The sequence below is a fragment of the Ruegeria sp. BF12 genome, from assembly GCF_056538705.1.
Window position 1 is genome coordinate 1 of the sequence record NZ_JBQFTP010000021.1, and the last position, 54,869, is coordinate 54,869.

The 54,869-nt window shown below is 58.7% G+C and carries 47 protein-coding genes and 1 tRNA gene; 32 read left to right on the forward strand and 16 right to left on the reverse strand.

What is annotated here, in order from left to right; all coding sequences use genetic code 11:
• The coding region (locus ACR0J0_RS21545) for a COG4223 family protein (protein WP_480666043.1) at positions 1–1,125 on the forward strand (1,125 nt) is incomplete at its 5' end.
• 10 nt (positions 1,126–1,135) lie between these two features.
• A complete protein-coding gene (locus ACR0J0_RS21550) occupies positions 1,136–2,644 on the forward strand; it encodes a heme biosynthesis HemY N-terminal domain-containing protein (protein ID WP_480666044.1) in 1,509 nt (502 codons plus the stop codon).
• A 74-nt stretch (positions 2,645–2,718) separates the two neighbouring features.
• Here the strand turns inward: ACR0J0_RS21550 and ACR0J0_RS21555 are convergent, their stop codons facing one another.
• The 5 genes from ACR0J0_RS21555 to ACR0J0_RS21575 all read right to left on the reverse strand — a co-directional run bounded on the left by ACR0J0_RS21555 (position 2,719) and on the right by ACR0J0_RS21575 (position 7,712).
• Positions 2,719–3,498, reverse strand: coding sequence for a citryl-CoA lyase (locus tag ACR0J0_RS21555; RefSeq protein WP_480666045.1), 780 nt, complete (start codon positions 3,496–3,498; stop codon positions 2,719–2,721).
• Complete coding sequence (locus ACR0J0_RS21560) at positions 3,495–4,682, reverse strand: CaiB/BaiF CoA transferase family protein (RefSeq protein WP_480666046.1); 1,188 nt, start codon at positions 4,680–4,682, stop codon at positions 3,495–3,497. The genes ACR0J0_RS21555 and ACR0J0_RS21560 overlap by 4 nt, the downstream gene beginning before the upstream one ends.
• Complete coding sequence (locus ACR0J0_RS21565; RefSeq protein ID WP_480666047.1) at positions 4,672–6,183, reverse strand: tripartite tricarboxylate transporter permease; 1,512 nt, start codon at positions 6,181–6,183, stop codon at positions 4,672–4,674. The genes ACR0J0_RS21560 and ACR0J0_RS21565 overlap by 11 nt, the downstream gene beginning before the upstream one ends.
• A gap of 1 nt (position 6,184) precedes the next feature.
• The gene (locus ACR0J0_RS21570; protein WP_480666048.1) at positions 6,185–6,667 is read right to left on the reverse strand and encodes a tripartite tricarboxylate transporter TctB family protein; all 483 of its coding nucleotides are present in this window, start codon (positions 6,665–6,667) and stop codon (positions 6,185–6,187) included.
• Positions 6,668–6,734: 67 nt separating this feature from the next.
• Complete coding sequence (locus tag ACR0J0_RS21575; protein WP_480666049.1) at positions 6,735–7,712, reverse strand: tripartite tricarboxylate transporter substrate binding protein; 978 nt, start codon at positions 7,710–7,712, stop codon at positions 6,735–6,737.
• Positions 7,713–7,820: 108 nt separating this feature from the next.
• On the opposite strand from ACR0J0_RS21575, the gene ACR0J0_RS21580 reads away from it, so the two are divergent.
• From ACR0J0_RS21580 to ACR0J0_RS21630, 11 genes are all read left to right on the forward strand, one after another.
• Positions 7,821–8,489: a response regulator transcription factor gene (locus tag ACR0J0_RS21580; protein ID WP_480666050.1), complete on the forward strand. Its 669-nt coding sequence runs from the start codon at positions 7,821–7,823 to the stop codon at positions 8,487–8,489.
• On the forward strand, positions 8,479–9,846 hold the full coding sequence (locus ACR0J0_RS21585; RefSeq protein WP_480666051.1) for a sensor histidine kinase: 1,368 nt from the start codon (positions 8,479–8,481) through the stop codon (positions 9,844–9,846). The genes ACR0J0_RS21580 and ACR0J0_RS21585 overlap by 11 nt, the downstream gene beginning before the upstream one ends.
• A complete protein-coding gene (locus ACR0J0_RS21590) occupies positions 9,825–10,829 on the forward strand; it encodes an ABC transporter substrate-binding protein (protein WP_480666052.1) in 1,005 nt (334 codons plus the stop codon). Before ACR0J0_RS21585 ends, ACR0J0_RS21590 begins: the two co-directional genes overlap by 22 nt.
• Positions 10,830–10,983: 154 nt before the next feature.
• The gene (locus tag ACR0J0_RS21595; RefSeq protein ID WP_480666053.1) at positions 10,984–12,084 is read left to right on the forward strand and encodes an MHYT domain-containing protein; all 1,101 of its coding nucleotides are present in this window, start codon (positions 10,984–10,986) and stop codon (positions 12,082–12,084) included.
• Positions 12,085–12,224: 140 nt separating this feature from the next.
• A complete protein-coding gene (locus ACR0J0_RS21600; RefSeq protein ID WP_480666054.1) occupies positions 12,225–13,058 on the forward strand; it encodes an FAD binding domain-containing protein in 834 nt (277 codons plus the stop codon).
• A 12-nt stretch (positions 13,059–13,070) separates the two neighbouring features.
• Positions 13,071–13,565: a (2Fe-2S)-binding protein gene (locus ACR0J0_RS21605; RefSeq protein WP_480666055.1), complete on the forward strand. Its 495-nt coding sequence runs from the start codon at positions 13,071–13,073 to the stop codon at positions 13,563–13,565.
• Positions 13,562–15,979: an aerobic carbon-monoxide dehydrogenase large subunit gene (locus tag ACR0J0_RS21610; RefSeq protein WP_480666056.1), complete on the forward strand. Its 2,418-nt coding sequence runs from the start codon at positions 13,562–13,564 to the stop codon at positions 15,977–15,979. The genes ACR0J0_RS21605 and ACR0J0_RS21610 overlap by 4 nt, the downstream gene beginning before the upstream one ends.
• A gap of 99 nt (positions 15,980–16,078) precedes the next feature.
• The gene (locus tag ACR0J0_RS21615; protein WP_480666057.1) at positions 16,079–16,945 is read left to right on the forward strand and encodes an AAA family ATPase; all 867 of its coding nucleotides are present in this window, start codon (positions 16,079–16,081) and stop codon (positions 16,943–16,945) included.
• Positions 16,945–18,132, forward strand: a complete 1,188-nt coding sequence (locus tag ACR0J0_RS21620) for a vWA domain-containing protein (protein ID WP_480666058.1) — start codon at positions 16,945–16,947, stop codon at positions 18,130–18,132. The genes ACR0J0_RS21615 and ACR0J0_RS21620 overlap by 1 nt, the downstream gene beginning before the upstream one ends.
• Before the next feature lie 11 nt (positions 18,133–18,143).
• Positions 18,144–18,956 (forward strand): XdhC family protein, encoded by an 813-nt coding sequence (locus tag ACR0J0_RS21625; protein WP_480666059.1) that lies wholly within the window; start codon positions 18,144–18,146, stop codon positions 18,954–18,956.
• Positions 18,957–19,062: 106 nt separating this feature from the next.
• Positions 19,063–19,515, forward strand: coding sequence for an SRPBCC family protein (locus ACR0J0_RS21630; RefSeq protein WP_480666060.1), 453 nt, complete (start codon positions 19,063–19,065; stop codon positions 19,513–19,515).
• Between the two features lie 106 nt (positions 19,516–19,621).
• Here ACR0J0_RS21630 and ACR0J0_RS21635 read toward each other — a convergent pair.
• Positions 19,622–19,708: transfer RNA gene (locus ACR0J0_RS21635), tRNA-Leu, on the reverse strand.
• Positions 19,709–19,906: 198 nt separating this feature from the next.
• On the opposite strand from ACR0J0_RS21635, the gene ACR0J0_RS21640 reads away from it, so the two are divergent.
• Positions 19,907–20,890 (forward strand): complex I NDUFA9 subunit family protein, encoded by a 984-nt coding sequence (locus ACR0J0_RS21640; RefSeq protein WP_480666061.1) that lies wholly within the window; start codon positions 19,907–19,909, stop codon positions 20,888–20,890.
• Here the strand turns inward: ACR0J0_RS21640 and ACR0J0_RS21645 are convergent, their stop codons facing one another.
• The gene (locus ACR0J0_RS21645; RefSeq protein WP_480666062.1) at positions 20,891–21,694 is read right to left on the reverse strand and encodes an undecaprenyl-diphosphate phosphatase; all 804 of its coding nucleotides are present in this window, start codon (positions 21,692–21,694) and stop codon (positions 20,891–20,893) included.
• Positions 21,695–21,924: 230 nt separating this feature from the next.
• On the opposite strand from ACR0J0_RS21645, the gene ACR0J0_RS21650 reads away from it, so the two are divergent.
• The 8 genes from ACR0J0_RS21650 to ACR0J0_RS21685 all read left to right on the forward strand — a co-directional run bounded on the left by ACR0J0_RS21650 (position 21,925) and on the right by ACR0J0_RS21685 (position 34,185).
• A complete protein-coding gene (locus ACR0J0_RS21650) occupies positions 21,925–23,358 on the forward strand; it encodes an NAD(P)-dependent oxidoreductase (RefSeq protein ID WP_480666063.1) in 1,434 nt (477 codons plus the stop codon).
• Positions 23,359–23,387: 29 nt separating this feature from the next.
• A complete protein-coding gene (locus tag ACR0J0_RS21655; RefSeq protein WP_480666064.1) occupies positions 23,388–23,825 on the forward strand; it encodes a GFA family protein in 438 nt (145 codons plus the stop codon).
• Complete coding sequence (gene gltB / locus ACR0J0_RS21660; RefSeq protein ID WP_480666065.1) at positions 23,822–28,354, forward strand: glutamate synthase large subunit; 4,533 nt, start codon at positions 23,822–23,824, stop codon at positions 28,352–28,354. The genes ACR0J0_RS21655 and gltB overlap by 4 nt, the downstream gene beginning before the upstream one ends.
• 186 nt (positions 28,355–28,540) lie before the next feature.
• Positions 28,541–29,500 (forward strand): Hint domain-containing protein, encoded by a 960-nt coding sequence (locus ACR0J0_RS21665; RefSeq protein WP_480666066.1) that lies wholly within the window; start codon positions 28,541–28,543, stop codon positions 29,498–29,500.
• Positions 29,501–29,539: 39 nt separating this feature from the next.
• Positions 29,540–30,274, forward strand: a complete 735-nt coding sequence (mtgA, locus tag ACR0J0_RS21670) for a monofunctional biosynthetic peptidoglycan transglycosylase (RefSeq protein WP_480666067.1) — start codon at positions 29,540–29,542, stop codon at positions 30,272–30,274.
• 58 nt (positions 30,275–30,332) lie between these two features.
• Entirely contained in the window at positions 30,333–30,998 is a 666-nt protein-coding gene (gene fzlA / locus ACR0J0_RS21675) for an FtsZ-binding protein FzlA (RefSeq protein ID WP_480666068.1), read from the forward strand.
• A gap of 73 nt (positions 30,999–31,071) precedes the next feature.
• Positions 31,072–32,109: a tRNA epoxyqueuosine(34) reductase QueG gene (gene queG / locus ACR0J0_RS21680; RefSeq protein WP_480666069.1), complete on the forward strand. Its 1,038-nt coding sequence runs from the start codon at positions 31,072–31,074 to the stop codon at positions 32,107–32,109.
• A gap of 72 nt (positions 32,110–32,181) precedes the next feature.
• On the forward strand, positions 32,182–34,185 hold the full coding sequence (locus tag ACR0J0_RS21685; RefSeq protein ID WP_480666070.1) for a hydantoinase/oxoprolinase N-terminal domain-containing protein: 2,004 nt from the start codon (positions 32,182–32,184) through the stop codon (positions 34,183–34,185).
• Positions 34,186–34,209: 24 nt separating this feature from the next.
• Here ACR0J0_RS21685 and msrA read toward each other — a convergent pair whose 3' ends face one another.
• Together msrA and msrB are read right to left on the reverse strand one after the other, a co-directional pair.
• Positions 34,210–34,722: a peptide-methionine (S)-S-oxide reductase MsrA gene (gene msrA / locus ACR0J0_RS21690; RefSeq protein ID WP_480666071.1), complete on the reverse strand. Its 513-nt coding sequence runs from the start codon at positions 34,720–34,722 to the stop codon at positions 34,210–34,212.
• Positions 34,719–35,168: a peptide-methionine (R)-S-oxide reductase MsrB gene (gene msrB / locus ACR0J0_RS21695; RefSeq protein ID WP_480666072.1), complete on the reverse strand. Its 450-nt coding sequence runs from the start codon at positions 35,166–35,168 to the stop codon at positions 34,719–34,721. Before msrB ends, msrA begins: the two co-directional genes overlap by 4 nt.
• A gap of 145 nt (positions 35,169–35,313) precedes the next feature.
• Between msrB and ACR0J0_RS21700 the strand changes: the two genes are divergently transcribed.
• Entirely contained in the window at positions 35,314–35,835 is a 522-nt protein-coding gene (locus tag ACR0J0_RS21700) for a glutathione peroxidase (RefSeq protein ID WP_480666073.1), read from the forward strand.
• On the opposite strand, the gene ACR0J0_RS21705 is transcribed toward ACR0J0_RS21700, so the two are convergent.
• Positions 35,811–36,698: a DMT family transporter gene (locus tag ACR0J0_RS21705; RefSeq protein ID WP_480666074.1), complete on the reverse strand. Its 888-nt coding sequence runs from the start codon at positions 36,696–36,698 to the stop codon at positions 35,811–35,813. The two genes, ACR0J0_RS21700 and ACR0J0_RS21705, sit on opposite strands and share 25 nt — an antisense overlap.
• 181 nt (positions 36,699–36,879) lie before the next feature.
• Here ACR0J0_RS21705 and ACR0J0_RS21710 point away from each other — a divergent pair, with 181 nt between their 5' ends.
• Positions 36,880–38,076, forward strand: a complete 1,197-nt coding sequence (locus ACR0J0_RS21710; RefSeq protein ID WP_480666088.1) for a BCCT family transporter — start codon at positions 36,880–36,882, stop codon at positions 38,074–38,076.
• Positions 38,077–38,347: 271 nt separating this feature from the next.
• On the forward strand, positions 38,348–38,773 hold the full coding sequence (locus tag ACR0J0_RS21715; protein WP_480666075.1) for a nuclear transport factor 2-like protein: 426 nt from the start codon (positions 38,348–38,350) through the stop codon (positions 38,771–38,773).
• 125 nt (positions 38,774–38,898) lie between these two features.
• Here ACR0J0_RS21715 and ACR0J0_RS21720 read toward each other — a convergent pair whose 3' ends face one another.
• The 4 genes from ACR0J0_RS21720 to ACR0J0_RS21735 all read right to left on the reverse strand — a co-directional run bounded on the left by ACR0J0_RS21720 (position 38,899) and on the right by ACR0J0_RS21735 (position 43,599).
• Positions 38,899–39,186 carry an HU family DNA-binding protein gene (locus ACR0J0_RS21720; RefSeq protein ID WP_039533371.1) on the reverse strand — a complete coding sequence of 96 codons (288 nt, stop codon included), beginning with the start codon at positions 39,184–39,186 and terminating at the stop codon, positions 38,899–38,901.
• 130 nt (positions 39,187–39,316) lie between these two features.
• Positions 39,317–40,780 (reverse strand): AMP nucleosidase, encoded by a 1,464-nt coding sequence (locus tag ACR0J0_RS21725; protein ID WP_480666076.1) that lies wholly within the window; start codon positions 40,778–40,780, stop codon positions 39,317–39,319.
• A complete protein-coding gene (ade, locus tag ACR0J0_RS21730; protein ID WP_480666077.1) occupies positions 40,777–42,579 on the reverse strand; it encodes an adenine deaminase in 1,803 nt (600 codons plus the stop codon). Before ade ends, ACR0J0_RS21725 begins: the two co-directional genes overlap by 4 nt.
• A 144-nt stretch (positions 42,580–42,723) precedes the next feature.
• Positions 42,724–43,599, reverse strand: coding sequence for a LysR family transcriptional regulator (locus tag ACR0J0_RS21735; protein ID WP_480666078.1), 876 nt, complete (start codon positions 43,597–43,599; stop codon positions 42,724–42,726).
• A 118-nt stretch (positions 43,600–43,717) separates the two neighbouring features.
• On the opposite strand from ACR0J0_RS21735, the gene ACR0J0_RS21740 reads away from it, so the two are divergent.
• Positions 43,718–44,473 (forward strand): class II aldolase and adducin N-terminal domain-containing protein, encoded by a 756-nt coding sequence (locus tag ACR0J0_RS21740; protein ID WP_480666079.1) that lies wholly within the window; start codon positions 43,718–43,720, stop codon positions 44,471–44,473.
• A 21-nt stretch (positions 44,474–44,494) separates the two neighbouring features.
• Complete coding sequence (locus ACR0J0_RS21745) at positions 44,495–45,484, forward strand: sterol desaturase family protein (RefSeq protein ID WP_480666080.1); 990 nt, start codon at positions 44,495–44,497, stop codon at positions 45,482–45,484.
• Here ACR0J0_RS21745 and ACR0J0_RS21750 read toward each other — a convergent pair.
• Positions 45,481–46,422 carry a GlxA family transcriptional regulator gene (locus tag ACR0J0_RS21750; RefSeq protein WP_480666081.1) on the reverse strand — a complete coding sequence of 314 codons (942 nt, stop codon included), beginning with the start codon at positions 46,420–46,422 and terminating at the stop codon, positions 45,481–45,483. The two genes, ACR0J0_RS21745 and ACR0J0_RS21750, sit on opposite strands and share 4 nt — an antisense overlap.
• A 78-nt stretch (positions 46,423–46,500) precedes the next feature.
• On the opposite strand from ACR0J0_RS21750, the gene ACR0J0_RS21755 reads away from it, so the two are divergent.
• From ACR0J0_RS21755 to ACR0J0_RS21765, 3 genes are read left to right on the forward strand one after another with little or no spacing between them, the layout of a single operon-like run.
• Positions 46,501–47,661 (forward strand): acyl-CoA dehydrogenase family protein, encoded by a 1,161-nt coding sequence (locus tag ACR0J0_RS21755; RefSeq protein WP_480666082.1) that lies wholly within the window; start codon positions 46,501–46,503, stop codon positions 47,659–47,661.
• A 16-nt stretch (positions 47,662–47,677) separates the two neighbouring features.
• On the forward strand, positions 47,678–49,693 hold the full coding sequence (locus ACR0J0_RS21760; RefSeq protein ID WP_480666083.1) for an acetate--CoA ligase family protein: 2,016 nt from the start codon (positions 47,678–47,680) through the stop codon (positions 49,691–49,693).
• Positions 49,690–50,469: a carnitinyl-CoA dehydratase gene (locus ACR0J0_RS21765; RefSeq protein WP_480666084.1), complete on the forward strand. Its 780-nt coding sequence runs from the start codon at positions 49,690–49,692 to the stop codon at positions 50,467–50,469. Before ACR0J0_RS21760 ends, ACR0J0_RS21765 begins: the two co-directional genes overlap by 4 nt.
• A gap of 6 nt (positions 50,470–50,475) precedes the next feature.
• Here ACR0J0_RS21765 and ACR0J0_RS21770 read toward each other — a convergent pair whose 3' ends face one another.
• A complete protein-coding gene (locus ACR0J0_RS21770; RefSeq protein WP_480666085.1) occupies positions 50,476–51,108 on the reverse strand; it encodes a class I SAM-dependent DNA methyltransferase in 633 nt (210 codons plus the stop codon).
• Between the two features lie 90 nt (positions 51,109–51,198).
• On the opposite strand from ACR0J0_RS21770, the gene ACR0J0_RS21775 reads away from it, so the two are divergent.
• Complete coding sequence (locus ACR0J0_RS21775) at positions 51,199–52,044, forward strand: SDR family oxidoreductase (protein WP_480666086.1); 846 nt, start codon at positions 51,199–51,201, stop codon at positions 52,042–52,044.
• Between the two features lie 268 nt (positions 52,045–52,312).
• Positions 52,313–54,514, forward strand: coding sequence for a catalase/peroxidase HPI (gene katG, locus ACR0J0_RS21780; protein WP_480666087.1), 2,202 nt, complete (start codon positions 52,313–52,315; stop codon positions 54,512–54,514).
• Positions 54,515–54,869: the final 355 nt, after the last annotated feature.

The window sequence follows — 54,869 nt, forward strand, 5'->3', positions numbered from 1 at the left end:
GAAGCCGAAGCCGAAGCCGAAGCCGAAGCCGAAGCCGAAGCCGAAGCCGAAGCCGAAGCCGAAGCCGAAGCCGAAGCCGAAGCCGAAGCCGCGGCGATGGAGTCAGCCCAGGAAGAATCGGTTGCGCGCGAAGAAGACGCGCATCGCGATGAGTTGCCAAAGGAAGAAAAGCGCAGTGGGTTCGTACCGGCCCTGCTTGGCGGTGTACTTGCAGCGGGGATTGGGTTTGCTGCTGGCAGCGCAGGCCTGTTCGGGTCGAGCGATACGGACGCACTTGCCACGCTTGAAGCCAAACTCAATGACCAATCCAGCCAGATCGAAGCGCTGACGAAATCCCTGTCCGACACGTCTGATGTGGACAGCAAAATCGCTGCGCTAACCGATCAGGTCACTCCGCTGGGCGCCGAGCTAACTAATTTGAAATCCAGTCTTGATGGTCTGGCAAGCAAGATTGACCCGCTGGCGAACCGTCTGAGCGATCTTGAAAGCGGCGCGCTAACGCAGGGCGCGTCCCCAGAGGTGTCGGCAGCCTTTGAGGCCGAACTGAAGAAACTGCAGGATTCACTGGCGGCGCAGCGGGCCGAAGTGGAAAAGATGGTGTCGGATGCACAAGCGCTCGAAGCAAAAGCCTCGGCCGAGGCGTTGGCTGCGCATAATGCTTCGATCCTGTCGCAATTGCACGGTCAGTTGGACGCCGGTCAGCCCTATGCTGATCTGGTTGCGGAACTGACGGCCGGTGGTGTTGATGTGCCACAAGCGCTGTCCGCCCCGGCGAGTGAAGGCGTTGCGACGCTGTCAGCTCTACGGGCATCATTCTCGCCTGCCGCACGGGCGGCGCTGGCCGATGCGCGGGACGCAACCAAAACCACAGGATTGGTCGCTTTCCTGCAACGCCAGACCGGGGCGCGGTCGGTTACGCCACAGGAAGGTGATGACACGGATGCGATCCTGTCGCGCGCTGAGGCCGCCCTGTCCAGTGGCGATGTTGCAACCGCTCTGACCGAACTTAAATCCCTGCCCGAAGCGGCGCAGGCGGCCATGGCTGATTGGGAGCAGGCAGCACAGACGCGGGTTTCCGCGGTAGATGCTGCCAATGCGCTTCAGCCTAGCGTGAACTCGAACTAAAGGACCTGCCATGCTGTGGTCACTGCTTAAGATTCTTGTTTTTGTTGCGATTATTGGCCTTCTGGCCATCGGCGCCGGGCTACTTATGGAAACCAGCGGTGGTGTGCAGATCACGGCCGGTGGCACTGAATATACGCTTGGGCCTTTGCAGTCGGTCATCGCGCTGGGCATTCTGGTGTTTGCCATCTGGGTATTTTTCAAACTGCTCACGCTGCTAATTGCCACGCTTCATTTCCTCAACGGTGACGAAACCGCACTGTCACGCTATTTCGACCGCAGCCGCGAAAAGCGCGGGTATCAGGCGCTGGCCGATGGGTTGATGGCGCTGGCATCGGGCGAAGGGCGCGTTGCTATGAACAAAGCGACCAAAGCTGAAAGACTGCTGAACAAGCCCGAATTGACCAACCTGCTCGTCGCGCAGGCCGCCGAAATGAACGGCGACACCAAAAAGGCGGCGGACACCTACAAGAAGCTGGTGACAAACAACGCGACCCGCTTTGTCGGGGTGCGTGGCATCATGAAACAGAAGCTGGCTGAAGGTGACGACGAGACAGCGCGCAAACTGGCCGAGAAAGCGCTGGCGATGAAACCGCGCCATGAGGAAACACAGGATATTTTGCTGGGCCTTCAGACCAAAGCGCATGATTGGGCAGGGGCACGCTCGACCCTGACCGCCAAGCTGAAATCCGGTCATCTTCCGCGCGACGTGTTCAAGCGCCGTGATGCTGTGCTGGCGCTGTCAGAAGCCAAGGGCATTCTGGATGAAGATGCCACAATCGAACAACGCGAACGCGCGATTGAGGCGAACCGCCTGTCCCCTGACCTGGTGCCGGCGGCCGCAATGGCCGCGCGTGCTTACATCGAAAAGGGCAAACCGCGCTACGCCACCAAGATCTTGAAAAAAGCGTGGGAGGTGCAGCCGCATCCCGATCTGGCACATGTTTTTGCCGAGATTGTGCCGGATGAAACACCCCATGAGCGGATCAAACGTTTTACCGCGCTGACGCGTATTCACCCGGAAAACATGGAAACACGCCTGATTCTGGCCGAACTGAACATCGTGGCCGAAGATTTTCCCGAAGCGCGCCGCGCGCTGGGCGATGTGGTCGAAAAGCAGGCGGATGCGCGTGGTTACACTCTTATGGCGGCCATCGAACGGGGCGAAGGGGCCTCGGATGCCGTGGTTCAGGGTTGGTTGGCCAAGGCACTGAACGCACCACGTGGGCCGCAATGGGTCTGCGACAATTGTCATGACATTCAGCCCGAGTGGGCTCCGGTTTGTCAGAACTGCGGCAGCTTTGACACGCTCAGCTGGCAAACGCCGCAAACGCCCGAGATTGCCACCGCAACGGGTGTCCACATGCTGCCTCTGATTGTTGGCGCGTTGGAAGATAAGGCTGAACCTGAAGCCGAGCCGGAAGCGGCCGAGGTCGAAGAGGCAGATGATTCTGAGGTCATCGAAGCCGAGGTTGAACCCGTCCGGCCCGATGTCGAGCCTGCGGTCGAAAAACAGGCCTGAACCGTTTATTCCCGGCCGACCCGACTGTCGCGAATACCTAGGTGATTGCGACAGAGGTCGGGCGCGGCCAAATCTTACTCCTGGGACGTGGTCTTGACGTAGGTCCAGCGGTATTTGGGCGGAGTAGGCCCTTTGTTGCGTCCGCCTTGCTGCGTTTGCTCCCACGCATGTGCCAGTATTCCAACTGACCGGGACAGGCAGAAAAGACCACGCGCAAGGGGCGGTTCGAACCCAAGCTCTGCGTATATCACGGCAGTGGCCCCGTCGATATTCATCGGGACGGGCTTGCCCTTGCGCCGCGCAAGTTCGGCTTCGATATCCAACGCGATTTGCCTGAAGCGCCCATCGCACGCACCGTTCTCAACAGCCTCGGACACTAGCGCCATCAACCTTGGCGCGCGTGGATCGGTTGGCGTGTGAAACCGATGGCCAAAGCCTGGCAGGATCTTTCCGCGTTCGGCGATCCAGTCGTCCAGTGCTGTGCCCAAACCGCCCGCGTGGGTGCCGACGAAATGATACAGTTCAACCGCCTGCTCACCCGCACCACCGTGGATGTCGCCCAGCATGTTCACCGCGCTGGCCATTGCGTTGTTCAGAGGAAGCCCGCAGGTCACCGCCATTCGCGCTGTCGCGATTGAGGGCGCTTGCGGCCCATGGTCCACGGCTGCAACGAGTGCCGCTTCGAACAGTCTTCCTTGCGCAGATGAAGGGTGGTCGCCGCGAACCAGAAACCAGATCATTTCGGCAAAGCTCAGTTTGCCGATCAGGTCCTCGATCGGTTCGCCGCGTAAAGCGATGCGGCCGGGTTCCATGTCGATGATGGATGTTCGCCACCAGTCGGAAACGTCGCTCATATCACGCCTTCCTTTGCCAACTCCGCGATCTCGGGCGCGGATAGGCCAAGTTCCGACCAGATTGCAGCGTTATCCGCCCCCAGTTTGGGCGGCGCGGTCTGCGGCATGTTTCGTTGTCCGTCCATGACCACAGGGCTGCCGGCCAGCTGCATGTCCTCGCCATGTACCTGCAACGTACCAATCAACCCGCGCCCGGCCAGTTGTTCGTCCGCCAAAGCCTCGGGGACTGTCTGGACCTGCCCGGTTGGCACACCTAGGCCGTTCAGTTCGGCGACCCACTCGCTTGACGGGCGTAGTTTCAAGGATTTCTCCAACTCGCGCCTCAGCGCATGACGGTTTCGTTTGCGATCCTCACGCGTTGCGTAATCCGGGTTATCCAGCAAGTCCTCTCGTCCAAGGTGCCGGGCAAGGGCCTGCCATTGCTCATCCCGATTGGCGGCGATGTTGATCGGGCTGTCGAATGTGGCGAACGTGCCGGAGGGGGCTGAGGTCGTGTTCTCGTTGCCATGTGCGCCGGGCGTCACGCCGCCTACAAGGTAGTTGGACACGACCCAACCCATAGTCGAAATGACGGCCTCGGACATGGCGATATCCAGAAAGGCGCCGCGGGGTTTTGCGTTCAACGCGGCACTCACCGCGAAGGCGGCTGTGAGCCCACCAACTGTGTCGGCCAGCGGATAGCCGACACGATAAGGCGCTGTATCCGGTGCGCCGGTGATCGACATGACACCACTGATCCCTTGCACAATCTGGTCATAGGCCGGGTCATCCCGGCGTGGTCCGTTTTGTCCAAACCCGCTGATTGCGCAGTAGATTAATGCGGGGTTTTCAGCGCGCAGAACCTCATACCCCAGACCCAGCCGGTCCATGACGCCGGGCCGGAAGTTTTCGACCAGCACATCGGCCGTCTTCACTAGTTGTTTGAGCAGAGCTTTTCCCCGGCTGGATTTCATATCCAGCGTGACCGATTTCTTCTGTGCGTTTTGCGCCAGAAAGCTGACGCCCATACCGGCCTTGTTCCGGTCGGGATCAGCCCCCAAAACGCGGGCCAGATCACCGCTGCCGGGGCGTTCGACCTTGATCACCTCGGCCCCCATCAGGGCCAGTTGGTAACAACAATACGGGCCCGCAAGCACGTTTGTCAGATCAAGGACCCGAACACCCCAGAGCGGTTCAGTCGCCATCCGCCACACCTGCGGCCCGGGCCCGTGCACGACGTGCACGGTAGCTGGGCAGCAGCACAAGCAAGGCAGCGATCACCAGCAGCCCCAGGGTCATCGGACGTTCCCAGATAAAGGCGATGCCGTCATAAAGCTGCATCGACCGCGCAAAGTTATCTTCCATCATGCCGCCAAGGATGAACCCGATCAGCAGGGGGGCTAATGGGTAGTCAGCGAACTTCAACGCCGTTGCGCATACCCCGAAACCCACCAGGATCAGCAATTCCGTCGCGTTGTTCTGCCCGATATAGGCGCCCATCAGTGTGAAGAACAAAATGAACGGGATCAGGTAGTTGCGCGGAACGGCCAGCACTTTGGCGATGTAAGGGATCAGCGGCAGGTTCAGGATCAACAGAACGAGGTTGCCGATGAACATCGACATGATCACCGCCCAGAAGATCTGAGGTTCGTCCACCATAAGCCGGGGACCGGGTGTCACGTTTAATGCAATCAGGGCGCCCAACAGGATCGCGGTTGTACCCGATCCGGGAATACCCAGCGTCAGCAAGGGAACAAACGATCCGGTACAGGCTGCGTTGTTTGCCGACTCGGGTGCGGCCAGACCCTTGATCGAGCCCTTGCCGAACTCTTCCTGCTCTTCCTTGGGGGCGATGTTCCGTTCGACCGCGTAGCCAAGGAAGCTTGCGATGGTCGCACCTGCGCCGGGCAGGACGCCAATAAAGAAGCCCTGTACGGATTGGCGACCGATGACCGGAGCGATTGCCCTGGCCTCGTCTTTGGTTATGCGCAGATCCTTGATTTCGCCGTCGTCGCCTTTCAAATCCTTCGGTTTGAGTACCAGGAACAACGCCTCGGGCAGGGCGAACATCGCCATGGCCAGTGTGATGAAGCCAAACCCGGATTGCAGGTCCATGATCCCCATCGTGAAACGCGGCAGGTTGAACAGTGCGCCTTCACCGACGGTGGCCATGATCAGACCCAAGGTCGTCATGATGATGGCCTTGGCCACCTGTCCCGAACCGGCAAAAGCGGCAATGGCCGAAAGACCGACCACCATCAGTGCGAAGTATTCGGCGGAGTGGAACAACAGCGCGACGGATGACAAAGCCGGTGCAAAGACCATCAGCAATACCGCGCCCAGCGTACCGCCTGCGAAACTGGCGATCGCGGCGATGGTCAGCGCCTTGCCTGCCTTGCCTTGCCGGGCCATCGGATAGCCGTCAAAGCTCGAGGCCACGGTACCCGCGACCCCCGGCGCGTTGAGCAGAATGGAGGAGGTCGATCCGCCAAAGATCGCCCCATAGTAAACACCGGCCAAAAGGATCAACGCGGCAGATGGATCGCCCATCGAAATCGCGACCGGGATCATGATCGCGATGATAGACATCGGGCCCAAACCCGGAAGCATGCCGATGAACGTGCCGATCAGACAGCCCGCGATGACCATCAGCAGGTTTTGAATTGAGAATGCCGTTTGCAGGCCGATCAGAAGTCCTTCTAGCATGTCAGCCTCCGAACACGCCCGGCAGGGGACGCATGTAAATTCCAAGAACTCCCTGAACCAGATACCAGACCGATCCGGTTGCAATGAACGCGACAGGCAGCATGATGTGCCACTTGCGTTCGCCCAAGATGAAGGATCCGAGGATCAGGAAAGCAGAGGTTGAGATCAAGAAGCCGACAGGGCGCAAGCACAGGGCGTAGACAACCATCAGCACCAACAGCGAGATTGCCTGACCAAGGTGGTACTCACCCAACCGGCGGTAATCGATGTCGGCCTCTTTGACTTCGCTTTTCTCAAGGCCAAGCAGGATGATCACACAGGCAACCACGCCCAGAACCGACAGCACTTTGGGAAACGTGCTGGGCCAGATGGGGTTTCTCTGCATGAAAGGAGGAAGACTTCCATCCATCGTGAACCAGGCGGCGTACCCGTATGTCAGGCAAACACCCAGTAAAACAAGCGCGATCCAGCGATCCAGCGCCATAGCGTCCCCTCCCTTTTTTTGTTTATTGGGGACGGCAGAGCGACCAAACGCTCTGCCGCAGATTGCTTTAGAGGAAGCCCAGCTTCTTCATCAGATCGCTGATCTGCTGTTCCTGACTTTCCAGAAACGCTTCGAAGTCGTCACCCGAGTTGTGGATGTTGACCCAACCGTTACGGGCGCGAACTTCTTCCCACTCGGGCGTGTCGTACATCTTGGCGATGGCTTGCTGATAGGCGGCCAACTTGTCTTCGGGCAGGCCGGGGGCCGCAAAGAACCCGCGCCAGTTCACGAAGGTGGTGTCGATACCTTGTTCCTTCATGGTTTGGGCGTCAGGCGCAGCGTCCACGCGTTCTTCGGAGGTGACACCGATGATTTTGACCTCACCCGCGTTAGCCAGATCGACAGCTTCCGAGAAACCGGTCGACAGCGCCGCGATTTCACCCGACAGCAGGGCCGCCATAGCTTTGCCACCCGCGTCATAGGGTATGTACTTTACGCCCAACGCATCCTTGCCGGCGGCTTCCATAACCATCGCTGCAACCAGATGGTCCATGCCGCCCGGAACCGAACCGCCGCCGATTGCGGTTGCACCGGGATCAGCGTCGTAGGCGGCCAGCAGATCGGCCATCGAGTTGATCGGGCTGTCCTTGCCCACAACAATCGCCGCGTAGTCGCCGATTGTGCCCGATACCAGCGTCAGGTCGCGGAAGTTATGCGGGAACACGCCGGTCAGCGAGCGGATCACGATAGGGGTCGAGTTGACCATCAGCGTGCCGTGGTTGCTGTCGGCGTTTTCGATCAGATAGCCGATGGCCTTGCCGCCACCACCGCCCGACATGTTCTCGTATGACGCCGTCCCAACAAGGCCGGCATTGGTCAGCGCCTCACCGGTTCCGCGTGCGGTTCCGTCCCAGCCACCGCCGGCGCCGCCGGGGATCAGAAAGTGGATGCTGTCGACGACTTCCTCGGATGCAGCAGGTCCAACGAGACCAATTGCGGCAACAGCTGCGATCAGGGCCCGACGGCCCAGGTTAAATGTTGTCATTATGTCCTCCCATTTGACAACCGGCCGCTCAGCGGCACAGATTATCCTGCACCTAAACACGCCAACCTGACATCAACCTGTCATGTGAAAAGAAACTGTTAGCCGCCCATGAAATTTCTGCTTGTCGAAGACAATCTCGACCTCGCGAATGCGATCAGTTCTCGTATGCGACTGGACGGTCATGTCATTGATCATGCAGCGAATTTAGAAGATGCGCGCGCCTTCGTTTCGATCGAGGAATACGATCTGATTCTGTTGGACATCATGCTGCCCGATGGGGATGGGCGCGAGTTCCTCAGACAGCACCGCGCAAGCCGTTTGGACACGCCGGTGATCGTTCTGACGGCGCGCAGTCAGGTTTCGGATCGAATCGGCTCGCTTGATCTGGGGGCGGATGACTACGTGACGAAACCTTTCGATCATGCCGAGCTTGAGGCGCGCTGCCGCGCCGTTTTGCGTCGCAGGTCCGGAAGCGCGAAGTCGACGATCGAGATTGGCGGAATTGTTTTTGATCCGGTGGCGGGCCATTTGACGGTTGATGGCGATACCGTATCTCTCCGCAATCGCGAACTGAGAATGATCGAACTGTTCATCAACGCGCCGGGGCAGGTGTTTTCAAAGCAGAAACTGGCGGACAGGTTGTTTTCATATGACGACAATGTCTCGGACAACGCGATTGAGGTCTATGTCGGTCGACTGCGCAAACATCTTGAGAAGTCAGGTATGAAAATCACCACTCTGCGCGGGTTGGGTTACAGGTTGGATCATGACGACTAGCCCAACCGTTTCCGGATCGCTGCGAAATCGCCTGGTTTTGACCCTGATCGGAGGGGCGGCGATTCTGGCCATTCTTCTGTTCTTTACGGTGCGCAGCTATGCCGCAAAGGTGGCTCAGCAGGGTCAGGATGACATATTGGGGGCCTCGGTGACGTCCATCCTTGATGCCGCCGCGCTCAGGGACGGCCAGCTTGAGGTGGACATTCCCTATGCCGCGTTTTCCATGCTGACCACTCCGTCGGACGATCGGGTGTTCTATGCCATTTTTCAGGACGGCGAGTTCCTGTCCGGATACGAAGACCTGAGCCTTGCGGAAGGTCCCGTCGAGGACCGATGGACATTCCGGACCGGCGAGGTGCGCGGCGAACGTATCCGGCAAGTCAGCGCCAGCCGGACGTTGGTCGGGTTGGGACGCCAAACCGAGATTGAGGTTGCGTTGGGGCAAACTCAGGACGCGCTGTCGGATACTCTGGATCAGATTTCACGCAACGCAGCCTATCTTGGGATCGGTTTCTTTCTGCTGACTGCGGCCTTGTCGTTCTGGGTGACGTCCACAACGATCGGTCAGTTGAACAAACTGACGACCTCGGTCACGCGCAGAGGTCCGCAGGATCTGAGTCCATTTAGGAAACCCGTGCCGAAAGAGATGGCGCCGCTGGTAATGTCGCTGAATTCGCTGATGGGTCGCCTCGATCAGTCGCTGAGCCAGTCCGAGGACTTTATTGCCGAGGCCGCGCACCGGGTGCGGACACCGCTGGCGACTGTCAGATCTTATGCCGAGGCCACCCTTCACCGCGTCGAACGCGAAGACAACCGCGAGGCGCTGAAGGCCATGGTGCGGGCCATCGACGAAAGCTCGCGCGCGGCGGGGCAGTTGCTGGATCATGCCATGATTACCTTCCGGGCGGACCATCTGGAGCGCGAGGAGATCGATCTGGTCATCCTGATCCGTGAACTGGTTCAACGCCTGAACCCGATTGCCGAAATGAAAGAGTTGACACTGTCCCTGACCGGTGAGCCGTCGGTTCCCTATTCGGGCGACCCGATCCTGATCCAGAATGCCGTGCGGAACATGATCGATAACGCGATGAAATATGCGCCGTCCGACAGCACTGTCGAAATCACGATCATCGCGCATCCGGACCCGCAGATTCAGGTGCGCGATGCAGGTCCCGGCTTTCCGCCTGACGAAATCGACACGCTGACGCGCCGGTTCGAACGTGGTCAGAACGCGGCAGGGACCATCGGGTCCGGTCTGGGGCTGACGATCGCGCAGGACGTGGCGACCGCGCACGGAGGGTCATTGATCCTCAAGAACCGCTCGAAGGGGGGCGCATGCGTTATCTTATCGCTCTAGTCGTATTACTTCTTCCCTTTGCCGGGTGGGCCGATGATTGGGAAGATCGCCTGATCTTTAACGAAGGCGCCGAGGGTCCGCGCCTACGTGTCATCTCCAGCACCGATACGGTTTTGTTTGCCCCCGTGATCGAAGGGTTCGTGGCCGAAAACCCCCTAATCAGTATCGAATATCTCGTCTCTGGCACCGCGGACATCAACCGGCGGGTTCGGGCCACGCCCGAGGCGTTCGATGTGATCATCTCCAGCGCCATGGACTTGCAGTTGAAATTGGCAAATGACGGGTTTGCCCTGCCGATCGAGGACGTCCCGGCGCCAAGCTGGGCGCAGTGGCACCACAGCTTGTTTGCCTTCACCTCGGAACCGGCAACCATTGTGATCAACCGCGCCGCTTTTGAGGGGCAGCCGATACCACAAACCCGGCAGGGACTGATTGAAGCTTTGCGAGAACGACCCGAGGAGTTTCGGGGCAAGGTCGGCACTTACGATGTCCGCCAGTCCGGTCTGGGATATCTGTTTGCAACGCAAGACGCGCGCGCGTCCGAGACCTATTGGCGGCTGATGGAGGTCATGGGGGGCTTGGACGTGCGCCTTTATTGCTGTTCGGGCGAAATGATCAATGACCTTGCGGACGGAACCATACTTGTTGCCTACAATGTTCTTGGGAGTTACGCGGCTGTGCGCGCCGAAGGAAAGGATGCCCTTGAGGTCGTGCTGCCGTCAGATTTTCAAACCGTTATGATGCGTACGGCCATGGTCTCGAAAGCGACGGCTGAACCACGCGCGGCGGAAATGTTGTTGCGTTATCTTGTGGCCGAACGACCTGCCGTGGCCGAAGGGAGCAGCCCTCTTCCCCTCTTGCAGCCAAGTACCGGAGCAAATGGGCGAGAAACGATTAGCCTCGATCCCGCGTTGCTGACGTTTCTGGACGGTTTGAAAAGAACAAAGTTCCTGTCCGCCTGGGAAGATGCGGTCATTCAGTAAAGCCGTTCTGATGGCGGCTGCGGAAGTACAAGGCACAGATCAGACAAGGCCCGTCATTCTGGCGGCAATCGGTTTTCCTGTCCAACATACAATTGTCCCAATCAATTCCGTTTGCTAACGTCGCTTTCGCGTCGGGGAGGGCGCGCAAACCCAAATGCTGGACTATTCGCATAACGCCTTGCTTGTTGCGGCGTCGCTGGCCGTGGCGATGATGGCTGGATTCACCGGGCTTTACCTGACGCATGGGGCGTCCAAGCTGGACGATCAGAAGCGCAAACTAGTCGTCGCGCTGGCCGCGATCATTCTGGGCGGCGGAATCTGGTCAATGCATTTTGTGGCCATGCTTGGGCTGCAACTGCCGATCTTGTTTTACTACGATGCGCTGATCACCCTGATTTCTGCGTTGGTTGCGATCCTGATGGTCGGTCTGGCGCTGCTGATCCTGCATTTTCGCCCGCGCACGATGGGGACAATTTTTGTCGCTGGGGTGATCGTGGGTCTCGGCATCGTTGTTATGCATTATGTCGGCATGGCCGGGATGGAGTTGTGTCGCCCCGTGTACACGGCATGGGACGTGGCGATTTCGACGCTGGCGTCGGTTATTCTGTCGGTGCTGGCGATCTGGGTGGCCTATGACAATCGTACGCAACGCAACATTTTGCTGGGGACGGTGTGTTTCGGGCTGGCGGTTTTCACCATGCATTTCGTCGCCACCGGTCTGACCGACTTTGTCGCAAGCGACGCTGCGGGCCGAGCTGGGCCCGCGTTGAACAATCAGGTGCTGGCGATGGGCGTGACGGTGGCCGTATTTCTGATCTGCGGTGCATTCCTTTTGACCGGCATCACCTTCATCGAACCCGCGCCGTCGCCGGCAGCTCCAACCACGGCTGAACCCAGCCCTGCGCCTGAGCCCACTGCGCTTCGCGCAGGCGTTCCGTTCGAGCGGGAAGGTCAGACGTTCTTTGCCGAGCCCGCGCGGATTGCCGCGATCCGGGCAGAAGGGCATTACACTGTTCTGTACATGGGTGCCGAGAAGCTGTTTTGCCCATGGTCTATCACTGAGGCCGAAACAAGGCTCCAACCTGATGGGTTCTTACGGGCGCATCGCAGCTATCTGGTGAACCCAAAACATGTCTCGAGTTTTGAGCGCCACAAGGACAACGGCACCTGCTATTTTGACGGGGTCGACGCGTTGACCAAGGTTCCGGTCAGCCGATCCCGTCTGACGGACATTCGCGAGGCGCTGGGCTTGTAATCGCAGCTCGTGCAGCTCATTCGCATTTCGTGAAACAAGCCGCGCCCCCCGTTTCCGCTGACTGGAATGGCTGACTTCAGCGTTCTTTCCTTACCCATAGGTCCCCCAAGGCATACCGCTCGGACCCAGGGAGGAAAAACATGATACCAGCCGGTTTTGAGTATCACCGGCCAGGCGACATCGCCTCGGCCATCGGCATTCTACAAGAGCACGGAGATGAAGCGCGCGTGATCGCGGGCGGGCACAGCCTGATCCCCATGATGAAACTGCGCATGGCTGAGATGGGCCATCTGGTTGATCTGCAGGCCATCGAAGAACTCAAGGGCATTGAGGTCGGCGCGGACACCGTGACACTTGGCGCGATGGTGACACAGCACGAGCTGATCACGCATTACGGTTTGGCAGAGGCCATACCGTTGATTCGTGAAGCTGCGCTGCAGATCGCGGACCCGCAGGTACGTTATATGGGTACTGTTGGCGGCAACGTAGCCAATGGCGACCCGGGCAATGACATGCCGGGCTTGATGCAATGCCTTAACGCCACGTTTGAACTGTCTGGTCCTGATGGCGCCCGCAGTGTCGACGCACGGGACTTCTATGAGGCCGCGTATTTCACCGCGCGTGAGGATGAGGAAATCCTGACCCGGATTTCGATCCCCGTGCCGGGCGCGGGCGTGGGTCAGGCCTATGAAAAGCAGAAACGCAAGATCGGCGACTACGCGACCGCGGCGGCGGCTGTGATGGTTGGCAACGGTCGGGCTTCGGTTGCGATGACCAATCTGGCGGATACGCCGATCTGGTCCGAAAGCGCAAGCAACGCGCTGGCTGACGGGGACATCAGCGGCTGCGTCACCGCGATGCTGAGCGCCATCGACCCAGTCGCCGACAATCGCGGGCCTGTCGAGTTCAAGAAACACGTGGCCGCCGTGATGCTGCGCCGCGCCATCGACCGTGCGCAAAGCCGCGCGGGTTGAGGGGAGGAAACAATGTCGAAAATGCACGTAAAACTCACCGTGAATGGCAAACAGGTCGAAGGACTGGCTGAGCCGCGCACACTGTTGATCCATTTCCTGCGGGAAGATCTGAAAATCACCGGCCCGCATATCGGCTGCGAAACCAGCCATTGCGGGGCTTGCACGGTGGACATTGACGGTAAATCCGTCAAATCCTGCACCACCTTCGTAGCGCAGGTGAACGGTGCCGATATCACCACTGTCGAAGGGCTGACCAATGACGATGGCAGCCTTGGCGTTCTGCAGGAAATGTTCCGCGAACATCATGGGCTGCAGTGCGGTTTCTGCACACCGGGGATGATCACCCGCGCGCACCGCTTACTGCAGGAAAACCCAAACCCGACCGAGGAAGAAATCCGCTTTGGTATGGCCGGCAACCTGTGCCGCTGCACCGGGTATCAAAACATCGTCAAGGCGATCTCGGCCTCGGCTGACATGCTGAAGGCTCAGAAGGAGGCCGCGGAATGAACGATCAAACCATGACCCCCGAAGAACGCGCCGCCAACCTCAAAGGGATGGGCAGCTCGCGCAAACGCGTTGAGGATGTGCGCTTTACCCAAGGCAAGGGTAACTATGTCGATGACATCAAGCTGGATGGCATGCTGTTCGGCGCTTTCGTCCGCTCGCCCTATGCGCACGCTCGCGTTGTCGGTGTGAAGAAAGAGGCCGCGCTGGCCGTGCCAGGTGTTGTTGCCGTGTTGACAGCCGAGGATCTGGCGCCGCTGGGTCTGCATTGGATGCCGACGCTCGCGGGTGACAAGCAAATGGTGCTGGCCGATGGCAAGGTTCTGTTTCAGGGCCAGGAAGTCGCCTATGTCGTTGCTGAAAATAGGTACATCGCGGCGGATGCGGCTGAACTGGTCGAAGTTGATTACGAAGAACTGCCCGTTCTGACCGACCCTTTCGAGGCTCTGAAATCGGACGTTGTCCTGCGTGAAGACCTTGCGGGTCAGACCGAAGGCGCCCACGGGCCGCGCAAGCATCACAACCACATTTTCACCTGGGAACAGGGCGACAAAGATGCGACCGAAGCGGTTCTGGGTGAAGCCGATGTCGTGGCCGAAGAGATGGTTTATTACCATCGGACCCACCCATGCCCGTTGGAGACATGCGGCTGTGTCGCTTCAATGGATAAGGTGACCGGCAAGCTGACGCTCTATGGCACCTTCCAGGCCCCGCACGCGATCCGGACCGTTGTGTCCCTGATCTCTGGCCTTGCCGAGCACAATATCCGGGTGATCAGCCCTGATATCGGCGGTGGCTTCGGTAACAAGGTTGGTGCCTATGCCGGCTATGTCTGCTCGGTCGTCGCCTCGATTGTCACCGGCCAGCCGGTGAAATGGGTCGAGAACCGGATGGAAAACCTGATGTCCACCGCCTTTGCGCGTGACTACTGGATGCAGGGCAAGATCGCCGCGACCAAAGATGGGAAGATAACCGGTCTTTGGTGTCATACGACAGCGGATCATGGTGGATTTGACGCCTGCGCCGACCCGACCAAATTCCCGGCCGGGTTCATGAACATCTGCACCGGGTCCTATGACATCCCGACTGCTTATCTTGCTGTGGATGGTGTCTACACCAACAAGGCACCGGGCGGTGTGGCCTATCGTTGCTCGTTCCGGGTAACCGAAGCTGCCTATTTCATCGAACGGATGATCGAGGTTCTGGCCATCAAGCTGAACATGGACGCGGCCGAGTTGCGTCGTATTAACTTCATCAAGGCCGATCAGTTCCCGTACCAGTCCGCGCTGGGTTGGGAGTATGACTCGGGTGATTATCACACTGCGTGGGATAAGGCGTTGAAGGCCGTGGATTATGAAGGTCTGCGGGCGGAACAGGCGCAGCGGATCGAGGACTTCAAAGCCGGAAAGACCCGCAAACTGCTGGGCATCGGCTTGACGCATTTCACCGAAATTGTCGGGGCCGGACCGGTCAAGAACTGCGATATCCTCGGTCTGGGTATGTTCGACTCCTGCGAAATCCGCATCCACCCGACCGGCTCCGCCATCGCGCGGCTGGGGACGATCTCTCAGGGTCAGGGCCATGCCACGACCTTTGCCCAGATCATCGCCAGTGAGATCGGCTTGCCTGCCGACGATATCACGCTGGAGGAAGGTGACACCGACACCGCGCCTTATGGGCTTGGGACCTATGGGTCTCGGTCGACACCTGTGGCCGGTGCGGCAACGGCGATGGCCGCCCGCAAAATCCGCGCCAAGGCGCAGATGATCGCAGCCTACTTGCTGGAGGTGCATGACGACGACGTTGAATGGGACGTGGACCGGTTCTCAGTCAAAGGCGCGCCAGAGCGGTTCAAGACCATGAAGGAAATCGCCTTCGCTGCCTACAATCAGGCAATCCCAGGCCTGGAACCCGGTCTGGAGGCTGTCAGCTACTATGACCCGCCAAACATGACCTATCCGTTCGGGGCTTATATCTGCGTCATGGAGATCGACGTGGATACCGGCGAATGGGACGTTCGGCAGTTCTATGCGCTGGATGATTGCGGCACCCGGATCAACCCGATGATCATCGAGGGGCAGGTTCATGGTGGTGTGACCGAAGCGCTGGCTATCGCGATGGGCCAGGAAATTGCCTATGATGAGATGGGCAATGTTAAGACCGGTACGTTGATGGACTTTTTCCTGCCGACCGCATGGGAGACGCCGAACTTTACGACCGATCATACGGTGACGCCATCTCCGCACCATCCGATCGGTGCCAAGGGCGTGGGTGAAAGCCCGAATGTCGGTGGCGTGCCCGCGTTCTCGAACGCGGTACATGATGCATTCCGCCCGTTTGGTCTTGTTCAGAGTCACATGCCGCATGACCATTGGCGTATCTGGAAGATCGCCAACGGTTTGGGAATGCATGGGTGATAAGGTTCGAACCGGTGACACCGGTCCGATCGAAGCGAGGGGGCTCTGCCCCCTCGAACCCCCGGGATATTTTGGGCCAGATGAAGATTGGATCCTGGATTGACTTTTACTGATGTACAGTGCGGGTTGGCCGCGCAAGGATATGTCGCCGATGATCGGTTGGCTATGGCGTTACATTTGGCGCAGCATCTCGGGCGACCATTGCTGCTGGAAGGTCCCGCTGGAGTGGGAAAAACCGAAGTGGCCAAGGCTTTGGCGGGGTGGCAGGACGCCCGGCTGATCCGGTTGCAGTGCTATGAAGGACTGGATGCCAGCCACGCCATTTACGAATGGAACTATCAGCGTCAACTACTAGCGATCAGAGCGAGTGAAGCGCAGGGTGGAACGACCGAAGCACAACTGTTTTCGGACGCGTACCTTATGAAACGACCTTTGTTAGAGGCTATTTCGCAGGATGCCCCGCCGGTTCTGCTGATTGATGAAATCGACCGGTCGGATGAGGAGTTTGAGGCGTATCTGCTGGAAATTCTTTCGGACTTTCAAATTACGATACCGGAGCTTGGAACGCTAAAGGCACGTTCGCGCCCCACCGTTATCCTGACGGCGAATGGGACACGAGATCTGTCCGACGCGTTGCGGCGTCGGTGCCTGTACAGTTTCCTCGATTACCCGTCACGTGAAACGGAAATGGCGATCCTGAAAGCCCGTATGCCCGAAGTTGAAGGGTTGCTGGCGCGTCAGATTATTGGCGTCGTGCAGGCATTGCGCAAAGAGGATTTGGAAAAGACCCCCGGCATCGCCGAGATGTTGGATTGGGCGGCGGCCCTTTCGGGGTTGGGTGTCAACGACATGGCGCAATCCCGTGAAGAGGTTCAAGCGACCCTTGTCTGCCTTCTGAAAACCGCAGCCGACTATGACGCTGCCCCGCCCGAAGTGATGGATCGCCTGATTGGAAAGGTGGCGTGATGCAGGTCACCCGATTCCCCTCTCGCGCGTCTGGTTTGGCGGATCGCATGTCCGGCTTCATCGCGCATTTGCGTATGAACGGAATGCGCGTCGGGCCGGCTGAAACCGGGGATGCATTGGTTGCTTTGGCGGGGATTGAGGCGACGGATGTCAGACAGGCCCAGCAGGCGCTTTGCGTGTTGCTGGCCAGCGACGCCGACGATTGGCGGCGGTTCGATGACCTGTTCGAAGCCTATTGGTTCAACACCGGCAAGCAACGTACGGGAACCGCCCAAACGGCTCATGTACGGGTTCAATCCGCCAAGCCGATGATCTGGCAGCAGGAAAGCCAGGATGTTCAGGAAGCCGATACCGCAACGGATCAGACCGCCGCACCTGATACCGGCGACGGGGAGGCCGTGGGGAGAGACGGGAAGCTTATCGCAACCCGTACGGCCAACCTGTCGCGTCGGGATTTGCGCGAGTTGATGGATGAAGACGCGCTGAGGCAGACCGAGCAAGCCGCAACCGCCATCGCGCGCGCTATTCGCGACCGGCGTTCGCGAAGGCGCAAACAGGCGCTGCGAGGGCCTGCTTTGGATATGCGCCGCATACAGCGGGCCAGCCTTGCGCGGGGCGGAGAACCAATGGACCTGTACCGTCGCGCCCGTCCGCCGCGCCCGATGCGTATTGTGGTGTTATGCGATGTCAGTGGATCGATGACGGTCTATTCGCGGGTTTTTCTGGCCTTCCTCAAAGGCCTGATTGGCAGTGGAACAGAGGCGGACGCTTATCTTTTTCATACCCGCCTGATGCGCGTCACGGATGCGCTGCGCGACCACGACTCGTTACGCGCGGCAGGGCGGTTATCGCTGATGGCCGAGGGGTTTGGTGGTGGCACTGACATTTCGGGCAGTCTTGAGCAATTTCTGAGTGGATATGGAGCGCGTGCTCTGAACGGGCGGACCGTCGTTCTGATTCTGTCCGATGGCTATTGCAGTTCCGATCCGCAGGCGCTGGGCGACGTTTTGGCGCGCGTTCGTCGTAAGGCGCGACGGATCGTGTGGTTAAATCCGCTGAAAGGCTGGCGCGACTACCAACCCATCGCCGCCGCAATGCAGGCCGCAGAACCGCATTTGGATGCGCACCTGCCCGCCAACACGCTTGAAGCGTTGGCAGCGCTTGAGCCGCAATTTCGAAAGCTGTGAAAGGAACTCTCATGGCCAGTTTCGACATATTCGACACAATTGAACAGCTGCGCAAAACCGACGAAGCCTTCTGCGTGGCCACAGTGTTGCGCACAGCAGATGCAACCTCGGCCAAGGCTGGGGGTAAAGCTGCGATTACAAAAAACGGACAAATCCTGGGGCATCTGGGCGGGGGCTGCGTTCAACGCGCGGTTCGATCCTCGGCACAGCAGGCGCTGGCCAGTGGCGAACCGCAGATGATCCGGGTCAAACCTTCGGAAAAGGTAGTGAACATGACCGACTCTGACGGCGTTCAGACGTTCAAAAGCGGATGCCCGTCCGGTGGCACGGTCGATCTGCTTGTGGAACCCTATCAGCACGCCCCGCGTCTGGTGATTTTTGGAGAATCACCGATCGCAACGGCTTTGGCGGCGCACGCGGCGCTGGCCGGGTTCCGTGTCTGTGTGAGCGAAGGTGCAGAGACAGACGAGAATCTCCAACTGTTCACACCAGAAACCATAGGTGACCTGGGGATCGAGGCGCGGGATTTCGTCGTTGTCGCCTCGCAGGGGCAAGGGGATGCCGCTGCTTTGGCTGCTGCTCTTCAAACGGACGCTGCCCGTGTGTCGATGGTCGCCAGTCGCCGCAAAGCGGATACGCTGACTGCAAAACTGATCACGCAAGGCCTGGACCCGGTGCGGGCTGCGCAGCTCAAATCGCCAGCAGGGTTGGATATCCATGCGATCGACCCGCATGAAATCGCCGTGTCGATCCTCGCCGAAGTTGTGCTTTGGCGAAACAGTGACAAATCCAAAAAGGAGTCCCATGATGAGAAACGTGCTTAAGCGCTTGCGGTCGCTATGGCCCGCGCGTCCCGAACAAACTCCGCAAGAGGCGACGGAAACCGCGCTTCTGGTTTACCCAAGATGTTGTTGAACAAAGGAAATATGAATGGAACTGAGTGACGAAGTTCGCATCGCTGCCCCGCGGGACGTGGTGTATCAGGCGCTGAACAACCCAGATATCCTGCAGGAGTGCATTCCGGGTTGTGAAGAGCTGATCCAAAACTCGCCCGAAGAACTAGAGGCCAAGGTGGTTCTGAAAATCGGGCCGGTCAAAGCACGTTTTGCAGGTGCAGTAACATTGGACAACTCCAATGCGCCCGACGGGTTTTCGCTGACGGGCGAAGGCAAAGGGGGTGCTGCCGGGTTCGCCAAGGGCGGCGCAGACGTGACGCTGACCGAAGACGGTGATGAAACCGTGCTGGCTTATACCGCCAAGGTCGACGTCGGTGGGAAGATCGCCCAATTGGGCAGCCGGTTGATCGCTGGCACTGCCAAAAAGCTGTCGGGCAAGTTCTTCACCCGGTTCGGCGAAGTTGTTTCCGAACAATCGGTCACCTGAACGCAATGGCCGGGCTGGCCTTGCCCGGCCCGAATCCCACTAATACCGGTCAACATGAACGCAATTATTGCGGTCACCAAGTACAGTTATTCGAGTTTGAGGGATTTGGTGCCCAGGAGAGGACTCGAACCTCCACGTCCATACGGACACTAGCACCTGAAGCTAGCGCGTCTACCAATTCCGCCACCTGGGCAGGTGTCGTGGAGGGGCGTTTAAGCCTACTGGCGGGGAGGGTCAACCAGATTCGGGAAGTTTTTTGAAAGTTTTTTTGACCCATCTGGATTCTGCTTGAATTGACGGGTTTTTTCGCCGGCGCGCGGCGTTATTGCGCCTTGTTTGACAAGCCGCAGAGCGGTAGATCGGATCAGGACCTATCAGCAGGAGCCCACTCATGTCCAAAATGGTCACGATTTTTGGCGGATCCGGATTTGTCGGCAGATATATTGCTCGGCGCTTGGCGAGCGAGGGATGGCGCGTCAGAGTCGCGGTGCGGCGACCCAATGAGGCAATGTTCGTCAAAACCTACGGAGTTGTCGGCCAGGTCGAGCCAATCCTGTGCAACATTCGCGACGATGCCTCGGTGGCTGTGGCGATGCACGGGGCCGACGCGGTTGTAAACTGCGTGGGCGTGTTGAACGAACTGGGCAAAAACGCATTCGATGCAGTTCAGGCTGACGGGGCCGAGCGGATCGCGCGCACAGCTGCCGAGCAGGGCATTTCCCGGATGGTGCATATTTCAGCCATTGGCGCGGACGCTGAATCCAACAGCATGTATTCACGGACCAAAGCGCATGGAGAGGCCGGTGTACTGGCCAATATGCCGGGCGCAATCATCATGCGACCGTCGGTCATTTTCGGAACCGAGGATCAGTTCTTTAACCGTTTTGCCGGGATGACCCGTATGGGCCCGTTCCTGCCTTTGGTCGGAGCCGAGACAAAGTTCCAGCCCGTTTATGTGGACGATGTGGCGAAGGCCGCGGTTCAGGGCGTTCTGGGCCACGCTGAGCCCGGTGTGTATGAACTTGGCGGGCCCGAGGTGAAAACCTTCCGCGCGTTGATGCAGCAGATGCTGGACGTGATTCACCGCCGCCGTGTTATCGTCGGAATCCCCTTCTTCGCAGCCCGGATCATGGCGGGCGTGCTGGACATGCTGAAATTCGTCAGTTTCCAACTGTTCCCGAACCACATTCTGACACGCGATCAGCTGAAGAACCTGCGTCGCGATAATGTGGTGTCCGATGGGGCCAAAGGGTTTGCTGATCTCGGGATCGAACCTGCGACGCTGGAATCCGTGCTGCCGGATTACCTTTGGAAATTCCGCCCGTCGGGTCAGTATGATGACATCCAGAACTCGGCCAACAACCTGCGGACCTGATCAGCTGTAGGCAATCACCAGCAAGACGGCACCAAGGATCACGCGATAAATGACATAGGGCGTGAAGCTGACGCTGCGCAGAAGGCGCATCATCAGGGTCAATGCCAGCAGAGCCGAGATAAAGGCAAAGAGCGCCGCGATAGCTCCGTCTCGGGCCAATTGGGCGTCTGCTTCGCGGATCACGTCGACCGACAGCAGAACGCCAGAGGCCAGAATGGTCGGGATCGACATCAGCATTGCAATCCGTGCGCCATCCTCACGCGTGTAGCCCAATTGCCGGGCGCCCGTGATCGTGATGCCTGACCGGGACGTCCCCGGTATCAGCGCCAAAACCTGCCACAAACCCATGATCAGCGCGTCGCGCAGGCCCCAGTCGCCGGCTTCTTTGGTTTGGGGGCCTTTCTGATCCATCCAATACAGCACAAGACCAAACCCCAGCATCGTCCAACCGATAACGGCCATCGAACGGAATGACTCGATCAGGCCGGTTTTGTATAAAATGGCCCCGGCGATGACAGTTGGGATCGTGGCGATGATCAACCCCATGGCCAGCTGCGCCTGCGGAGTGTCGACACGGCCCGTCAGTGCTCGGGGCAAGCCGGCAATGGCCTGTTTCACGTCGGACCAGAAATAAAGGATTACGGCACCCAAAGTGCCCACATGCACGGCCACGTCGATGGCCAGCCCCTGATCGTCCAGCCCGGTCAGGCTGGGCAAAAGGATAAGATGCCCAGACGAAGAGATCGGCAAAAATTCGGTGATACCCTGAATAATTGCCGCGAGAATCAATTGAAAAAGACTCATCTGCCCTGCCGCGTAATCGTTACGTCTTGTTTGGGTTCAATGGGTATAAGTGTGCCGTCGAAAAGAAAAGCGCGCATATAGGTCCGAATCGGAACTAAAAAACGCAATAAATTCCAACTCGGTTCAGAATTTCGCGGATTTTTTCCAAATTAGGTCAGTACAGTTGACTTTTCATCTGATTTCCCATCTCGTAAAGAGACCCGACCAAGCCAATTCATGGAGTTTGACCCGTGGCCAAGCAACCGATGCTGAAATTTGTGCAGATCGACCGTGTCATGCCCGAAAAGCGTGCTGCAGAAGATCGCAAAGAAGATTTTGATGAAATCTACGCCGAATTCGCAGCCGAGAAGGCCAAGGAGCAGGCCAGTCGGTGCAGCCAGTGTGGTGTTCCTTATTGTCAGTCTCATTGCCCATTGCACAACAACATCCCGGATTGGTTGCGTCTGACGGCGACCGGGCGCTTGGAAGAGGCCTATCAGACCAGCCAGGCCACCAACACGTTCCCCGAAATCTGTGGCCGTATCTGCCCACAGGACCGTCTGTGTGAAGGCAACTGTGTGATTGAGCAATCGGGCCACGGCACGGTCACAATCGGGACAATCGAAAAGTACATCACCGACACCGCGTGGGACAAAGGCTGGGTCAAGCCAACGGCACCGGGTGCAGAGCGCGGTGAAAGCGTCGGCATCATCGGCGGTGGTCCCGGCGGTCTGGCTGCCGCCGACATGCTGCGCCGTGCCGGTATTCAAGTCACCGTCTATGACCGTTATGACCGTGCTGGCGGCCTGCTGATGTATGGCATTCCGGGCTTCAAGCTGGAAAAGGACATCGTTCAGCGCCGCAACGACCTGTTGGCCGATGGCGGAGTCGAGTTCGTGCTGAATTGCGATGTCGACGCCGCCAAGTTCGACGAAATCCGTGCCAAGCATGACGCCGTGATCATCGCAACCGGTGTCTACAAGTCTCGCGACTTGACCATGCCCGGAAGCGGTCTGAACGGGATTGAAAAAGCGATCGATTTCCTGACCGCCTCGAACCGCAAGAGCTTTGGCGACGACGTTGAGGATTTCGACAACGGTCGTCTGAATGCAGAAGGCAAGAAAGTTGTCGTTATTGGTGGTGGCGATACCGCAATGGACTGCGTGCGAACGTCGATCCGTCAGGGCGCGACCTCGGTCAAATGCCTGTATCGGCGCGATCGTGCGAACATGCCGGGTTCGCAGCGCGAAACGCAGAACGCCGAGGAAGAAGGCGTAATCTTCGAATGGCTGAGCGCGCCCAAGGGCTTTACCGGAGACGACACCGTATCTGGCGTGATGGTTCAGAAGATGCGTTTGGGTCAGCCCGACGCGACAGGCCGTCAGGCACCGGAAGTGATTGAAGGCGCGGATTACGTCGAAGAGGCCGATCTGGTCATCAAGGCACTGGGTTTCGAGCCCGAGGACCTGCCGATGCTATTCGGCCAACCCGATTTGCCCGTGACCCGCTGGGGCACCGTAAAGGCCGCGTTCCAGACCGGCGAGACCGAGATGGACGGTGTTTACGCCATTGGTGACATCGTGCGTGGTGCGTCACTGGTGGTCTGGGCAATCCGCGACGGACGTGATTGCGCCGATGCGATCATCGACCGTTTCAACAGCAGGGCCGCCGTGGCCGCCGAGTAACCATCAGCCCAGCGACAGGAGCGTCAGAAATGACCGAATTGCAAGGCCAATGCATGTGCGGCGCGGTGACGGTGACCGCAACCCCCGCGCGGGATGCGCTGGGGGCGTGCCATTGCGACCAATGCCGCCGCTGGACCAGTTCGATGCTGGTGACATTTCCGGCGCAGCCCGGCTATGCCGCCCTGGGGCCGGTGAAGACTTTTACCTCGTCCGACTGGGCCGAACGCGCCTTTTGCGAGGTTTGCGGTTCGGCCCTTTGGTACCGGATCACCCTGCCGGGCGAAATGCACGGCCAGACACAAATGGCGGCCGGCCTGTTTGAAAACGCAGCCGGAAACGACCTGAAACTTGAACTCTATATCGACAAAAAGCCCGGGGGCTACGCGTTCGAAGGCGAACGGAACCAGATGACCAAAGCCGAGGTCGAAGCCATGTATGCCCCGTCCGAAAAAGGAGACAGCCAATGACTAAATATGATGCCGATTGGGTGCGGGCCGAAGAAGCCAAACGCCAATGGATGGCAGAAAACGGTCTCTATTCCGAGGAAGAAGAGCATTCCTCCTGTGGTGTAGGACTTGTTGTTTCCATTGACGGAAAGAAAAGCCGCAAGGTTGTCGATGCAGGCATCGATGCGCTCAAGGCGATCTGGCACCGTGGTGCTGTGGACGCTGACGGCAAGACCGGCGACGGCGCGGGCATTCATGTACAGATCCCGGTGCCCTTCTTCTATGATCAGATCCGTCGCACAGGTCACGAGCCCAATCTGGATGAACTCATCGCCGTTGGTCAGGTCTTTCTGCCCCGCACCGATTTCGGCGCGCAGGAGCGGTGCCGGACCATCGTGGAAACCGAAGTTCTGCGCATGGGCTACTACATCTATGGTTGGCGCCATGTGCCGGTCGATGTGACTTGCCTGGGCGAAAAGGCAAACGCTACCCGCCCCGAGATCGAGCAGATTCTGATCTCGAACTCCAAGGGCGTGGACGAAGAGACGTTTGAGCGTGAACTGTATGTCATCCGTCGCCGCATCGAAAAGGCTGCCACAGCTGCGGGAATTTCGGGTCTGTATCTGGCGTCGCTGTCCTGCCGCTCGATCATCTACAAAGGCATGATGCTGGCCGAGCAGGTCGCCGTGTTTTACCCCGACCTGATGGACGAACGCTTTGAATCGGCCTTTGCGATCTATCACCAGCGCTATTCGACCAACACCTTCCCGCAGTGGTGGCTGGCTCAGCCGTTCCGCATGCTGGCCCATAACGGCGAGATCAACACGCTGAAGGGCAACATCAACTGGATGAAAAGCCATGAGATCCGCATGGCCAGCGGGACCTTTGGCGACTACGCCGAAGACATCAAGCCGATCATCGCAGGCGGATCATCGGATTCGGCCGCATTAGACTCGGTTTTCGAAGTTCTGGTACGCGCCGGACGCTCAGCGCCCATGGCGAAAACCATGCTGGTCCCGGAAAGCTGGTCCAAGCAGGCGGTCGAGTTGCCACAGGCATGGCGTGACATGTACTCCTACTGCAACTCGGTGATGGAGCCGTGGGACGGCCCTGCAGCCCTGGCGATGACCGATGGTCGTTGGGTTTGCGCAGGTCTGGACCGGAACGGTCTGCGCCCGATGCGCTATGTGGTGACCGGCGACGGCCTTGTGATCGCTGGGTCCGAGGCCGGAATGGTGCCGATCGATGAGGCCACCGTGACCGAGAAAGGCGCGCTTGGGCCGGGCCAGATGCTGGCCGTCGACATGAAGAAGGGCAAGCTGTTTCGCGACACCCAGATCAAGAACAAACTGGCCGCTGCGCTGCCGTTCGGTGAGTGGGTCGGCAAGATCAACGATCTGGATGACACACTGGCTGGTGTGACCGAAGCCCCGATCTTTGCAGGTGCAGAGCTGCGCAAGCGACAGATCGCGGCGGGTTATTCGGTCGAAGAACTGGAGCAGATCCTCGCCCCGATGGCGGAAGACGGCAAAGAGGCTCTGGCCTCGATGGGCGACGACACGCCCTCGGCGGTTCTGTCCAAGCAGTACCGGCCACTCAGCCATTTCTTCCGGCAGAACTTCAGCCAGGTAACAAATCCGCCGATCGATTCGTTGCGCGAGTACCGCGTGATGTCGCTGAAAACGCGGTTCGCCAACCTCAAGAACGTGTTGGATGAAGACAGCAGCCAGACCGAGATCGTCGTTCTGGAAAGCCCCTTCGTCGGCAACGCGCAATGGGACAAGCTTGTCGAAACCTTCGATGCGCCGCTGGCTGAAATCGACTGCAGTTTCGAGCCCGGTCAAGGCGCGCTGAGCGCTGCATTGGCTCGTGTTAGAGCTGAAGCAGAAGAAGCTGTGCGCTCGGGCGCAGGGCATCTGGTGCTGACGGACATGCACTCGGGCGAAGGCCGGGTTGCGATGCCGATGATCCTGGCGACCAGCGCTGTGCACTCACACCTGACCCGCCAGGGTTTGCGGACCTTCTGCTCGCTGAACGTGCGGTCGGCGGAATGTGTCGACCCGCATTACTTTGCTGTGTTGATCGGCTGCGGTGCGACCGTGGTGAACGCCTATTTGGCCGAAGACTCGCTGGCTGACCGCATTGATCGCGGCCTGCTGGACGGCACGCTGACCGAAAACGTCGCGCGCTATCGCGAGGCGATTGACCAGGGCCTGCTGAAGATCATGGCCAAGATGGGTATCTCGGTGATCTCGTCCTATCGCGGTGGTCTGAACTTTGAAGCCGTCGGCCTCAGCCGCGCCATGGTGGCGGAATACTTCCCGGGCATGACCAGCCGGATTTCGGGTATCGGTGTGACCGGTATTCAGACCAAGCTTGAAGAAATCCACGCCAAAGGCTGGGATAGCGGTTTGGACGTGCTGCCCATTGGTGGTTTCTACAAAGCGCGGAAATCGGGTGAGACCCACGCGTGGGAAGCGACCTCGATGCATATGATGCAGATGGCCTGCAACCGTGCCTCGTATGAGCTGTGGAAGCAGTATTCGGCCAAGATGCAGTCGAACCCGCCGATCCATCTGCGCGACCTGATGGATTTCAAACCGCTGGGCAAGCCAGTGCCAATTGAAGAAGTTGAGTCGATCACTTCGATCCGCAAACGCTTTGTCACGCCGGGGATGTCGCTGGGCGCACTGTCGCCCGAGGCGCACAAGACGCTGAACGTGGCAATGAACCGGATCGGCGCCAAATCCGACTCAGGTGAGGGTGGTGAAGATCCGGCACACTTCGTTCCGGAGCCAAATGGCGACAACCCGTCGGCCAAGATCAAGCAGGTGGCCTCGGGCCGGTTCGGCGTGACCGCCGAATACTTGAACCAGTGTGAAGAACTGGAGATCAAAGTCGCCCAGGGTGCGAAACCTGGTGAGGGTGGTCAGCTGCCGGGCATGAAGGTCACCGACCTGATCGCGCGTCTGCGTCACTCGACCAAGGGCGTAACGCTGATCTCGCCGCCGCCGCACCATGACATCTACTCGATCGAGGATCTGGCGCAGCTGATCTATGACCTCAAGCAGATCAACCCGCGCTGCAAGGTGACGGTGAAACTGGTGGCCTCGTCGGGCGTTGGCACGATTGCCGCTGGCGTTGCAAAGGCCAAGGCGGATGTGATCCTGATCTCGGGCCACAACGGCGGCACAGGCGCGTCTCCCGCGACCAGCATCAAATACGCTGGTCTGCCATGGGAAATGGGCCTGACCGAAGCGCATCAGGTTCTGGCAATGAATAACCTGCGGGATCGCATCACTCTGCGGACCGATGGTGGACTGCGCACAGGCCGTGATATCGTCATGGCCGCGATGATGGGCGCCGAGGAATACGGTATCGGCACCGCTGCCCTGATCGCGATGGGCTGTATCATGGTGCGTCAGTGTCAGTCCAACACTTGCCCGGTCGGTGTATGTACGCAGGACGAATCCCTGCGGGCCAAGTTCACCGGCAATGCGGATAAGGTGGTGAACCTGATCACCTTCTACGCGCAGGAAGTGCGCGAGCTTCTGGCCAGCCTCGGTGCGCGCTCGATTGATGAAATCATCGGCCGCGCCGATCTGTTGGCGCAGGTCAGCCGTGGCTCGGCGCATCTGGACGATCTGGACCTCAACCCGCTGCTGATCACCGTCGATGGTGCACATGACATCGTCTACAACCGCGACAAGGATCGGAACGCGGTGCCGGATACTCTGGATGCCGAGATCGTCCGCGACGCGGCCCGGTTCTTGAAAGACGGTGAGAAAATGCAGCTGTCTTACGCGATCCAGAACACACACCGGACCGTGGGCACCCGTGTCTCCAGCCATATCGTGCAGAACTTTGGTATGCGGAACACGTTCCAACCCGACCACCTGCATGTGAAGCTGCAAGGCTCGGCCGGTCAGTCGCTTGGGGCCTTTGCGGCGCCCGGTCTGAAGCTGGAAGTGTCAGGTGATGCGAACGACTATGTGGGCAAGGGTCTTTCGGGCGGCATGATCGTCGTGCGTCCGCCGCAGGTCAGCCCGCTGAAGGCAGACGAGAACACCATCATCGGCAACACCGTCCTTTACGGCGCCACCGACGGCCACCTGTTCGCCGCCGGCCGGGCCGGTGAGCGGTTCGCAGTGCGTAACTCGGGCGCAACCGTAGTGATCGAAGGCTGCGGCTCGAACGGGTGTGAATACATGACCGGCGGGGTTGCAGTAATCCTGGGTGATATCGGTGCCAACTTTGGCGCGGGCATGACGGGCGGCATGGCCTATCTGTACGACCCCGAAGGCAAGGCCAAAGCGCTGATGAACATGGAAACACTGGTGACCTGCCCGGTGACCGTTGACCACTGGGAAGAGCAGCTGAAATCGCTGATCGAAACGCATCAGGCTGAAACTTATAGCCGCAAAGCCGCCGACATTCTGCAGCATTGGGATGTCGAAAAAGCCAACTTCCTGCAGGTCTGCCCGAAAGAGATGCTGAACAAGCTCAGCCATCCTCTGACCACCGAGGCAGCCGCTGTCCCGGCGGAATAAGCGGCCCGGCACCCTCTGATCAAAGAAACCCGCGTGTTACCTGAAACACGCGGGTTTTATCTATTTTCAACGAATTCTGTGTGTTTATTGCGTTTTTTTGCAGTTCGCGCCTAGCTAATGCCATAAATTATTCGGGATTTGCAGCCAAACTGCGTCCCAGCGTGATGAGCAGGCAGGAGCAGGCGCATGCCCACGACCTATACAGATCAGTTCTTTGAGCTGGATCCGGCGAACCCCGGTAACAACGGCACAGTTGTCGGGACGCCGCTGACGGTACAGTCTTTGGATATCGTGGATCAGAATGACAACGGCCTGGTCAACCGGTTGAACGGCGACTCGGTCGATGGGTCTGACATCACATCGACTTTTTTCAACGACATGGTGACGATCGAACTGAGTAATGGGACTCAGGTGACCTATACAGGGGTCACTTTCTATCTGGCCGATGGGCGCAGGGTCTTTACGCCCAATGGAAACCAGGTGCTGCAGAATGGAACGTTCGTCAGCTCGTCTTTCACGGATGTCAGCGATGACTTTGGTGACCCAAATGGATTTGGTTCGGTCGATATTGGCGGTGGCGATCTTGGCCCGCCCTGCTTCACACCCGGAACGTTGATTGATACGCCTGATGGTGCGCGACTTGTTGAGGATTTAAAGCCCGGAGATCTGGTTTCGACCGCCGACAATGGCCCCCAACCTTTGCTTTGGATTGGCAAAACCACGGTTGAAGCCACAGGCAAGTTGGCCCCGGTTCGGTTCGCGGCTGGGGTATTGGGGCTGAAACACCCTCTGACGGTTTCGCCGCAGCACCGGATGTTGGTTGAAGACTGGCGCGCTCCTTTCCTGTTTGGCCATTCCGAGGTGTTGATCGCAGCCCATTGCCTTGTCAACGGCGACACCGTCACCCGCGTGGAAGGCGGTCAGGTCGAGTATATTCATCTGCTGCTCTCGCAGCATGAGATCGTTACGGCCAATGGGGCGAAAAGCGAAAGCTATTATCCGGGTCACGCGATTTCGCAGGCGGACAAGGACGTTCAGGCCGAAGTTCTGCGCCTGTTTCCGGAACTGGGTCGCCGTCGCCCCACTTTGCCGGAAACCGCCCGGCCGGTTGTGCGCCCGCGCGAGGCGCGGGCCATCGCGATATAAACCGTTCCAAACCCCGTCGCCGCGTCGTATAGCAACAGCATGGCAAAAAAAGCAGCGCGCAAGTCGAGCAGTAAAAAAAGCAAGGCGTCAAAAACTAGGAAATCAATTGTCCCGCGGCTGCGTCTCTGGGCGACTCGCGTCGCTTTGGGCGCAGTGGTCTTTGTCGTCGGCTTGGTCCTTCTTTATTCGGTGATCAATCCGCCGGTGACCCATACGATCTGGTCCGAGTGGCGCCGTCTGGGCAAGGTCGAGCGGGATTGGATGCCGTTCGAAGAAATTTCTCCGATCATGGCGCGATCCGTTGTGGCGGCTGAGGATGCCAATTTCTGTCTGCACTGGGGCTTCGATGTCGAAGCCATCCGGGATGCACTGGAAGATGGCGGTAGCCGAGGCGCTTCGACCATTACCCAGCAAGTGGTGAAGAACGTTTTCCTGTGGCAGGGGCGTAGTTGGGTACGAAAAGCGCTCGAGACATCGATCACGCCCGTTGTCGAAATCTTCTGGAGCAAGCAGCGAATTCTTGAGGTCTATCTGAACGTTGCCGAAACCGGTCAGGGGGTGTTCGGGGTCGAGGCTGCGGCACAACGCTATTACGGCGTCAGCGCGGCCAATATGTCTCCGGTCCAGGCGGCGCGGCTGGCGGCAATCCTGCCGTCTCCGCGTAACAGATCGGTCACGGACCCCTCTGTGCGCACCCGAAGACGAGCAGCGGCCATTCTGGACGGAGCGGCCACCATCCGCGCAGATGGTCGCGCGGATTGTTTCGAGGATTGAAACCCTACGCCCCTCAAGGCTAAAGCTGGGGGGTATTCACTGGTTCGATTGGAAGCCCATGGCGCGTCTGTTTCACGTTCCCCTGTCCCCGTATTGCCGCAAGGTGCGCCTGTCGCTGGCGGAAAAAAAGATCGAAGTTGAGCTGGTCGAGGAACGATACTGGGAACAAGACCCCGATTTCCTGCGCCGTAACCCAGCCGGAAAAGTACCGGTTCTGCGGCTGGATGGGCAGGTCATGGCGGAAAGTGCGGCCATTTGTGAGTACATCGAGGAAACACGGCCCGAGCCTCCGCTGATGCCTAAATCCCCCGAAGCGCGGTACGAGGTGCGGCGTCTGGTAGGGTGGTTCGATGACAAGTTCCATCACGAGGTAACCTCGAAACTTCTGTATGAGCGGGTGAACAAGAAAGTGACCGGGCAGGGCTATCCGGACAGCAAGAACGTCAAAGCCGGGGCAAAGGCGATCAAGTATCACCTGGACTACATGGCGTGGTTGCTGGATCAACGTCGCTGGCTGGCCGGGGATCAGATGTCGCTCGCGGATTTTGCAGCTGCCGCGCATTTGTCGGCTTTGGATTATATCTCGGACGTGGATTGGAACCGCTCTCAGGCGGTCAAGGACTGGTACGCAAAGATCAAGTCGCGGCCTGCGTTCCGGTCAATTTTGGCGGATCAGGTGCCAGGGTTCCGGCCGCCGCCCCATTACGCTGATCTGGATTTCTGATAGGGTGTTGAGGGGGCTGTCTCCCCCTTATGGCCCCCTGGGTCAATTCACCCCCGAAGGTATTTTGGACCAGATGACGAACGGATCGGGTATGAAAGAAAAACTGGTGGCACAAGCGCTTGGCGAAGGATTTGTTTCCTGCCGGGTGTGTCGCCCTTGGGACGTGCCCGACGTACCACCTCGGTTAGAGGCGTTTCTGGAGGCCGGACACCACGGGCAAATGGGGTGGATGGCCGAACGAACCCATTGGCGTGGCGATCCGGCCGCGCTATGGCCCGAGGCCCGGTCTGTCATCATGCTGGCCGAAAGCTATACGCCCGAACATGATCCGACCGAAGTTCTGCAACACCCGGATAAGGCGGCGATATCCGTCTATGCGCAGAACAAAGATTACCACGATCTGGTCAAGAAGCGGCTGAAACGGCTGGCCCGCTGGTTGATTGCCGAAGCGGGTGGAGAAGTGAAGGTATTTGTCGATACTGCGCCCGTTCCGGAAAAGGCATTGGGTCACGCTGCGGGTTTGGGGTGGCAAGGGAAACACACCAACCTGGTCAGTCGGGATTGGGGTAATTGGGCTTTTATAGGGTCTATATTCACCACTTTGGATCTGCCCGCCGATATGGCGGAAACGGATCACTGCGGGAAGTGCCGGGCCTGCCTGGATGCGTGTCCGACAGATGCGTTTCCTGCGCCGTACCAGTTGGACGCTCGGCGCTGCATTTCCTATCTGACGATCGAACACAAAGGCCCCGTAGACGAAGAGCTGCGCCCGAAGCTGGGAAACCGGATCTATGGATGTGACGATTGTTTGGCCGCGTGTCCGTGGAACAAGTTTGCCGTCGCTGCGAGCGATATACGGTATGCCGCCCGCGATGATCTGAAAGCACCACCTTTGGCCGAGTTGGCCGTTCTGGACGACGCTGCGTTCAGGGCAAAATTCTCGGGCTCTCCGATTAAGCGAATTGGCCGGGACCGTTTCGCGCGGAATGTGCTGTATGCCATCGGCAACGCGCAGCGGCCTGATCTGAAGCCCATAGCGCAGTCGTTGGCCAATGATCCCGACCCGACAGTGGCGGATGCGGCGCGCTGGGCGGTGAAACGACTGCCATAAGTGCCGCAAACAGGCTGGACGTGTCGGTCCAAACCGCTACACCCGTGCTTAGCGAACAGGAAGGAGATCCCGATGGCGTTGGCTTTGGGGGTGGATACGGGTGGAACCTACACGGATGCGGTGCTGATCCGGGACGAGAAAGAGGTGATCGCCTCGGCCAAGTCCCTGACCACGCGGGCCGATCTGGCAATTGGTGTCGGCAAGGCTATCTCGGCGGTGTTGGATCAGGCACAGGTACGGCCGGATCAGATCTCGATGGCGTCTTTGTCGACCACACTGGCGACCAATGCGCTGGTCGAAGGGCAGGGTGGCCGTGTTGCTCTGGTGTACATCGGTTTCAAGGACAGCGATCTGGAGAAACACGGGCTGCGGGATGCGCTGAAAGGCGACCCGGCGCTTGTGATTGGCGGCGGGCATAGCCATGCCGGGGGCGAGGCTGCACCACTGGACACCGCAGCGCTCGAAGCTTTCCTGGTTTCTCATAAAGACGTTTCCGGCTTTGCGGTTGCCGCGCAATTCGCCACAAGGAACCCAGCGCATGAGCTGGAAGCTGCTCGTATCATCGGAGAGAAAACCGGTTCTCCGGTAACGTGTTCACACCAGCTTTCGGCAAAGTTGAACGGCCCAAAGCGCGCGGTAACGGCCGTTTTGAATGCACGCTTGATCGGGATGATCGACCGTCTGATCGGGCGCGCGCAGGATCAGCTGATTGCCCTTGGTATTACCGCGCCGATGATGGTTGTGCGTGGCGATGGCGCGTTGATGAGCGCGGAACAGGCGCGTGAGCGCCCGATTGAAACCATCCTCAGCGGGCCGGCGGCCTCGATCGTCGGGGCAAGCTGGCTGACAGGGGTAGAGAATGCTCTGGTGTCAGATATTGGCGGCACAACAACCGATGTCGCGCTGATCCGGAATGGAAAGCCTGCGATTGATCCTGCCGGCGCTCAGGTTGGCGGGTTCCGCACCATGGTCGAAGCTGTGGCCATGCGAACCCATGGTTTGGGCGGCGACAGTCAGGTCCATGTGGTCACCGAAGGGCTGGGCGGCGGTGTGTTCCTCGGCCCACGGCGGGTGCTGCCGGTCTCTCTGATCGCCGCCGAGGCGCCAGACATCGTTCACGCTGTTCTGGATAAGCAATTGCGCGCAACAACCGTTGGCGAACATGACACACGGTTCGCCCGCCGTGTTCCGGGTATCAACGCTGAAGGACTGGGATCACGCGAAGAGTCCCTGTTGGAGCGGTTGGGCGAGAATGTCCTGCCCCTGAGTGATTTCTTGCGCACTCGCATGGAGAGCGGTGCCCTGTCTCGGTTGGTGGACCGGGGCGTCGTTCAGGTTTCGGGCGTGACGCCATCGGATGCCAGCCATGTTCTGGGCCGGTTGGATACGTGGGATGCCGATGCGGCCCACAAAGCGCTGGAACTGGTAGCGCGAAAGCGGGTGGGAACCGGTGACAGGCTGGCGGCCACACCTGAGCAACTGGCGCAGGTGATCGTGGATCAATTGACCGAGCAAACCTCTTTGACATTATTAGAGACTGCATTTGCGGAAGAGACTGATGGTTTTGGAATCCCGTCCGCCGATTTGGCCCGGCATGTTCTGACACAAAGAGGGCTGGCGAAACATCGCGGTCTGTTGGCGCTCGATGCATCGCTTAACGTGGATGTCGTGGGCCTTGGGGCATCAGCCCCCAGCTATTATCCCTCGGTTGGGGATCGGTTGCATTGCCAGATGATCCTGCCCGAACATGCCGGTGTGGCGAACGCCATTGGGGCAGTGGTCGGACGGCTGACCTTGCGCAAGTCCGGGACCGTGACTTCCCCGTCCGAGGGGCGCTTTAGGGTGCATCTGGAAGACGGTCCACAGGATTTCACTGAATCGGACAAAGCGTTGGCGCTGTTGGAATCCGTGCTGCGAGATCAGGCCGAAGGCGCAGTTCGACAGGCGGGGGCGGCAGACATCCGTGTGGTCGTCGACCGCGACATCCGCACCGCACGCGTCGAAGCGCAGGACGTGTTTGTCGAGGCGCTGGTCACGGTTGAGGCCAGCGGACGGCCCCGGGTTGCGGTTGGGTAGCCCCGTAAGGGGCCACCTTTTGTTTCACTCGGCCGCGCTGGATCGTTTCGGCAGAACCCAATCGGGGCGCGGGAAGTGGCAGGTATAGCCGTTGGGGATACGCTCCAGGTAATCCTGATGCTCGGGCTCGGCTTCCCAGAAATCGCTGACGGGTTCGATCTCGGTCACAACTTTGCCGGGCCAGATGCCGCTGGCATCCACATCGGCAATCGTGTCCTCGGCAACCTGTTTCTGGTCGTCGTCCACATAGTAGATGGCCGAGCGATAGCTCATCCCGCGATCATTGCCCTGACGATTGACTGTCGTGGGGTCGTGGATCTGAAAGAAAAACTCGAGCAGATCGCGATAGGTGATCTGTGCCGGGTCGAACCAGATCTCGATCCCTTCGGCATGGGTGCCGTGGTTCCGATAGGTCGCGTTCGGCACGTCGCCTCCGGTATAGCCGACACGAGTGCGGGAAACGCCGGGCAGTTTGCGGATCAGGTCCTGCATGCCCCAAAAGCAGCCTCCGGCAAGAACGGCGCGTTGTTCGGTCATTGGATGTCCTCCACATGGATCAGGTATTCGCCATAGCCTTCGGCCTCCATCTCATCGCGATGGATGAACCGCAAGGCGGCAGAGTTGATGCAATAGCGCAGCCCGCCATGTTCACGCGGGCCGTCTGGAAACACATGACCCAGATGGCTGTCCCCATGTTTCGAGCGAACCTCGGTGCGGATCATACCCAGAGACGCGTCGCGAAACTCTTCGACGTGTTCATGCACGATCGGCTTTGTGAAACTGGGCCAGCCGCACCCGGATTCGTATTTGTGGGTCGAGGCGAATAGAGGCTCGCCCGAAACGATATCCACATAAATCCCCGGTTCCTTGTTACCCAGCAATTTGCCTGTTCCGGGCCGCTCGGTACCGCTGCGCTGTGTAACATGGTATTCTTCGGGAGACAGAGCGGCGATGGCCTCGGGGTCTTTGGTGTAGCGGGTCATGGCTCCTCCGGTTTTGATGAGACTTGGGCTACTATTTGGTCATAACAAAGCAGAAATCAAAATCATATTTCAGCCACCTCGCGCGCTCGTGCGTGTGATCCGAATGCCGTAAGAACACGTAATTCTCAATAAAGGAGGTGCCGCCGTGTTTAGACTGCTTCTTTTATTTTCCCTGCTGTTGGTCGCCCGAGCAGTGCAAGCTGCGCCTTTGACCGGAGAGTTTGACTCGATCGATGGGGGCACATTGTCCATCGAAGATTGGCGAGGCCAGCCGGTTTTAGTGGTCAATACGGCGTCCCAATGTGGGTTTACAGGGCAGTACGCAGGTCTGCAGAAGGTTTATGATACCTATGCGGATCGGGGATTGGTCGTTTTGGCCGTCCCCTCGGATTCGTTCAATCAGGAACTGGGCTCGGCCCAAGAGGTAAAGCAGTTCTGTGAGATGAACTATGGCCTGACCCTGCCCATGACCGACATCACCTCGGTCAAAGGTGCCGGTGCGCATCCGTTTTATCGGGCGGTGGCCCAGCAAACGGGTTTTGTGCCCAAGTGGAACTTCAATAAAATCCTGATTGATCCAACGGGCGAGGTCGTTGCAACCTATGGGTCCAACGTCAAACCGGATTCGCCCAAGCTCTTGCGTCAGGTTGAAGCTTTGCTGCGTTGATCGGTTTGCCGGGATAGCTGCACCGCCAGAATGCCCAGCGTTGTAACGCCCACACCTACCGCGTCGATGGGGCTGAGTTTTTCGCCCAACAGCAGCGCTGCTATTGCGACTCCGAAAACCGGGTTCAAAAAATGAAAGGTCGCAGCGCGGATCGCACCAATTCGATTCAGCAATAAGAACCAGATCAACGTCGCAAGCAGGCCCGGGAACAGCGTCGTGTAAGCGAATGCCAGCATCCACGGTATGTTGGGGTGGATGTAAATGGTCTCGAAGACGGGGGCGGCGACAAATAGTACGGCGGCGCCCACGAGCATCTGAAGTCCGACCACCATCATGAAATTGCCGCCTGAAGTTGCTCCGCGCACAGCCAGCGTCGCAAAGCTGAGCGCCAGTGCCCCTAGGCCGCACAACATGACGCCGAACAGGTCCGCACCGGCACTGATCCGGCTGCTCATGATCAGTGCCACGCCGGCAAATCCGGCTAGCAATCCGAATACACCCAAAGGCCGCAGCTTCTCCTGAAACAGCGCCCAGCTGGCAAGCGCGACGATCAATGGCATTGTTGATGCAATAATGGCCGCTACGGACGCTTCGACCGTTTGCATCGCGTAGAAATTCAGACCCAAATAAAGGGCATTTTGGCAAATTCCGAACAGAATGGTCGCATACCACTGCGTGCGGGTCAGCCGCCAGCTTTGACCCATGGCGCGGGCAATCGCGACCCCCAGAAGCCCCGAGATCAGAAACCGCAATGCCAGCGAAAACAGGGGTGACGCATCGGCCACGATGATCCGCGCCGAAGTAAAGGCTGATGACCAGATAAAGGCAAATGTCAGCCCCATGGCTATGGCGCGCAGATCCATGGCGACCCCTTCCCGAACGCCGCGACTGTTTCCGAATTTCCTGCGCCGTGCAAGCGCCACGCGTCAAAAACATCACAGGATGCGCCTGTCGGGCTCAACGGCGTCATGATTGTTGATTGATTAGTCAATTAACGCTATGCGATCCGCACTCTGACTAACCAAGGGAGGTATGTTGGTGTTTCTGGAGTACATTCTGTCTTTTGGCGTCCTACTGGCATTGGGCCTGGTCGCTTTCTTCGTCGTGAAGTGGTGGAATCTGCGCTGTGTGGGCGTGACGCCCGTGCATCTGTTCACGTTCATCGCGATCCTGTTCACTTCCGGATTGGACGTGGGGCTTATCATGTTCCCGCTGACCGAATTCGGCGGCTATGCCGAGGAACCGGCCTACGCCTTTGCAAACCCGCTGGCCATCGAGTTCGGGTTCTGGGGCTTTCTGATCTGGGCCTTCTACTTCCTGACAGCGTTCTACTTCTGCGTCATCGAACCGCGTGTGAAGTTCTTTGAGATCCCACTGGTCAAGCTGATCAACAACGTGGTGATCATCGGCACCTGCGCCTTCACCGCCAGCCTGTTCCTGATCTACCTGCCGGGTTACCTGCCCGAGGTCGGAGACGGCGAATCCGTGGTTACCACCTTCTATATCATCGTGTTCGTGGTCATTCTGGCGGCGGCTTATTCGTCTACCGACCTGAAATACGTACGTATCCTGTCGGTGGGCTCGACCTTCCTGTTCCTGGCGCTGATCATCGGCATGTGGGCCGCGGCAGGTATGGGAATGACCGGTTTCGCAGAAACCAGCAGTAATATCGGTGCCTATTTCGCCAATATCCACAAGTTCGTCCTGCCGTTGACCGACTATCACGCCTTCTATTTGTTCTGGTGGTTCGCGTGGTCGATCATGATCGGCCAGTTCACCTCGCGCTTTGTCGGTGGTCTGACAACATGGCAATTGCTGGCAGCTTTGCTGATCTTCCCGTCGATTCCGCTGGGGATCTGGTTCACCGTTCTTTACTACTATCACCTGAACGGCATCAGCACCGCAGGCATCACCAACATCGCGATGGTGATCGTGGGCGTGACCTTCGTGATCAACTCGCTGGACTCGCTGATCCGCCTGTACACCGACAACCTGAACCTGACGGTCGAGCGCTTTGGCAAGGCGATCTATGTGGGTGGCAACGTCGCACTGCTGTTCATCCTGACCCTGCTGTTCCAGAGCCAGTGGCTGCAGATCCAGTGGATCGGCGCGGTTGTCGTCGGCCTCTATCTGGCTTGCGTGGTCTACATCCTGATCACCAAGCGCAAAGAGGTGTTGAGCATCGATTCAATGCCCGAAGATCGTGATCTGGACTTCCACAAGGTCGAGACGGTTCACTGATCAGTCATAGATAAGAACTAGAAACGGGCGCCTTTAGCGCCCGTTTTTTTGTATTCGCGACTTCTATCTGCGGCCGGGTTCGTAGCGCCAGTTTTCCGTCGGTCGAGAAAGAATGGTACCGCAGGGACTTTCGTACAACTGGCCCGCAGGCAGAACTAAAACGGTGGGGCGTGCATTTTCAGTGGTCGTAGGACTACACTAACAGTAACCGACGCGCTTTTGAGGGCAGTGCGGCAGTTATCACCAGCGTATTTTGTGACGAGGTTGGAACATGTTCAGCGAAGCCAGATACCAAGAATACATAAGTGACTTTAACTCAACTTTTGTCGGCGGGATGTCTCTGTCAGACTTTTTCGACAAGTACTACGAACAAGACGCCACCTTTGAGTATGTGCCGCAGGCGCGAAAAAACATCGGCAGAGAAGAAGTTCTGAGTTTTTGGGGCGGGGTTGGTGACAAGATGCAAGAGGTTATTCTTGCCCACACGCACTACCTGGCAAACGCGACTACAGTGGCGTCAGAAGCACCGATAGACTTCTTGTGCAGGGAGGACGTTGATTGGAACGGTGTTTCATACAAAGCAGGTACAAAATTCCGCCTTATGATGTGTGCGTTTTACGATGTAAGCCCTAACAACAAGTTCACCTATGTCAGAGTGTATTCGATCTACAATCCGGCATACACGCCTGAGCAGTGACTTGGGGTTCTCGGGAAGAACAAAGAGCTTAAAGCAGGGAAAAACGAAAGACCGGTTTCAGGTTGTGGAAATGAAAAAGGGCCCCCAACTGGCGGCCCTCAATCATGTCGCAGTGAAAGCTGAGATCAGCCGTTCACGCTGTCCTTCAGAGCTTTCGCAATGGTCATCTTGACCACTTTGTCGGCTTCTTTCTTGAACTGCTCGCCGGTGGCGGGGTTGCGTACCATGCGCTCGGGGCGCTCGCGGCAGTAGATTTTGCCAACGCCGGGCAGGGTCACTGCGCCGCCGGCCGAAACTTCGCGGGTGATCAGGCCGGTCATGGCCTCCAACGCTGCGTTTGCAGCTTTCTTGTCGGTTCCCATTTCCTCAGCGAGAGCAGCAACCAGCTGAGTCTTTGTCATAGGCTTTGCCATTTCTTGGTCTCCTTAACGTGCCCGATACATAGGGCCTCACCGCGTAACTGTAACGGGATATTGTGGGCGAACACAACGAATAGTAGCGCGAAAAACCCTAAAAATATGGGGAAAACGTTGCTTTTTTGCGTCAGAGAAAGGCCGTTTCGTCGAAAGAACGCAATTTCCGGCTGTGTAACCGCTCCAAAGGCATGCCGCGCAGATGTTCCATCGCCCGAATTCCAATGGCCAGATGGCGACTTACCTGAGTTGTATAAAAGGCAGACGCCATGCCGGGCAACTTTAATTCGCCGTGCAAGGGTTTGTCCGAAACGCACAGCAAGGTGCCGTAGGGAACGCGGAAGCGATAGCCGTTTGCAGCGATGGTCGCGCTTTCCATATCCAGCGCAATCGCGCGCGACTGGCTGAGCCTCTGCACCGGCCCGGATTGGTCGCGCAGTTCCCAGTTGCGGTTATCGACCGAGGCGACGGTCCCCGTGCGCATGATCCGCTTAAGCTCATATCCTTCCAGTTCGGTAACTTCGGCAACCGCACGTTCCAGCGCGACCTGAACCTCGGCCAATGGCGGGATCGGAACCCAAACCGGCAGGTCGTCATCCAGCACCTTGTCTTCGCGCAGATAAGCATGCGCCAGCACGAAATCGCCTAGCGCCTGCGTGTTTCGCAGGCCAGCGCAGTGACCGACCATCAACCAGGCATGGGGGCGCAATACCGCGATGTGATCGGTTGCCGTTTTGGCGTTTGACGGACCGACGCCGATATTGACCAGCGTAATCCCCGACCCATCCGCGCGTTTCAGGTGATATGTCGGCATCTGCGGCAGCTTCAGCGGTTGGGCGAGCTCGGCCTTGGGGTCGGTGATCTCGACATTGCCGGTAGACACAAAGCTGGTGTAGCCGCTTTCCGGGTCGGCCAATTGTTCACGGGCGTAGTTTTCGAACTCGGATACGTAGAACTGGTAGTTCGTGAACAGGACGTGGTTCTGGAAATGGCTGGGGTCCGTCGCTGTATAATGCGCCAGTCGCGCCAGTGAGTAGTCCACACGCTGCGCTGTGAACAGGGCCAGCGGGCCGACTTCGGCCTCGGAATCATAGACGCCGTTCACAATGTCATCATTGGTGGTGGTCAGGTCGGGCACATCAAAAACGTCGCGCAACGTGAACCCGGCTGCGCCCTGTTGCGGGACGTGCAGGTCGGGGTTGTTGGCCACCGCGAAATGAACCGGAATCGGTGTCTCCGACGCACCAATCGTCACCGGCTGATCGTGGTTCTTGATCAGCAACGCGATCTGCTGGGTCAGGTAGGATCGAAACAAGTCCGGCCGGGTGACCGTCGTTGCGTGAATGCCCGGTTCCGAGACATGGCCGAAGCTCAAACGGCTGTCGACATGGGCATAGGACGACGTCCTTATGCGAATCTCCGGGTAATAGGCTCTGTACCGTGCTGTTGGTGCGCCTTGCTTCATCGCGTCGGCAAAGCTGTCGCACAGAAAGCGCGTCGCTTGTTCGTACAGTTCTTCCAAACGGGCCACGGCGGCCTTGGGATCGGTGAACTGCTCGGGTTTTGGTGCGTTGGGTGTTTTTATTATTGTCATGCAAGTGGTTCCAGAAGATCGATTTTCTCAAAGGTGCGCACGTCCACCAGGCCCAGGTCTGAGATTCGTAATTCCGGAATAACGACCAGCGCCAGCAGTGAGTGCTGCATATAAGCGTTGTTGAGGGTGCAACCGCAGGCTTCCATCGCCGCAACCATGGCCTCGGCCTTAGCAGCCACCTGAGCGGCAGGGCTGTCAGACATCAGGCCCGCGATTGGCAGTTCAACCAGAGCCAGTTCTTGCCCATCGCGGAAGATAGTGATGCCGCCACCTATTTCGGCCAAGCGGTTGGCGGCCAGTGCCATCTGTTCGCGATCGGTGCCGACGACGATCATGTGATGGCTGTCATGCGCCACGGTCGAGGCCATGGCCATTTTGCCTTGATACCCGAATCCCGAGACAAAGGCATTGGTCACGCCGCCCGTAGCCCGATGCCGTTCGACCAATGCGATCTGGCAGACTTCGCCTTCGCCCTCGACCAACCCTTCGATGATCGGCAGTTCGGCTTTCAGAGCTTTGGTCGGGGCCTGGTTTTCCACCACTCCGATCACATTGGCCTGCACCCGGTTGGCACCTGTTGGCGCCTCGATTTCGAAATCGGTCGCGGTCAGCGCGTGCCCCAAGTGAACGGTATTGCGGGCCGAATCCGGCCAGTTGAAGTGTGGGCAGTCCACGGTGATCTCACCATGCTCGGCCACGACCTTACCGCGCGCGATCACGGTTTCGATGGGCAGTTCCTTCAGGTCCGAGCTGAGGATGACATCCGCGCGCCGCCCCGGTGTGATCGAGCCGATCTCACGCTCCAACCCGAAATGGGTCGCCGTGTTGATCGTTGCCATCTGCAGCGCGACCAACGGATCGCAGCCACAGGCAATGGCGTGGCGGACCACACGGTTCATGTGCCCGTCATTGACCAACGTGCCCGAGTGGCAGTCATCAGTGCACAGGATAAAGTTGCGCGGGTCCAGGCCTTTCTCGGTGACCGCCGTGATCTGGCTTTCCACATCAAACCAGGCCGAGCCCAGCCGCATCATCGACCGCATGCCCTGACGAACGCGCGCGATGGCGTCAGCCTCGCAAGTGCCTTCATGGTCGTCCGCCGGACCCCCGGCCACATAGGCCGCAAAATCAGGCCCTAAATCAGGGGAAGCGTAGTGACCGCCAACGGTTTTGCCCGCGCGTTGTGTGGCGGCGATCTCGGCCAGCATCTTGGGGTCGCCGTGGATAACACCCGGGAAATTCATCATCTCACCCAGTCCGATGATTCCGGGCCAGTTCATGGCTTCGGCCACGTCTTCGGGAGTGATTTCGTACCCGGTCGTTTCCAGCCCTGGTGCCGACGGCGCACAGGATGGCATCTGGGTGAAGATATTCACCGGCTGCATCATTGCTTCGTCATGCATCATGCGCACGCCATCAAGGCCCAGCACATTGGCGATTTCATGCGGGTCCGTGAACATGCTGGTCGTGCCATGGGGAATAACGGCACGCGCAAACTCAGCGGGTGTCAGCATCCCTGATTCGATATGCATATGTGCGTCGCACAGACCGGGGACCATGTAACGGCCGGCGGCTTCGATGATCTGCGTCTCGGGGCCCACGCAATGCGACGCATCGGGGCCGACAAAGGCTACACGCCCATTCGCTATGGCAATGTCATGATCTGGCAGGCATTCGCGGCTGTGTACGTTTACCCAGATACCGCCGCGGATCACCATATCCGCAGGTTCACGCCCGGCGGCTACAGCAATCAGACGAGGGGCGACATCGGGCCAACTTGGGAAGGGTGTGTGTTCCATGGCCCAACTTTCCCGAATGCGCGAAAAGGTTCAACCCCTTGCGAACAGGTATCATCAAACCGTCACGCAGCGCGTCAGCGCCGCCCGGCCCAACCAGAAGAGATGCCCTGAACGGGCATGGATGATGGGCGGGAGCATCCCCGTCTATAATGGCAAGTCAGCGGCCATTTCTCGACGAACCCAATCGACAAAGGCAACAGCACCGGGGCTTTCTTCCGCGCGAGGTGACAACAGCAGGTAATATGCTTCGGGCATGGGTGAGCGGTGAGGGAAAGGAGCGACCAGCCGACCTTGTTCGATCAGGCTGCGCGCGATGGTGTCATGGGCCAGACACAAACCACCTCCTACCATCGCCACGGACAGACTGACCAGATATGTGGTGGAGTAGGTAATTGCGGGATTTTCCCAATTTAGACCCTGATCTTCGACCCAGCCCTGCCAATTTGACAGCAGGTTCGAGCAATCAAAAAGCGGCTGCGTTTGCAAAGTCCCCAGCGTCACCTCGAATTCCGGCGCGCAGACTGGATAATAGTATTCGGTTCTAAGCAACTCGGTCCGGACCGTATCCGACGGCCGCAGCGAATAGCGGATTTCCACCGCCGCCCCGTCCGCCATTTCCTGAGGCTCCCAAAGTTCGGTGAATATGTTCAGTTGCACTTCCGGATGCTGAGCGCGAAAATCCGGCAGCCTGGGAGCCAGCCAATTAACCGCGAAGGTAATGTTGCTTTGAACCTGTACCGCGTTCTGCTGGGCTCCGGTAACGGCCTGCGTTCCGCGCACCAGCGTCCGAAATGCCTCGCGTACAACAGGCAGGTAGGTGATGCCTGCCTCAGTCAGTTCCAGCGCCCGCGGGCGCCGCAGAAACAGCGGCTGGCCAAGGTATCCTTCCAGCGACTTGATCTGCTGACTGACCGCACTTTGAGTCATGTTCAAGTCCCGGGCGGCACCGGTAAAGGACAGGTGGCGGGCCGCAGCCTCGAACGTGCGCAGCCAACCCAGCGGAGGAAGCGTCTTCTGCATGTGCATAACCTTGCCATTAGTTCGGCTTATGGGATAGTTGCGTTTTTTTCGTTGGTCAAACCTTCGCGCCGCAGGCACGATTTCCCAAAGTCCTCAGCTATCCGCAAAGGAGCCCGGAATGAGTGTCACCAACCTGCGCGCCAATATCGATCACTGGGCCGAACGCGTGGATCTTGCCGCAACGTTTCGTTGGGTCGAACGTTTGAACATGCATGAGGGCGTGGCCAACCACTTTAGCCTTGCGGTTAACCCTGATGGCACTCAGTTTCTGATGAACCCGAACCAGATGCATTTTGCTCGGGTCAAAGCATCAAATCTGCTGTTTCTGGATGCCAATGATGCCGAAGTCATGAACCAGCCCGGAGCCCCCGATCCAACGGCGTGGGGCTTGCACGGATCGATCCACCGGCACTGCCCGCATGCACGTTGCGTGATGCATGTGCATTCGATCTTTGCGACGGTTCTGGCCTCGCTAGCGGATAGCACGCTGCCCCCGATCGATCAGAACACGGCCACATTCTACAACCGGTATGTCATCGATCAGGAATTTGGTGGCCTTGCCTTCGAAAGCGAAGGGGAACGTTGCGCATCCATGCTGTCGGACCCCAAAAAGAAGGTCATGATCATGGGCAATCACGGTGTGCTCGTGATCGGCAGCGATCCAGCAGATGCCTTTAATAGGCTCTATTATTTCGAACGTGCGGCAGAAACTTACATTCGCGCGCTGCAAACCGGCCAGCCCCTGCGCGTCCTGTCGGACGAGATCGCCGAGAAGACGGCGCAAGAACTTGAAGATTATCCGGATCAGGCCGAAGCGCATCTGCGAGAGATCAAGGCTCTGCTGGATGCGGAGGGTTCGGACTACTCAACGTGACACCTCGATAGGGTATTCGCCATGTCTGACACTGCCCAGGATCCCGAAGCCGCTCGCTGGAACTATCACCCCGAGGGTCCGGTGAAGTTGAATCCGTTGTTCAATTGGCCCCCGCGCCCTACCGCAGTGCTGAAATGGTACGGCGGGGCATGGCTTCAGATCACGTCGCTAACGCTGTGCCTGGCAATAGCCGTCATTGCCTACGCGTTCTTCTTCCCTTCGCTCGACACGATGCAGAGTTTTGCGCCAGGGTGGATGTTCCGCATTTGGCTGCTGAACATGGTGCCTCAGATTCTGGTCGCGGGTGGGCTGCACTGGTGGCTGTACATGCGAAAAGGGCAGGGCATGTACAAAAAGTTCGACCGCCGAGACCTGACGCGCAACAACGGTACGTTCACGTTCCGCAGTCAGGTTCTGGATAATATCTGGTGGACGCTGGGCAGTGCGATGTCTGTGGCCACCGTGTATCAGTGGATCATCTACTGGGCGATGGCCAACGGATATGTGCCAACCGACACATGGGCCAGTGCGCCGGTCTGGTGCGTCGTCTGGATGGCGTTAATACCCATGTGGTCAGGCCTACACTTCTATTGGGTGCACAGGTTGGAGCATCATCCCAAGCTCTATAAACACGTTCATGCCGTGCATCATCGCAATGTAAACACTGGTCCATGGTCGGGGATATCGAACCACTGGTATGAGAACCTGCTGTATTTCTCGACCTACTTCATCCATCTGATCGTGCCGTCGCACCCGATGCACGTGCTGTTCCATGCATATTTCCAGCAGATCAGCCCCGTGCTGTCGCATTCCGGGTTCGAAAAGCTGAAAGCGGGCGACACCGAGGCCGCGCGCGCCGGGGATTTCTTTCACCAGCTCCACCACCGGTATTTCGAGTGCAACTACGGAACTTCTGAAATCCCGTTCGATAAGTGGTTTGGCACCTATCATGACGGCTCGGCCGAGGCGACGACACGCACACGCGCCTACAAGAAGCAGATGTACACCTAGCCTGTCCGCAAGGCGCGTGGCGTGGCACCGAATTCAGCTTTGAACGCGCGGGTCAGGGCGCTGGGGTCATCATAGCCCGCGCGCAGAGCAATTTCGCCAATGCTCATGTCGGTTTCGGAAACCAGCTTGCGCGCCAGATTGAGCCGCAAACGCCGATAGACCTGCGCGGGCCCGGCCCCAAGCTCGGTTTGCATCCTGACGGATAAAGCTTTTTGCGACCGTCCGACACGGCGAGCGATCTCGGAGACGGGCAAAGGCGACTCGAGGTTCTCCTGCATCAGGGCCAACGCTTTGTTAACGTAACCGCTGGTCGCGCCTGCGCCACCGGTATGGGAGCGCGCGGAATCACGGGTCATGAAAAGTTGAGATACCTCCAGGGCCAGCGCCTGCCCCTGATCTCGACCGATCAGATGCAGGACCAGATCAAAGGCCGCCATGGCGCCGGAACAGGTGATGCGGTTTCGGTCGATGACATAGCGTTCGCGTCGGGCATCGACCTCTGGGAACCTTTCGGTGAATCCGGTCAACTCCTCCCAGTGGATAGTGGCGTGATGCCCGTCCAAAAGCCCGGCCAAAGCCAACAGCCAGCTACCGGTGTCGAGACCAGCAAGAACCTTGAAGCGCCGGTTCGCAGATCGCAGGCCCGAGAGGGTGCGCCAACCGCCATGCGCTCGAAACCCATAGGACGGCATCACCATCAGCATGTCGCCGCTGGCGGTCTGCAGGGTCCCGTGTGGTGCAACTTGCAGGCCGGATGACGATGTCACTGGCCCGGTGTCCAGCGCAAGGAACTGCCAGTCATACAACTTGCGCCCTGCCAACGTGTTTGCGGCACGCAAAGGCTCGACCGTATTGGCCAGGCAATGGTTCGAGAATCCGTCGAACAGAAGAACCCCGATTTGCTGCGGTGCAGAGGGCGATTTAGTCCAATCTTGCATGATCAACGTCTATTTTCGCATGTTCGAAAAATCAAGCCGCGTCAGGATATGCCTCAACACCGGATTTGGAGACGCCCGATGCAATATGGATTGTCCGACGAACAGGAGATGATCGTCTCAACCGTTCGCAGCTTTGTCGAAAACGAAATCTACCCGCATGAGGAACTGGTCGAACGCACCGGCGAGGTCCCGCAGGAGATCGCGGATGAGATCAAGCGCAAGACGATTGAGCTGGGCTTTTACGCCTGCAACTTTCCCGAAATCGTAGGATGCGCAGGGCTGAATCATCTGGAGTTCGCACTGGTCGAACGTGAGTTAGGCCGCGGGTCCATGGCGCTGAACCATTTCTTCGGGCGTCCTCAGAATATTCTGATGGCGTGTGAGGGCGATCAGGTCGAACGCTACCTGATGCCGGCCGTGCGTGGCGAAAAGATGGATGCGTTGGCAATGACGGAACCCGGCGCCGGATCGGATGTGCGTGGCATGAAATGCGCGGCCGTCCGCGACCGAGGCGACTGGGTCGTTAATGGCACCAAGCATTTCATCTCGGGCGCAGAGCATGCGGATTTCATCATTGTCTTCATCGCAACCGGCGAGGATCAGACGCCGAAAGGCCCGAAAAAGCGGATCACGGCGTTTCTGGTTGATCGCGGAACACCGGGTTTCACCATCCGCGACGGGTATAAGTCTGTCAGCCATCGCGGCTATAAGAACATGGTGCTGGATTTCGACGACTGCCGCCTGCCGGACAGCCAGGTTCTGGGTGAAGTCGATGGCGGCTTCGATGTGATGAACACCTGGCTCTACGCAACCCGCATCACGGTTGCTGCCATGTCCGTGGGTCGCGCACGTCGCGCGTTCGACTATGCGCTGGATTACTCTGCCACGCGCGAACAGTTCGGCCAGAAGATCGGCAAGTATCAGGGCGTGTCCTTCCAGATCGCGGACATGATCACAGAAATAGACGCGGCAGACCTGTTGACGCTTGCGGCAGCAGACAGGCTGGACAAAGGCCTGCCTGCCAACCGCGAGATCGCCTCGGCAAAGCTTTATGCCTCCGAGATGTTGGGGCGTGTCACCGATGCTGCCATTCAGATCCACGGTGGTATGGGCCTGATGGATGACTACCCGCTGGAGCGTTTCTGGCGTGACGCGCGGGTTGAGCGCATTTGGGACGGCACCAGCGAAATCCAGCGCCACATTATCAGCCGCGATTTGCTGAGGGCGCTCGGTGCGTGACGAGGGAGGCCGCCTGATGTCTTCGCTGTCACGCGTCCTGAAACCCACATCGATTGCTGTGATTGGCGGCGGTGCCTGGTGCGTCGCTGTCATCGAACAGGCCCGAAAGTTTGGCTTTAAGGGCGATATCTGGCCCGTCCATCCAAAGGCGGCCCAAATCGCGGGCGAACCTGCCTTTGCCAGCCTCGAGGCGCTGCCCGAAGCGCCGGACGTTGCATTCATTGGTATCAACCGCCATGCGACGATCGAAACGGTTGGTGTTCTGGCCACGATGGGTGCCGGGGGCGCGGTGTGTTTTGCTTCGGGCTTTACCGAGGCCCGCGCCGAAGACGATCAGGGCGCTGATCTGCAGGACCAGTTGATTCGGGCGGCTGGCGACATGCCGATTCTGGGGCCAAACTGCTACGGATTTATCAACGGGTTGGATCGTGCCGCTGTCTGGCCGGATCAGCATGGCATGCAACCCGTGGATTGCGGTGTGGCGATCCTGACCCAAAGCTCGAACATCGCTATTAATATGACGATGCAACGCCGCGCTTTGCCATTGGCCTTTATGCTGACCAGCGGAAATCAGGCGCAGACCCATCAGGCCGACATCGCCTCGGCCTTGTTGGATGATGACCGGATCACCGCGATTGGTCTGCACATCGAAGGGTTCGGCGATCTGCGCAAATGGGAAGCTCTGGCCCAAAAGGCGCGGGATCGGAACGTGCCGATCATTGCCTTGAAAATGGGTCGCTCTGCGCATGCGCAGGCGGCGGCGATTTCCCATACGGCGTCGTTGGCCGGAGGAGATGCGGGCGCGCAGGCGTTTCTGGATCGGCTTGGGATCGCGCGGTTGGCAGATATTCCCAGCTTCCTAGAATGCCTCAAGCTACTGCATGTGACTGGTCGGCTTGATCATAACGGTCTTGGATCAATCAGCTGCTCCGGTGGAGAGGCCAGTCTAGCCGCGGATATGGCGGAAGGTCGCGCGGTGCATTTCCCACCGCTGACGGATACGCAAAAGGATGATCTGCGCGCAGCTTTGGGGCCGATGGTGGCCTTAGCGAACCCGCTGGACTACCACACCTACATTTGGCGCGACACTGCGGCGATGACGCGGGCTTGGTCTGCCATGACGAGCCCGGAACAGGCGCTGACCATGGCGATCGTCGACTATCCGCACACGGATGCGACAGATTGGGAATGTGCCACGCAGGCCGCTTTGAGTTGTGTGGAACGGACGGGGCGCAGGTTTGCAGTGACGGCAACGCTGCCGGAACTGATGCCCGAAGACGTCGCGCAACGCCTGTTGGAAGGAGGCGTGGTTCCATTCGCCGGGCTGCACGAGGCATTGGCCGCCGTCGAAGCTGCGGCACGTCCCGTCGTAGCAGAGACGGACCCGGTCTTGCTGCCCTCTGCCTCAGTTGCAGATCAGGTTTTGACCGAGGCTGAGGCCAAGCACGCATTGGAGGGTTTTGGAGTCCGCGTACCCAGAAGCACGGTTGCGCCCGCCGAAGCGGCGCCTCGATCCATAGCTGATCTGACGGGCCCATATGCCGTCAAGGGGGTTGGGCTGGCGCACAAATCCGAGCATGCGGCGGTTCGCCTTGGTATTGACGCCGCCGATGTCGCCGATGTCGCGGCGGATATCGGTACCGAAGAAGTACTGATCGAAGAAATGGCGACCGGTGGCGTGGTGGAACTGTTGGTGGGTGTCACACGAGACCCGGCTCATGGTTTCGTATTGACCTTGGGCGCAGGCGGTGTGTTGACGGAAATCCTGCGCGACTCTGTTTCTTTGCTGATCCCGTCCTCTCGTGACGCGGTGCAAGAGGCGTTGGGCGGGTTGAACTGCGCCCCGCTTTTGGCGGGGTATCGCGGCAAACCGGCGGCGGACATGGAAGCGATCCTGAACACGGTTGAGGCCGTTCAGGCCTATGTCATTGCCAATGCAGCCCACGTCAGCGAAGTTGAAATCAATCCCCTGATCTGTGCGCCGGACGGTGCGGTGGCGGTGGATGCTCTGATCCGAAAGGCAAGTTCATGAACCCGGTCAAAACCAAGCGCGAAGGCGCTATTCTCGAAGTCACCCTGGACCGCCCCAAGGCCAATGCCATTGATCTGGCAACCAGCCGCATCATGGGCGAGGTTTTTCGCGATTTTCGGGACGACCCTGACCTGCGCGTTGCGATCATAACGGGCGGTGGGGAAAAGTTCTTTTGCCCCGGCTGGGACCTGAAGGCCGCCGCTGACGGAGACGCCGTAGATGGCGATTATGGCGTCGGCGGGTTCGGCGGTCTGCAGGAACTGCGCGATATGAACAAGCCGGTCATCGCGGCGGTCAACGGGATCGCCTGTGGTGGCGGGTTGGAGCTGGCCTTGAGTGCGGACATGATCATCGCTGCGGATCACGCCAGTTTTGCATTGCCAGAAATCCGCTCGGGCACCGTGGCCGATGCCGCCAGTGTCAAACTGCCAAAACGCATTCCGTATCACGTGGCGATGGAACTGCTGCTGACCGGACGCTGGTTCGATCCGAACGAAGCGAAGAACTGGGGGTTAGTGAACGAGATCGTGCCGGGTGATCAGCTGATGGACCGCGCATGGGAACTGGCGCGCCTTTTGGCCAGCGGCCCGCCATTGGTTTATGCCGCGATCAAAGAGATCGTGCGCGATGCCGAGGATTCTAAGTTTCAGGATGCCATGAACCGTATCACCGGGCGGCAACTGCCAACAGTCGATACTCTGTACGGATCGGAAGACAATCTGGAAGGCGCGCGTGCTTTTGCTGAAAAACGCGACCCTGTGTGGAAAGGGCGCTAAGTCAGTCTACACACGCTCGAACAGCGCGATCAGCGCGGTGTCATTTTTATTGGGGCCGGAGGCGAGGTCGCCATAGATGGGCACCTCGGGCAGGGCCAGATTGCGAATCTGGTCTTGAGCCAGCCGGTGTAGGGCTTCGGCAAAACCAAGTTTCTCGTAGTGTTTGGCGTTGATCGACAGGGCAAACTGAGCACCATGCCGGGCGACGCGCAGAAGTGCCGTCAAAGCCTCTGGCCCAAGGTGACCATGTGTGAACGTGCCAGAAGATACGATCCCAGAATAACTTTCGCGCGGAACCGGGATGCCTTCGTTCAGATCCGCCTCGATCGCGTCGCGGTAGATATCCTTGCGCATGGCCTGATCCAGCATCTCGGCGCTGATGTCCGTGGCGTCGATCGGGCCAACGCCCAAACCGGCCAGAACGGCGCCGCACAGGCCGGTTCCCGCGCCGACGTCAAGCACAGGCCCTTGTCCGCCGGCGCTGACAAAGGCACGCGCGGTGTGGATGTGCAACTGATAGTCTTCGCGCGTGGCAAAATCTTCGTCATAGTCCCCGGCCCATTCCGCATAGAGACGTTTGTGGCCTTCGGGCGAATCCAGCGCATAGGCTGTCTGCAGATCTGGTGTTTTTTCACTCATGCCCAAAAGAAAGGCGCATTGAGGGATTCGAATCAAGTATCTGCGTGCAGATGCTTGCATCCCGTGAATTTGCGGATCATCTAGGAACGCATGACAGGTACTCTCTTTTCGTTCGGGCACGGGTATTCGGCGCAGGCCTTGTCCCGGCAATTGAAACCCAATGGATGGCGCATCTTTGGCACCACGCGCGACCCGGCCCAATCGCAAGCGATCAGGGCGTCCGGGGCCGAACCGGTAATCTGGCCCGGACATACGCCCGAGTTGGATGGGGTGACCCACCTGCTAATCTCGACGGCGCCAAACGCGCAGGGGGATCCGGTTCTGGCTGCGATGCGAGATGAAATCGTGGAACGTGCGAAGCAGTTTGAATGGGTCGGCTATCTGTCGACCACCGCCGTCTACGGAGATCATCAGGGCGCGTGGGTGGATGAAACGACACCTGCGACCCCAACGGCCGAGCGCGGCAAATGGCGGGTGCGGGCAGAAGAACAATGGCGGGGCATTCCCGGCCTGCCGACCCATATCTTCCGTCTGGCTGGCATCTATGGCCCCGGACGCGGTCCGTTCTCCAAGTTGAAACGTGTGGGCATGCGGCGGATCATCAAACCCGGTCAGGTCTTTTCGCGCATCCATGTGGCAGACATCGCGCAGGTTCTTTCGGTGTCGATGGCCGCGCCCAATCCGGGTGCAATTTACAACGTATGCGATGACGAACCAGTCCCGCCACAGGATGTCATCGCCTACGCGGCCGAGTTGCAGGGCCTGCCGCTGCCGCCCGAGGTGTCATTTGACGAGGCGGATATGACCCCGATGGCGCGCAGCTTTTATAATGAAAACAAGCGGGTCAGGAATAATCGGATCAAGGATGAGTTGGGCGTAAACCTGCTTTATCCAGACTACAGGGTCGGGCTAAAGTCCCTGATGGTCGACGACTAAAGGCCGGACTGTCCCGGGGTAAGTTGCCCTTTGCTTTCTTTGATAAGTTTTGATTATAGAAACCATCTATAAACAAAACTTATTTGCATGGTTTGAATCTGCTAGTTCTGGCGGCGACAAGACAAGAGTCGCCGATGCCTCTGGTGGAATGCGCGCAATACAGGTCGTGCATCTAAAAGAAGTAAAAGTGTCATCTATATATGTTCTTGATCGCCCGAGTTTTTCACCGCGCGACTGAGCCGGATTTTAGCCAGGATTGGAGATCGACATGGACGGAAGTGATAACCCCAAAACGGGCGGATGCCCGGTAATGCATGGCGCAGGAACCCGGTCGAACCGGGATTGGTGGCCAAACCAGCTCAACTTGTCGATTCTGCACCAGAAAACGCCTGCGTCGAACCCGCTGGGGCCGGATTTCGACTACGCGGAAGAGTTCAAGAAGCTGGATATGAAAGCGCTGAAGGAAGATCTCTATGCGCTGATGACGGATTCGCAGGACTGGTGGCCCGCCGATTACGGCCACTATGGCGGTCTGTTCATCCGTATGGCCTGGCACAGCGCCGGGACCTACCGGACGGCAGATGGCCGAGGCGGCGCCTCAACCGGCAACCAGCGGTTCGCGCCGCTGAACAGCTGGCCGGATAACGGCAACCTCGATAAAGCGCGCCGTCTGCTGTGGCCGATCAAACAGAAATATGGCAACCAGATCTCTTGGGCCGACCTGATGATCCTGGCCGGCAACTGCGCTATCGAATCTATGGGCGGCAAGACCTTTGGCTTTGCCGGCGGCCGCGAAGATATCTGGGCGCCCGAAGAAGACATCTATTGGGGATCTGAAACCGACTGGCTGGCCCCCACCGACAACCCGCACAGCCGCTATTCAGGCGAACGCGATCTGGAAAACCCGCTGGCCGCCGTTCAGATGGGCCTGATCTACGTGAACCCGGAAGGTCCGGATGGTGAGCCCAACGTTTTGGCCTCGGGTCGCGATATCCGGGACACCTTTGGCCGGATGGCCATGAACGATGAGGAAACCGTCGCACTGGTTGCCGGTGGCCACACCTTCGGTAAAGCCCACGGCGCCGGGGACCCTGATCTGGTCGGTCCGGAACCCGAAGCCGCTCCGATCGAAGAGATGGGCTTGGGCTGGATCAACAAGTTCGGTTCGGGCGTGGGTGACGACACCACGACCTCGGGCATCGAGGGCGCGTGGACTGCGAATCCGATCAAATGGGACAACGGCTATTTCGACTTGCTGTTCAAATATGAGTGGAACCTGACCAAGAGCCCCGCAGGCGCATATATCTGGGAACCGATCGGCGTCGAAGAAGAAGACATGGCTCCGGCGGCCGGTGATCCGACCAAAAAGGTCAAGACCATGATGACAACCGCCGACATGGCGATGCGCATGGACCCGATTTATGGCCCGATCTCGAAACGCTTCCATGAGAACCCGGAAGAGTTCGCCGACGCCTTCGCCCGCGCGTGGTTCAAACTGACTCACCGCGACATGGGTCCGCGTTCGAACTATATCGGACCGGAAGCCCCAACTGAGGAGCTCATCTGGCAGGACAATGTTCCGGCAGTGGATCACGATCTGGTCGATGAGGCCGATGTCGCAGACCTGAAGGCCAAGATCGCCGCAACCGGCCTGTCGGTGTCCGAACTGGTCTCGACCGCATGGGCTTCGGCCTCGACTTTCCGTGGGTCTGATAAGCGCGGCGGTGCCAATGGTGCCCGTATCCGTCTCGCGCCGCAGAAAGACTGGGATGTGAACGAGCCTCTGAAACTGTCCAAAACTTTAGATGCTCTGGAAGGCGTTCAGAAGGCGTTCAACGATGCGCAGTCTGGCGGCAAGCAAGTATCTTTGGCTGACGTGATCGTTCTGGCCGGTGCAACGGGTGTCGAACAAGCTGCCAAGGCGGCGGGTATTGATGTCGAGGTGCCGTTCACTCCGGGCCGTACCGACGCGACTCAGGATCAGACGGACGTGGACAGCATGGCGGTTCTGGAACCAATCGCAGATGGTTTCCGCAACTATCAGAAGGCCGAGTACACCGTCTCGCCCGAAGAGTTGCTGGTTGACCGGGCGCAGTTGTTGACCCTGTCGGCACCTGAGATGACCGCCCTTGTCGGTGGCCTGCGGGTACTGGGCGCCAGTTTTGGCGATACCAGGCATGGCGTCTTTACGGACCGGGTTGGTGTGCTGAGCAACGACTTCTTCACCAACATTCTGGATATGAGCACCGAGTGGAAGCCTGCAGGCAAAGGTATCTACGAAGGCCGCGACCGCTCCAGTGGTGAGCTCAAATGGACCGGCACCCGTGTCGACCTGGTCTTCGGTTCGAACTCGCAGCTGCGGGCGCTGGCCGAGGTCTATGGTCAGGCCGACGCCGAAGGCAAATTCGTCTGTGACTTTGTATCGGCCTGGAACAAGGTGATGAATGCGGATCGTTTCGATCTGAAGTAATCCCGCGTTCATTACAGTAATTGCGCCGCTCGGGGAGACTCGGGCGGCGTTTTCTTTGGACCGAGTCCCGAGTGTATACCAAGCATTGGGTACGATTCCGCCGAAACGCCAACTTCTTTACCAGATCATGCAGGGAGAAAGTCGTTCAGGCGCGTGAATTCTAAAGCTAACCTGTTGTTTTTATTAACATCAGCAAGTTTCTGCGGGGAAATGTGAAGTTTTTTCAAAATGGGGGTTGCAGGTCCCAGACCTAATCCGTAAATACCCCTTCACCGGCGCTGCTGAGGCGCTGGGGGCGCACCGGGGAGACGGTGGGACGGGCCGGAGAGACGGTTGAGACGCTCAGGAGAGACTG

Excerpts from the sequence above, each read along its gene's own strand:
- ACR0J0_RS21550 (WP_480666044.1), top strand. The coding sequence starts at position 1,136 with ATGCTGTGGTCACTGCTTAAGATTCTTGTTTTTGTTGCGATTATTGGC.
- ACR0J0_RS21555 (WP_480666045.1), bottom strand. The coding sequence starts at position 3,498 with ATGAGCGACGTTTCCGACTGGTGGCGAACATCCATCATCGACATGGAA.
- ACR0J0_RS21560 (WP_480666046.1), bottom strand. The coding sequence starts at position 4,682 with ATGGCGACTGAACCGCTCTGGGGTGTTCGGGTCCTTGATCTGACAAAC.
- ACR0J0_RS21565 (WP_480666047.1), bottom strand. The coding sequence starts at position 6,183 with ATGCTAGAAGGACTTCTGATCGGCCTGCAAACGGCATTCTCAATTCAA.
- ACR0J0_RS21570 (WP_480666048.1), bottom strand. The coding sequence starts at position 6,667 with ATGGCGCTGGATCGCTGGATCGCGCTTGTTTTACTGGGTGTTTGCCTG.
- ACR0J0_RS21575 (WP_480666049.1), bottom strand. The coding sequence starts at position 7,712 with ATGACAACATTTAACCTGGGCCGTCGGGCCCTGATCGCAGCTGTTGCC.
- ACR0J0_RS21580 (WP_480666050.1), top strand. The coding sequence starts at position 7,821 with ATGAAATTTCTGCTTGTCGAAGACAATCTCGACCTCGCGAATGCGATC.
- ACR0J0_RS21585 (WP_480666051.1), top strand. The coding sequence starts at position 8,479 with ATGACGACTAGCCCAACCGTTTCCGGATCGCTGCGAAATCGCCTGGTT.
- ACR0J0_RS21590 (WP_480666052.1), top strand. The coding sequence starts at position 9,825 with ATGCGTTATCTTATCGCTCTAGTCGTATTACTTCTTCCCTTTGCCGGG.
- ACR0J0_RS21595 (WP_480666053.1), top strand. The coding sequence starts at position 10,984 with ATGCTGGACTATTCGCATAACGCCTTGCTTGTTGCGGCGTCGCTGGCC.
- ACR0J0_RS21600 (WP_480666054.1), top strand. The coding sequence starts at position 12,225 with ATGATACCAGCCGGTTTTGAGTATCACCGGCCAGGCGACATCGCCTCG.
- ACR0J0_RS21605 (WP_480666055.1), top strand. The coding sequence starts at position 13,071 with ATGTCGAAAATGCACGTAAAACTCACCGTGAATGGCAAACAGGTCGAA.
- ACR0J0_RS21610 (WP_480666056.1), top strand. The coding sequence starts at position 13,562 with ATGAACGATCAAACCATGACCCCCGAAGAACGCGCCGCCAACCTCAAA.
- ACR0J0_RS21620 (WP_480666058.1), top strand. The coding sequence starts at position 16,945 with ATGCAGGTCACCCGATTCCCCTCTCGCGCGTCTGGTTTGGCGGATCGC.
- ACR0J0_RS21625 (WP_480666059.1), top strand. The coding sequence starts at position 18,144 with ATGGCCAGTTTCGACATATTCGACACAATTGAACAGCTGCGCAAAACC.
- ACR0J0_RS21630 (WP_480666060.1), top strand. The coding sequence starts at position 19,063 with ATGGAACTGAGTGACGAAGTTCGCATCGCTGCCCCGCGGGACGTGGTG.
- ACR0J0_RS21640 (WP_480666061.1), top strand. The coding sequence starts at position 19,907 with ATGTCCAAAATGGTCACGATTTTTGGCGGATCCGGATTTGTCGGCAGA.
- ACR0J0_RS21645 (WP_480666062.1), bottom strand. The coding sequence starts at position 21,694 with ATGAGTCTTTTTCAATTGATTCTCGCGGCAATTATTCAGGGTATCACC.
- ACR0J0_RS21655 (WP_480666064.1), top strand. The coding sequence starts at position 23,388 with ATGACCGAATTGCAAGGCCAATGCATGTGCGGCGCGGTGACGGTGACC.
- gltB (WP_480666065.1), top strand. The coding sequence starts at position 23,822 with ATGACTAAATATGATGCCGATTGGGTGCGGGCCGAAGAAGCCAAACGC.
- ACR0J0_RS21665 (WP_480666066.1), top strand. The coding sequence starts at position 28,541 with ATGCCCACGACCTATACAGATCAGTTCTTTGAGCTGGATCCGGCGAAC.
- mtgA (WP_480666067.1), top strand. The coding sequence starts at position 29,540 with ATGGCAAAAAAAGCAGCGCGCAAGTCGAGCAGTAAAAAAAGCAAGGCG.
- fzlA (WP_480666068.1), top strand. The coding sequence starts at position 30,333 with ATGGCGCGTCTGTTTCACGTTCCCCTGTCCCCGTATTGCCGCAAGGTG.
- queG (WP_480666069.1), top strand. The coding sequence starts at position 31,072 with ATGACGAACGGATCGGGTATGAAAGAAAAACTGGTGGCACAAGCGCTT.
- ACR0J0_RS21685 (WP_480666070.1), top strand. The coding sequence starts at position 32,182 with ATGGCGTTGGCTTTGGGGGTGGATACGGGTGGAACCTACACGGATGCG.
- msrA (WP_480666071.1), bottom strand. The coding sequence starts at position 34,722 with ATGACCGAACAACGCGCCGTTCTTGCCGGAGGCTGCTTTTGGGGCATG.
- msrB (WP_480666072.1), bottom strand. The coding sequence starts at position 35,168 with ATGACCCGCTACACCAAAGACCCCGAGGCCATCGCCGCTCTGTCTCCC.
- ACR0J0_RS21705 (WP_480666074.1), bottom strand. The coding sequence starts at position 36,698 with ATGGATCTGCGCGCCATAGCCATGGGGCTGACATTTGCCTTTATCTGG.
- ACR0J0_RS21715 (WP_480666075.1), top strand. The coding sequence starts at position 38,348 with ATGTTCAGCGAAGCCAGATACCAAGAATACATAAGTGACTTTAACTCA.
- ACR0J0_RS21720 (WP_039533371.1), bottom strand. The coding sequence starts at position 39,186 with ATGGCAAAGCCTATGACAAAGACTCAGCTGGTTGCTGCTCTCGCTGAG.
- ACR0J0_RS21725 (WP_480666076.1), bottom strand. The coding sequence starts at position 40,780 with ATGACAATAATAAAAACACCCAACGCACCAAAACCCGAGCAGTTCACC.
- ade (WP_480666077.1), bottom strand. The coding sequence starts at position 42,579 with ATGGAACACACACCCTTCCCAAGTTGGCCCGATGTCGCCCCTCGTCTG.
- ACR0J0_RS21735 (WP_480666078.1), bottom strand. The coding sequence starts at position 43,599 with ATGCAGAAGACGCTTCCTCCGCTGGGTTGGCTGCGCACGTTCGAGGCT.
- ACR0J0_RS21740 (WP_480666079.1), top strand. The coding sequence starts at position 43,718 with ATGAGTGTCACCAACCTGCGCGCCAATATCGATCACTGGGCCGAACGC.
- ACR0J0_RS21745 (WP_480666080.1), top strand. The coding sequence starts at position 44,495 with ATGTCTGACACTGCCCAGGATCCCGAAGCCGCTCGCTGGAACTATCAC.
- ACR0J0_RS21750 (WP_480666081.1), bottom strand. The coding sequence starts at position 46,422 with ATGCAAGATTGGACTAAATCGCCCTCTGCACCGCAGCAAATCGGGGTT.
- ACR0J0_RS21755 (WP_480666082.1), top strand. The coding sequence starts at position 46,501 with ATGCAATATGGATTGTCCGACGAACAGGAGATGATCGTCTCAACCGTT.
- ACR0J0_RS21760 (WP_480666083.1), top strand. The coding sequence starts at position 47,678 with ATGTCTTCGCTGTCACGCGTCCTGAAACCCACATCGATTGCTGTGATT.
- ACR0J0_RS21765 (WP_480666084.1), top strand. The coding sequence starts at position 49,690 with ATGAACCCGGTCAAAACCAAGCGCGAAGGCGCTATTCTCGAAGTCACC.
- ACR0J0_RS21770 (WP_480666085.1), bottom strand. The coding sequence starts at position 51,108 with ATGAGTGAAAAAACACCAGATCTGCAGACAGCCTATGCGCTGGATTCG.
- ACR0J0_RS21775 (WP_480666086.1), top strand. The coding sequence starts at position 51,199 with ATGACAGGTACTCTCTTTTCGTTCGGGCACGGGTATTCGGCGCAGGCC.
- katG (WP_480666087.1), top strand. The coding sequence starts at position 52,313 with ATGGACGGAAGTGATAACCCCAAAACGGGCGGATGCCCGGTAATGCAT.